This is a genomic window from Pseudomonas batumici (assembly GCF_036585405.1).
GTDB classification, from domain to species: Bacteria; Pseudomonadota; Gammaproteobacteria; order Pseudomonadales; family Pseudomonadaceae; genus Aquipseudomonas; species Aquipseudomonas batumici.
This window is the reverse complement of sequence record NZ_CP144470.1, coordinates 5,584,061-5,641,731: the sequence shown is the minus strand read 5'-3', so window position 1 is coordinate 5,641,731 and position 57,671 is coordinate 5,584,061. Positions and strand designations below refer to the sequence as shown.

General features: G+C 61.2%; 43 protein-coding genes (1 of these 43 cut by a window edge). 20 read left to right on the top strand and 23 right to left on the bottom strand.

The features are described 5' to 3' along the window. A protein-coding gene (locus tag NUH87_RS25765) for a 2,5-dihydroxypyridine 5,6-dioxygenase (RefSeq protein ID WP_338523195.1) crosses the window boundary here: on the bottom strand, nt 1-501 show its 5' end (the start). Its footprint begins 552 nt before the window's first position; 501 of the gene's 1,053 nt are visible here — the first part of the coding sequence; its start codon is at nt 499-501; the stop codon falls past the left edge of the window. Nucleotides 502-811: 310 nt separating this feature from the next. Between NUH87_RS25765 and NUH87_RS25760 the strand changes: the two genes are divergently transcribed. From NUH87_RS25760 to NUH87_RS25725, 8 genes are all read left to right on the top strand, one after another. After that, entirely contained in the window at nt 812-1,960 is a 1,149-nt protein-coding gene (locus tag NUH87_RS25760) for an FAD-dependent monooxygenase (protein ID WP_338523194.1), read from the top strand. Further along, on the top strand, nt 1,957-2,763 hold the full coding sequence (locus NUH87_RS25755) for an alpha/beta hydrolase (RefSeq protein ID WP_338523193.1): 807 nt from the start codon (nt 1,957-1,959) through the stop codon (nt 2,761-2,763). Before NUH87_RS25760 ends, NUH87_RS25755 begins: the two co-directional genes overlap by 4 nt. A 135-nt stretch (nt 2,764-2,898) precedes the next feature. Further along, nucleotides 2,899-3,651 (top strand): Asp/Glu racemase, encoded by a 753-nt coding sequence (locus NUH87_RS25750; protein WP_338523192.1) that lies wholly within the window; start codon nt 2,899-2,901, stop codon nt 3,649-3,651. A 15-nt stretch (nt 3,652-3,666) separates the two neighbouring features. Beyond that, entirely contained in the window at nt 3,667-4,299 is a 633-nt protein-coding gene (locus NUH87_RS25745) for an N-carbamoylsarcosine amidohydrolase (RefSeq protein WP_338523191.1), read from the top strand. A gap of 174 nt (nt 4,300-4,473) precedes the next feature. Beyond that, nucleotides 4,474-5,784: an MFS transporter gene (locus NUH87_RS25740; protein ID WP_338523190.1), complete on the top strand. Its 1,311-nt coding sequence runs from the start codon at nt 4,474-4,476 to the stop codon at nt 5,782-5,784. A 91-nt stretch (nt 5,785-5,875) separates the two neighbouring features. Next, nucleotides 5,876-6,955, top strand: coding sequence for a nucleoside hydrolase (locus tag NUH87_RS25735; protein ID WP_338523189.1), 1,080 nt, complete (start codon nt 5,876-5,878; stop codon nt 6,953-6,955). 457 nt (nt 6,956-7,412) lie between these two features. After that, nucleotides 7,413-7,694 carry a helix-turn-helix transcriptional regulator gene (locus tag NUH87_RS25730; RefSeq protein WP_338523188.1) on the top strand — a complete coding sequence of 94 codons (282 nt, stop codon included), beginning with the start codon at nt 7,413-7,415 and terminating at the stop codon, nt 7,692-7,694. Between the two features lie 146 nt (nt 7,695-7,840). Further along, entirely contained in the window at nt 7,841-8,485 is a 645-nt protein-coding gene (locus NUH87_RS25725) for a response regulator (protein ID WP_338523187.1), read from the top strand. Nucleotides 8,486-8,598: 113 nt separating this feature from the next. On the opposite strand, the gene NUH87_RS25720 is transcribed toward NUH87_RS25725, so the two are convergent. The 6 genes from NUH87_RS25720 to NUH87_RS25695 all read right to left on the bottom strand — a co-directional run bounded on the left by NUH87_RS25720 (nt 8,599) and on the right by NUH87_RS25695 (nt 23,661). Beyond that, nucleotides 8,599-8,859, bottom strand: a complete 261-nt coding sequence (locus NUH87_RS25720; protein WP_338523186.1) for a short-chain dehydrogenase — start codon at nt 8,857-8,859, stop codon at nt 8,599-8,601. A 409-nt stretch (nt 8,860-9,268) separates the two neighbouring features. Further along, on the bottom strand, nt 9,269-13,921 hold the full coding sequence (locus NUH87_RS25715) for an RHS repeat-associated core domain-containing protein (RefSeq protein ID WP_338523185.1): 4,653 nt from the start codon (nt 13,919-13,921) through the stop codon (nt 9,269-9,271). Nucleotides 13,922-14,010: 89 nt separating this feature from the next. Beyond that, the gene (locus tag NUH87_RS25710; RefSeq protein ID WP_338523184.1) at nt 14,011-16,968 is read right to left on the bottom strand and encodes a hypothetical protein; all 2,958 of its coding nucleotides are present in this window, start codon (nt 16,966-16,968) and stop codon (nt 14,011-14,013) included. A gap of 47 nt (nt 16,969-17,015) precedes the next feature. Further along, on the bottom strand, nt 17,016-19,388 hold the full coding sequence (locus tag NUH87_RS25705) for a hypothetical protein (RefSeq protein ID WP_338523183.1): 2,373 nt from the start codon (nt 19,386-19,388) through the stop codon (nt 17,016-17,018). Between the two features lie 81 nt (nt 19,389-19,469). Next, complete coding sequence (locus NUH87_RS25700; RefSeq protein WP_338523182.1) at nt 19,470-21,848, bottom strand: hypothetical protein; 2,379 nt, start codon at nt 21,846-21,848, stop codon at nt 19,470-19,472. Between the two features lie 31 nt (nt 21,849-21,879). After that, complete coding sequence (locus NUH87_RS25695) at nt 21,880-23,661, bottom strand: hypothetical protein (RefSeq protein ID WP_338523181.1); 1,782 nt, start codon at nt 23,659-23,661, stop codon at nt 21,880-21,882. A 300-nt stretch (nt 23,662-23,961) separates the two neighbouring features. Between NUH87_RS25695 and NUH87_RS25690 the strand changes: the two genes are divergently transcribed. The 7 genes from NUH87_RS25690 (at nt 23,962) to NUH87_RS25660 (ending at nt 35,559) form a co-directional block, all read left to right on the top strand. Beyond that, on the top strand, nt 23,962-24,603 hold the full coding sequence (locus NUH87_RS25690; protein ID WP_338523180.1) for a hypothetical protein: 642 nt from the start codon (nt 23,962-23,964) through the stop codon (nt 24,601-24,603). A 60-nt stretch (nt 24,604-24,663) separates the two neighbouring features. After that, nucleotides 24,664-25,185 (top strand): hypothetical protein, encoded by a 522-nt coding sequence (locus NUH87_RS25685; protein ID WP_338523179.1) that lies wholly within the window; start codon nt 24,664-24,666, stop codon nt 25,183-25,185. 45 nt (nt 25,186-25,230) lie between these two features. Beyond that, the gene (locus NUH87_RS25680) at nt 25,231-30,201 is read left to right on the top strand and encodes an RHS repeat-associated core domain-containing protein (protein WP_338523178.1); all 4,971 of its coding nucleotides are present in this window, start codon (nt 25,231-25,233) and stop codon (nt 30,199-30,201) included. Between the two features lie 252 nt (nt 30,202-30,453). After that, the gene (locus NUH87_RS25675) at nt 30,454-31,002 is read left to right on the top strand and encodes a fimbrial protein (protein WP_338523177.1); all 549 of its coding nucleotides are present in this window, start codon (nt 30,454-30,456) and stop codon (nt 31,000-31,002) included. A gap of 101 nt (nt 31,003-31,103) precedes the next feature. Further along, on the top strand, nt 31,104-31,856 hold the full coding sequence (locus NUH87_RS25670) for a molecular chaperone (protein ID WP_338523176.1): 753 nt from the start codon (nt 31,104-31,106) through the stop codon (nt 31,854-31,856). 38 nt (nt 31,857-31,894) lie between these two features. After that, nucleotides 31,895-34,468 (top strand): fimbria/pilus outer membrane usher protein, encoded by a 2,574-nt coding sequence (locus NUH87_RS25665; protein WP_338523174.1) that lies wholly within the window; start codon nt 31,895-31,897, stop codon nt 34,466-34,468. Beyond that, a complete protein-coding gene (locus NUH87_RS25660; RefSeq protein ID WP_338523173.1) occupies nt 34,465-35,559 on the top strand; it encodes a fimbrial protein in 1,095 nt (364 codons plus the stop codon). Before NUH87_RS25665 ends, NUH87_RS25660 begins: the two co-directional genes overlap by 4 nt. Nucleotides 35,560-35,580: 21 nt before the next feature. Here the strand turns inward: NUH87_RS25660 and NUH87_RS25655 are convergent, their stop codons facing one another. The 5 genes from NUH87_RS25655 to NUH87_RS25635 form a co-directional block, all read right to left on the bottom strand. Continuing rightward, complete coding sequence (locus NUH87_RS25655) at nt 35,581-36,744, bottom strand: hypothetical protein (protein WP_338523172.1); 1,164 nt, start codon at nt 36,742-36,744, stop codon at nt 35,581-35,583. A 593-nt stretch (nt 36,745-37,337) separates the two neighbouring features. Continuing rightward, entirely contained in the window at nt 37,338-39,554 is a 2,217-nt protein-coding gene (locus NUH87_RS25650; protein WP_338523171.1) for an autotransporter outer membrane beta-barrel domain-containing protein, read from the bottom strand. A 218-nt stretch (nt 39,555-39,772) separates the two neighbouring features. Further along, nucleotides 39,773-41,761, bottom strand: coding sequence for a hypothetical protein (locus tag NUH87_RS25645; RefSeq protein ID WP_338523170.1), 1,989 nt, complete (start codon nt 41,759-41,761; stop codon nt 39,773-39,775). 329 nt (nt 41,762-42,090) lie between these two features. Then, nucleotides 42,091-42,633 carry a cysteine hydrolase family protein gene (locus tag NUH87_RS25640; RefSeq protein ID WP_338523169.1) on the bottom strand — a complete coding sequence of 181 codons (543 nt, stop codon included), beginning with the start codon at nt 42,631-42,633 and terminating at the stop codon, nt 42,091-42,093. A gap of 43 nt (nt 42,634-42,676) precedes the next feature. Continuing rightward, nucleotides 42,677-43,222 (bottom strand): histidine phosphatase family protein, encoded by a 546-nt coding sequence (locus tag NUH87_RS25635; RefSeq protein WP_338523168.1) that lies wholly within the window; start codon nt 43,220-43,222, stop codon nt 42,677-42,679. 164 nt (nt 43,223-43,386) lie between these two features. On the opposite strand from NUH87_RS25635, the gene copC reads away from it, so the two are divergent. The 3 genes from copC to NUH87_RS25620 all read left to right on the top strand — a co-directional run bounded on the left by copC (nt 43,387) and on the right by NUH87_RS25620 (nt 46,142). Beyond that, nucleotides 43,387-43,761, top strand: coding sequence for a copper homeostasis periplasmic binding protein CopC (copC, locus tag NUH87_RS25630; protein WP_338523167.1), 375 nt, complete (start codon nt 43,387-43,389; stop codon nt 43,759-43,761). Between the two features lie 4 nt (nt 43,762-43,765). Beyond that, nucleotides 43,766-44,617 carry a copper homeostasis membrane protein CopD gene (copD, locus tag NUH87_RS25625; protein ID WP_338523166.1) on the top strand — a complete coding sequence of 284 codons (852 nt, stop codon included), beginning with the start codon at nt 43,766-43,768 and terminating at the stop codon, nt 44,615-44,617. Nucleotides 44,618-44,771: 154 nt separating this feature from the next. Further along, nucleotides 44,772-46,142, top strand: a complete 1,371-nt coding sequence (locus NUH87_RS25620) for a gluconate:H+ symporter (RefSeq protein ID WP_040065355.1) — start codon at nt 44,772-44,774, stop codon at nt 46,140-46,142. A 181-nt stretch (nt 46,143-46,323) separates the two neighbouring features. Here the strand turns inward: NUH87_RS25620 and NUH87_RS25615 are convergent, their stop codons facing one another. Both NUH87_RS25615 and NUH87_RS25610 read right to left on the bottom strand, forming a co-directional pair. Then, on the bottom strand, nt 46,324-46,809 hold the full coding sequence (locus tag NUH87_RS25615; RefSeq protein WP_152737112.1) for a GNAT family N-acetyltransferase: 486 nt from the start codon (nt 46,807-46,809) through the stop codon (nt 46,324-46,326). An 82-nt stretch (nt 46,810-46,891) separates the two neighbouring features. Then, on the bottom strand, nt 46,892-47,467 hold the full coding sequence (locus NUH87_RS25610) for a DUF4865 family protein (protein WP_338523165.1): 576 nt from the start codon (nt 47,465-47,467) through the stop codon (nt 46,892-46,894). A gap of 106 nt (nt 47,468-47,573) precedes the next feature. On the opposite strand from NUH87_RS25610, the gene NUH87_RS25605 reads away from it, so the two are divergent. Continuing rightward, nucleotides 47,574-48,440 (top strand): LysR family transcriptional regulator, encoded by an 867-nt coding sequence (locus NUH87_RS25605; RefSeq protein WP_338523164.1) that lies wholly within the window; start codon nt 47,574-47,576, stop codon nt 48,438-48,440. 145 nt (nt 48,441-48,585) lie between these two features. Then, nucleotides 48,586-49,188, top strand: a complete 603-nt coding sequence (locus NUH87_RS25600) for a hypothetical protein (RefSeq protein ID WP_040065359.1) — start codon at nt 48,586-48,588, stop codon at nt 49,186-49,188. Between the two features lie 92 nt (nt 49,189-49,280). Here NUH87_RS25600 and lpxO read toward each other — a convergent pair whose 3' ends face one another. From lpxO to NUH87_RS25555, 9 genes are all read right to left on the bottom strand, one after another. Continuing rightward, nucleotides 49,281-50,180, bottom strand: a complete 900-nt coding sequence (gene lpxO, locus NUH87_RS25595; RefSeq protein ID WP_338523163.1) for a lipid A hydroxylase LpxO — start codon at nt 50,178-50,180, stop codon at nt 49,281-49,283. Between the two features lie 153 nt (nt 50,181-50,333). Beyond that, nucleotides 50,334-51,254 carry a PfkB family carbohydrate kinase gene (locus tag NUH87_RS25590; protein ID WP_338523162.1) on the bottom strand — a complete coding sequence of 307 codons (921 nt, stop codon included), beginning with the start codon at nt 51,252-51,254 and terminating at the stop codon, nt 50,334-50,336. Continuing rightward, on the bottom strand, nt 51,247-52,713 hold the full coding sequence (locus NUH87_RS25585) for a purine-cytosine permease family protein (RefSeq protein WP_040065366.1): 1,467 nt from the start codon (nt 52,711-52,713) through the stop codon (nt 51,247-51,249). The genes NUH87_RS25590 and NUH87_RS25585 overlap by 8 nt, the downstream gene beginning before the upstream one ends. Nucleotides 52,714-52,828: 115 nt before the next feature. Beyond that, nucleotides 52,829-53,833, bottom strand: coding sequence for an ADP-ribosylglycohydrolase family protein (locus NUH87_RS25580; protein ID WP_338523161.1), 1,005 nt, complete (start codon nt 53,831-53,833; stop codon nt 52,829-52,831). Further along, nucleotides 53,830-54,543 carry a GntR family transcriptional regulator gene (locus NUH87_RS25575; RefSeq protein ID WP_040065370.1) on the bottom strand — a complete coding sequence of 238 codons (714 nt, stop codon included), beginning with the start codon at nt 54,541-54,543 and terminating at the stop codon, nt 53,830-53,832. The genes NUH87_RS25580 and NUH87_RS25575 overlap by 4 nt, the downstream gene beginning before the upstream one ends. An 84-nt stretch (nt 54,544-54,627) precedes the next feature. Then, nucleotides 54,628-55,191, bottom strand: a complete 564-nt coding sequence (locus tag NUH87_RS25570; RefSeq protein ID WP_338523160.1) for a DUF1285 domain-containing protein — start codon at nt 55,189-55,191, stop codon at nt 54,628-54,630. 2 nt (nt 55,192-55,193) lie between these two features. Continuing rightward, nucleotides 55,194-55,811 carry a DUF4823 domain-containing protein gene (locus NUH87_RS25565; protein WP_338523159.1) on the bottom strand — a complete coding sequence of 206 codons (618 nt, stop codon included), beginning with the start codon at nt 55,809-55,811 and terminating at the stop codon, nt 55,194-55,196. Nucleotides 55,812-55,878: 67 nt separating this feature from the next. Next, nucleotides 55,879-56,847, bottom strand: a complete 969-nt coding sequence (locus NUH87_RS25560) for a GTP 3',8-cyclase MoaA (RefSeq protein ID WP_338523158.1) — start codon at nt 56,845-56,847, stop codon at nt 55,879-55,881. 136 nt (nt 56,848-56,983) lie between these two features. Continuing rightward, nucleotides 56,984-57,622, bottom strand: coding sequence for a TetR/AcrR family transcriptional regulator (locus NUH87_RS25555; RefSeq protein WP_040065377.1), 639 nt, complete (start codon nt 57,620-57,622; stop codon nt 56,984-56,986). Between the last annotated feature and the right edge of the window lie 49 nt (nt 57,623-57,671).

Sequence of the window (57,671 nt, the reverse complement as noted above, 5' to 3'; positions counted from 1 at the left end):
CGCGCGGAAATCGCTACCGGCGCGAGACTTCACATGGATCGAACGGGCCTTCTTCAACAGTGCTTCCGCCGCCAGCACCCGCACCTTGTCCGCCTCGGTGGGCAGCATCCGCGCCAGCACCTCCGGCGGCTCCACCGCCAGCAGGATGCGCGTGCCGGTCTTGAGGATCTGCTCCTGCTCCGGCGAGTGCAGCAGCATCATGGTGTCGACGATCAGATCCGCCGCCTCCAGCGCCCGCTGTGCGGCGAGATTGCCGGTCAGCGCGGTGTCGCCACAGTAGGCGGTCATGTCGTTACCCATGGCCGTCGGATGGTTGAACGACGGCAGTTCCACCGCGTACACCTTGGCCCCCAGGCGCTGCGCCGCCTCCATCGCCGAACGCACGGTGCGCGGGTCGGAGTAATGGCTCTTGAGCACCGCAACACTCTGGGTCGGATCGACTTTCGACAGCTTCAACACGTGCTCGAACATCTGCGTCAGTTCGCAATCACTTACCGGCATTTCCTCTCTCCTCTTCGCTCGCGCTGCACCAAGTCGAGGCGCGACGCTTCAGTCCAGTGCGTTTTTATAGCGTATACGCCATTTAATATCGATAAGACCTGAATTAACGGCGCTCTGCAAGCAGCAAACAAAAACGTTACCAACCCACACACAACCCATAAATAATGGTTACAACGGGTTACCCATGGCGAAAACCGGTCAAAATTTAATTTTCACAGAGGATCTTCTCTTTTCAAAAAAAGAGCGTATACACTTTAAAAACCCGGTGGCCGAACCCGCCACCCCACACTCGGAACGAGGAGCAAGCCCCATGGCAAGCACGCAAAAAATCGCCATCGTCGGCGCGGGCCTGGGTGGCGCCGCCGCCGCCACGCTGTTGCAACAAGCCGGATTCGACGTGTCGATCTACGAGCAGGCCCCGGAGTTTTCCCGCCTGGGCGCCGGGATCCACATGGGGCCCAATATCATGAAGATCTTCCGGCGCATGGGTATCGAGCAGCAGCTCGACCAGATGGGCTCGCACCCGGACCACTGGTTCAGTCGCGACGGCCTGAGCGGCGACTACCTGTCGCGCATTCCCCTGGGAGAATTCGCCCGCAAGGAATACGGCGCGTCCTACATCACCGTGCACCGTGGCGACCTGCACGCGTTGCAGATGTCGACGATCCAGCCCGGCACCCTGCACTTCAACAAGCGCCTGGAAAAGATCGAGGACACCGGCGACCAGGTGCGCCTGAGCTTCACCGACGGCAGCACCGCCAGCGCCGATATCGTCATCGGGGCCGACGGCATCAACTCGAAGATCCGCGAGGAACTGCTGGGCCATGAAGCGCCGCTGTACAGCGGCTGGGTCGCCCACCGCGCGCTGATCACCCGCGACCAGCTGGCGCGCTACGACTTCGATTTCGAGGACTGCGTCAAGTGGTGGAGCGAGGACCGGCACATGATGGTCTACTACACCACCGGCCGGCGCGACGAGTACTACTACGTCACCGGCGTGCCGCACCCGGAGCTGGACTTCGAAGGCCCGTTCGTCGACAGCAGCCGCGAAGAGATGTTCGAGGCCTTCCAGGGTTACCACCCCAGCGTGCAGGCGCTGATCGAAGCCACCGACACCGTGACCAAATGGCCCTTGCGCAACCGCAACCCGCTGCCGCTGTGGAGCCGAGGTCGCCTGGTGTTGCTGGGCGATGCCTGCCACCCGATGAAACCGCACATGGCTCAGGGCGCCGGCATGGCCATCGAAGACGCCGCGATGCTGACCCGCTGCCTGCAGGAAACCGGCCTCGGCGACTACCGCACCGCCTTCGAACTCTATGAAGCCAACCGCAAGGAGCGCGCCTCGCGGGTCCAGGCGGTGTCCAACGCCAACACCTGGTTGCGCACCCAGGAAGATCCGGCCTGGGTCTACGGTTACGACCTCTACGCCCAGGCGCTGAAATCGGGGGTGGCGGCGTGAGCACTTTCGTACACGGCGGCAACGTCCAGGCCAACGGCATTCGCCAGCACTACCTGCGCTATGGCGGCACGGGCCCGGCGCTGATCCTGATCCCCGGGATCACCAGCCCGGCGATCACCTGGGGTTTCGTCGCCGAACGCTTCGGCCGGCACTTCGACACCTATGTACTGGATGTCCGTGGACGTGGCCTTTCCGCCAGTGGACCTGCGCTGGACTACAGCGCCGAGACCTGCGCGGGGGATATCGCCGCCTTTGCCGCCGCCCTGGGCCTGGATCACTACCACCTGGTCGGCCACTCCATGGGCGCGCGCTTCGCCGTGCGCAGTGCCGTGCTCAGCCCCGCCGGGGTGAAAAGCCTGGTGCTGATCGACCCGCCGGTGTCCGGTCCGGGTCGTCGCGAGTACCCGAGCAAGCTGCCCTGGTACGTGGACTCGATCCGCCAGTCGCTGATCGGGATGGACGCCGAGGCGATGCGCGCCTTCTGCGCCACCTGGACCCCGGAGCAACTGCAACTGCGCGCCGAATGGCTGCACACCTGCTATGAGCCGGCCATCGTCAGGGCATTCAACGATTTCCACGAGGTGGACTTCCACCAGGACCTGCCCCGGCTCGAGGCCCCCGCGCTGCTGTTGGTGGCGGGTCGCGGTGGAGTGATCCTGCCTGAGGACGAAGCCGAAATCCGCGCGCTGCAACCGAGCATCCGAATTGCCCACGTGCCCAACGCCGGCCACATGATTCCCTGGGATGACCTGGACGGCTTCTTCGCCGCCTTCGGCGACTTCCTGGGCGTGCGCCTGACCTGAAACCTGTAGGAGCGAGCTTGCTCGCGATGGTAGTCCGGGTACCACTGGGTATCAGGTGCCCCGCGTTATCGTTAACGCCCATCGCGAGCAAGCTCGCTCCTACAGGGCCTGACCTGAACCTTAAAGGAGACCCGCATGATCAAGCCCTACCGCATCGGCCAGATCGTCCCCAGCTCGAACACCACCATGGAAACCGAGATCCCGGCGATGCTCCTCGCACGCCAGGCGATCCGCCCGGAACGCTTCACCTTTCACTCCAGCCGCATGCGCATGAAGCAGGTGCGCAAGGAAGAGCTGGCGGCCATGGACGGTGAATCCGACCGCTGCGCCGTCGAGCTGTCCGACGCCAAGGTCGACGTGCTGGGCTACGCCTGCCTGGTAGCGATCATGGCCATGGGCCTGGGCTATCACCGCCAATCCGAAGCCCGCCTGCGCAAGGCCACCGCCGACAACGACGGCAACGCCCCGGTGATCACCAGCGCCGGCGCCCTGATCGAAGGCCTGAAAGTCATGGGCGCCAAGCGCATCGCCATTGTCGCGCCCTACATGAAGCCCCTGACCGAACTGGTGGTGAACTACATCCGCGAAGAAGGTTTCGAAGTGGTGGACTGGCGCGCCCTGGAAATCCCCGACAACCTCGAAGTGGCCCGCCACGACCCGGCCAACCTGCCGGGCATCGTCGCCGGCATGAACCTGGAAGGCGTCGATGTGATCGTGCTCTCGGCCTGCGTGCAGATGCAGTCCCTGCCGGCGGTGGCCAAGGTCGAGGCGCAGACCGGCAAGCCGGTGCTGACCGCCGCCATCGCCACCACCTACGCCATGCTCAAGGCCCTGGACCTGGAACCCATCGTTCCCGGTGCCGGCGCCCTGCTCTCCGGCGCGTACTGATCGAGGAACTAGGCCATGAGCGAACAAAGCGCCAATGACAACTACCAGGGCGTCTGGGGTCAGCGGATCGGCTTCGGCCACACGCCGGCCCTGCTGATGATCGACTTCATGCAGGGCTACACCACCGAAGGCGCGCCGCTGTTCGCCCCCGGCGTGGTCAGCGCCGTGGCCGAAAGCGTCGAGCTGCTGGCCTGCGCCCGCCGTCACGGAATTAAGGTGGTGCACACCAATATTCGCTACCATCCAGGCCATTTCGCCGATGGCGGCATGTGGGTGCGCAAGGCGCCGGTGATGAAGGACATGATCGAGGGCAACCCGCTGGCGGCCTTCTGCGAAGCGGTGCTGCCGCGGCCTTCGGAAGTGGTGATCAGCAAGCAATACGCCAGTGCGTTTTTCGGCACCAGCCTGGCCTCGCAGCTGCACGCCCAGGGCATCGACACCGTGGTGCTGGCCGGCTGCTCCACCAGCGGCTGCATCCGCGCCACCGCCGTGGATGCCGTGCAGCATGGTTTCAGGACCATCGTCGTACGTGAATGCGTGGGCGACCGCCATCCGGCGCCCCATGAAGCGAATCTGTTCGACATCGACAGCAAGTACGGCGATGTCGTCAGCAAACAGGAAGCGATCTCGAAGTTCCAGGGAGCTTGACCGCAGAACCGTGCCATAGAGCATGGTCGCGTAAAAAACTGAGCGCCGCCTCCGTGCGGAGCGTGGCGCCCAGTCTTCTGACACTGCCTTTGGAAGCCGCCTTATCGGTGCTCCCAGAGCACAGTATGTAAAGCGGCTGTATAAAAACCATAAGTCACCGCCAGGAGACATCCGATGCCCATTGCGAATGCGACAACCGCGACCTCGGTCGCCGATCCGACCCAAGCGCTTTACCACAAGATCACCTGGAAACTGATCCCGTTCCTGTGCTTCTGCTACCTGGCCGCCTACCTCGACCGGATCAATATCGGCTTCGCCAAACTGCAGATGCTCGACCAGCTGCACTTCAGCGAAACCGCCTTCGGCCTCGGTGCAGGGCTGTTCTTCGTCGGCTATATCCTCTTCGAAGTGCCGAGCAACCTGGTGCTGGAAAAGGTCGGGGCGAAAGTCTGGATCGCGCGGATCATGATCACCTGGGGCCTGCTCTCGGCCTGCACGCTGCTGGTGACCTCCACCACCCAGTTCTACATCCTGCGTTTCCTCCTCGGCGCCGCCGAGGCCGGCTTCCTGCCGGGCGTGCTGTTCTACCTGACCACCTGGTTCCCGACCCACCGGCGCGGGCGGATCATCGCCCTGTTCATGATCGGCCTGCCGCTCTCCAGCGTCATCGGCGGACCGCTGTCGGGCTGGGTCATGGGCCACTTCGACCAGGTCAGCGGGCTGCGCGGCTGGCAATGGCTGTTCCTGATCGAAGCCGTCCCCAGCGTGTTGCTCGGGATCCTGACCTTCTGGGCGCTGCCGAACCACTTCCAGCAGGCCAAATGGCTCAGCGAAGAGGAAAAGGCCGTGCTGGAAAACGAACTGCAGAGCGACGAGGCCGGCAGCCCCGAGAGCAAGCAGCACTTTCGCGACGGCTTCTTCAACCTCAAGGTGTGGATGCTCGGCGGCATCGACTTCTCGATCCTGCTCAGCGCCTACGCCATGGGCTTCTGGATGCCGACCTTCATCCGCAACGCGGGGATCACCGACACCTTCCATATCGGCGTGCTCACCGCCCTGCCGAGTGTCGCCGCCCTGCTGGGCATGCTGTTGATCGGCGCCAGCTCCGACAAGCATCGCGAACGCCGCTGGCACATCATCGTGCCGTTCTTCATCGGCGCCGCGGCCATGGCCACCAGTACCTTCTTCACCCATAACGTGGTGGCGACGGTCACCCTGTTCGCCATCGCCTCGGCGGCGATCATTGGCGCGGTGCCGGTGTTCTTCAGCCTGCCGGCAACCTTCCTCAAAGGCACCGCGGCGGCCACCGGCTTTGCCCTGGCCTGCTCGCTGGCGAACATCGCCGGGCTGGTCAGCAACTCGCTGATGGGTGTGGCCATCGACCTCACCGGCAGCAGCGCCGGGGCCCTCTGGTTCTTCGCCGGTTGCCTGATCCTCAGCAGCGGCCTGGTGATCGCCCTGCCGGCCAAACTGGTCAATCGTTAAGTGACCACTGACCTGCCGATGGCCTTTCCAGGCGTCGGCAGGCTAGGCTGGATCAGCACAAGACAATCACAACTCATTGGGGCACATCACCATGCAACGCTTTCTCAAGGGCTGCGCGCTGGCGTTGGCTGTCGGCTTGTCCGCCGGCTCGCTGCAAGCGGCTGAAAAAGTCATCATCGACACCGATTTCAACGTCCTCAACGACGACGGCCAGGCCTTTATCATGCTGGCGCAGTTACACGCACAGAAGAAGATCGACCTGCTGGGCATGACCCTGGTCAGCGGCAATGCCTGGGTCGACCAGGAACAGGTCGACGCCCTCAGGGCCGTGGAACGCATGGGGGTGGAAAAGGAGATCGGCGTCTACTCCGGCGCGGCCTATCCGCTGCTGCATGACTTCGCCACTTATCCACAGGAGCAGGCGCTGTTCGGTGCCGGCTGGTCGGGGGCGTTCAAGAGCCCGCGACCGACCTCGGCGGCGCAACTGGTGGCACCGCCCGATGGCCTGGCGACGCATACCAAACTGCGCAGCGAAACCGCCCCGCAGTTCATTATCGACAGCGTGCGCAAGAACCCGCACGAAGTGACCCTGCTGGCCATCGGCCCGCTGACCAACCTGGCCCTGGCGATCCGCCAGGCGCCGGATATCGTGCCGCTGATCAAGCGCATCGTGTACATGGGCGGCGCCATCGAGATTCCCGGCAACACCACGCCGGCGGCGGAGTTCAACTGGTGGTTCGACCCGGAGGCGGCGAAGATCGTCCTGCGCTCGCCCATCGAACACGTGATCTTCCCCAACGATGTCTGCGAGAAAGTCACCTTCGACGCCTCGGTCTACCAGCGGGTGATCGCCGCCAAGGGTGCGGTGCCGGAGCTGTACAAGAGCGTGTTCGGGCCGCAGTTCGCCAAGGACCCGGGTTACCACAGCTTCACCTGGGACAGCCTGCCGGCGTTGTTCCTCGCGGAACCCGAGATCGTCACCGAGTCGCGCGAGATGTGGATCGATGTCGACACCCATTTCGGGCCGGACTACGGTCGCGCGCTGGGCTACAAGAAGAGCCCGCCGGTGGGGACGCAGAAAGCCAGGATCGTGTTCGCGGTGGACCAGAAGAAATTCTGGAACGACTACGTGTCACTGGTGACCTTGCCGACGCCCGTGAAAAAGCCCTGAGGCCAGCGGTGACCGCTCAGCGGTCACCTTTCCCCCGAACGCCGCCGTCCTACGCCACCCCAGATAAAAACGACCAACGGCAAAAAAATAAACGACAGAACTTTCCTACTTTCCCTACCCGCATCACCGCCATCCCCCCTTCACCTGCCTGCGCGAGCCTGCGAATTAACTGACTGTAAACAAAGAATTTCTGCATTTTTTGACGCGGTTGGAAGCACTTTGCCTTCAGCCCACAACACAAAAAGAATTGGCTGACAGAAATAGCTCACATCTCCTTGTACAGTCGCCACCTGTCAATTTTGACAGGTCCCAAAACGTTTTTTTCTGTTTATAACTTCACGGGCGATCTGCGGAAATCGCCAGTGACGTTGGGGCCCTTTTCGCCAGGAACGCCTGAGCAACTCAGCCAAAAAAACCGATGAATCTCTTCAATCGCATTTTTGCGGGAGTTTCCGACATGCACGCTTCACTCTCCAAACCCACCGCCACCAACGCGCCCACGCTTCCCCCTGCACCGCCAGCCACCGAACCGCGCCCACGCATCAGCCTGACCCGCAAGGAGCTGGAGGTCATGGAGTGGGCCGTGATGGGCAAGTCTTCGTGGGAAATTGCACAAATCCTTGAATGCACGGAATCGGCGGTGAACTATCACTTCGCCAATATCCGGGTCAAATTCAAGGTGTCGTCGCGCTGGGCCGCCCTGCGCAAGGCGGCGGAAATGGGCCTGGTGCAGCTGTGACACCGATCCCCGCCGGCTGGCCGGCGTGATACTCACAGTCCCGACCTGATCGTCACACGAGAACTGCACTCGGCAGTTGTGACCCTCAGGCGCCGTTGCGATTCGCTCCCCCCTGAACAGACCGACGCCCCAAGGCTCCTGCTTCCATGACCCGACATATCCTCCTGGCCGACGACCATCCCGTCGTGCTGCAAGGTGCGCGAATGGCCATCAGCTTTGCCGACCGCGACGCGGACCTGCGGCTGCATGAAGCCCGCAGCACCGATGCGCTGCTCACGCATTTGCAACGACAGCCCTGCGACCTGCTGCTCACCGACTTTTCCATGCCCAACGGGCGCTTCCCCGACGGCATCACCCTGATCCGCTATATCCGCCGGCACTTTCCCCGGCTCAAGGTGCTGGTGATGACCATGCTCAACAGCCCGGCGTTGTTACGGGCGGTACTCGATCAGGGGGTGACCGGGCTGTTCGACAAACATCGCCCGCTGCACGAGCTGCGCACGGCGGTCGAGCACGTGAGCGCGAACCGCGAGTACCTGAGCCCCAGCTTTGCCCTGCTGCTGAAAACCCACGGCACCAGCGCCCTGCTCGATACCCCGCTGTCACAACGGGAGCTGGAAGTGCTGCGCCTGTTCGGCCAGGCCTGCTCCGGCCGGGAAATCGCCGAACGCCTCAACCGCAGCGAAAAGACCATCAGCCGGCAGAAGCGCACGGCGATGGAAAAGCTGGGGCTGCGGCATAACGGCGAGTTGGTAGAGTATGTGCGGCGGGTGGGGTTGAACGGATCTTGAAAACACCGCTCCCCTGTAGGAGCCTGGCTTGCCAGCGAAAAGGCCCATAAGCCCCCTAAAAACCTCGCAGGCAAGCCACTCCTCTACAGGTTTCGTCTGCTTTGCTTAAAGACTCAGACGCGCAATCGCCAACCGAGTACATCCATCAGGTCACAGCCGTCGCGCAGGACCATCGCCGGGACTTGAAGGATATGTTGGAAGTCGATGTCGTTGGCATTGTGCAGTTCGATGCGGGCCAGGGATTCGAGCATTTGCGTCGCGGCCAGGAAGCGCGCGGCGGCGTTGGCGTGGAGCACGTCGGTTGGGCTTTCGGCATCGATCAGCAGGCTAGGGATCAGGCAGTCGATAGCGGTAAGAGGTATGTATTTAGTCATGGGTAAAGCCTCGTTTTTTAAATGAAAGCCATCACTCAATCGTCGCCAAACGAAGGGGTGGCGGCTGTACGCAGGTTGGCGAACCGGGATAAACGAGCAAAAACCGGCAGACCCGAAGGTCTCCCGCGCACAGCCGCCATAACGCGGCTTTGCGGAGACAAGCATACCTGCAATTAAGCTCAGGAAGCTTTTGCACATTTTATCGACGAGTCGCCAAACCCGTGTCGCCAATATGGGCGACCGGAAGACTTTAAGCCCCAGTCGTCGAACGGTGCAAGGTGCCTACAGGTGAGAATTTGTAAGTGTTGAAGACCGTCGTGAAAACTCTCTCTTAAAACCTCAGCCTGCCGGCGACAGCGCCCCTTAAGGGCGTCGCTGCCGGCAGGTTCGGGCTTTTCTGTTCACGTTACTAGGTCGATCTCCTGACGACCGTCACCGCATTCGTTTCTTGAGGAGGGAGTGGCATGGGGGGTCTGGGGGCCGATGTTACTGGTCCTGGTGTTACTGGTCCTGGTACTGGTTCCAGCATCGATGTGACTGATATCCGCCGGCCCACATCGACGTAGGCTCCTGCCTGCCCAGCTAATGGACTTAGTGGGATCGTTGCTGTTTGTACCGTTGCCACAGGTGCTGTTTGATTTGCTGCCTGACGTTCGAGGTAGCGAAGACTCTCCAGGTCCTGGCGCGCGTTTTCTATTGCCCTGGCTTGATAAGCCTGGCGCTGATTAGATCGTGATGCCGCTTGCCGCACGACCCCGCCCGTGCGACCAGAACCGAAGTTACCTCTCGCCTGAAAGGCCCCCATCCCGATCGCGCCCAAACCGGCAAACAGCATCACGCCGCCAACGCTTGCCAGCACAGTCTTGGTGCCCTTGCCCTTCACGGCAAAGGAAGAAACTATCAATCCTCCGCCGATCAAGGCCAATAATGATCCGATCGCGGTAAAGGAAAAATGCCCACTCGGATCGGTTCGATTGACCGGATCCCCGCCACAGTAGGCATAGGCATTGACCCCGCCCTGCTCAAACGGGCTGATCGAGTCAGGGCTTTGAAAACGCATCAGTCCCGGGCTATACACCCGGTAGCCGTTTCCCAGCAGATAGCACTCGTTGACGTCCTCACGCAGTTCACCGTTGAAGCCCAGTGTGGCGCTCGCCGCCTCGCCGGCACTGCGATGTCCGTAGGCGTTGTACGCCATATCCTGATGCGTGGCGCCCTGGCCAAGCTCACTGATCACGCTGTTGCCGAGAGTGGTCGCGAGCAGGCGCGTCGCGCTGTCCTGCCGCTCGGCCAGGACACTGTCGCCGCCACGCATAAAGGTCCGGTTCTGCCGAGGCCCGAGGGTATTAGCCAGTTCGCCATCGCGATAGAAGCGTTGCTGACTATTGCCCCCCTCCTCCTGCCGGGACAACTGGTCCAGCGGATCATAGGCGTAGCCACGCGGCGCTCCGCCGTCCGGCGCGCTGACACTGAGCAGGCGATTGAGCGCGTCGTATTCCAGCGTACGGCCTTGCTCATCCGTCGTGAGGTTGCCGTTGAGGTCATAGGTCAATTCGATTTGCGACGGGTAGCCCATGCCGGGATTGCTGTTGAGCACCTTGCTCAACTGCGCCGGATCGGGATTCTGGTAGTGGTAATCGGCCCGATTGATCTCGCCGCCCACGGCGGTGGTCACCACCCGGGTGATATTGTCCAGGGCATCGAAGCGAAACACCTGCTGGCTGATGGGGTTGCCATAAGGGTCCTGTGGCGGCTGGCTGCCGGCGCAGTCATAGATCTGCAAGCGGCCGTTGAGGTCGTACTCGTACTGCTCGCTACGCAGTTGCGTCGAGCCCTGCGACAAGCTGCGCGTGACCAGCGCATCGACCGCGTCATAGGCCTGGGTCAACGTCTGCTCGACACCGTCCAGGTCGAAGGTACGCTGGGTTTCCCGAGAAAACTCATCGTATTCGAGGGTGATACGCACCTGTTGGCCGCTGGCGGAATCACGGGTATGAATGCTCCGGGTCCGCCCCAGGCCATCGTAGCTGAACGTCGAGGTCGTCGTGCCCAACGCCGTCTGCTTCAGTTGCCCGGTACGTTCGTCATAGTCATAGGATTGCGTCTGGCCAAGCACATCGACATAGCTGCGCAGCAGTCCGAGGCGGCTGTAGTCATAGTGCATGGCATGGCTCTCGCCGCCCTGGACCAGGGACTCGCTCTTGAGCTCGCCGGTGCTGAAATACTCGCGCGTCAGTTTCTGCCCCGCCTCCTCGCACCAGAGCAAGCGGGCATTGGCGTTGTCATAGTGATAGTCGGCTTCGCCGCTGGGCAGGCGACGCATCAGCGGCTCCTCGCCAAGTTGTGGCTGGTACTCGTAGTCGATCGATTCGCCGCTGGGCACCGTCACGGTTTTCGGCTGGTTCTGGCCAGGGTCGTAGACATACTCTTGCACGCGCCCACCAGTGACCGAACCGATCTTGCGGTCGAGCCCGTCGAAGCTCTGCTCGCCCAGCACCACGCTGTCGACGCTGATTTTGATCGGCAAATCTTCCGTGCTGTGCGCGGCATATTCACGCAAGACCTCGGCGCCTTCCGGCAGGGTGCTCTGTTCCAGGCGATCAAAGGCATCGTAACGGTATTGGGTGCGGGCATTGCGACCATCGATGTCCTCGATCGTGCGGCCCAGACCATCCTGCACGTACTCATGCAGGCTGACGGTGCGTTCGTCGAGCCCCAGGCGCTCGACCCGTACCGGCTTGTCGAAACGATCGAGCCAGGCCACGGTCTTGCCCGACTTGAGCGGGTTGCTGCCGCTGCCTTCCTGCCAGACGGTCTGGATCGTCCCGTTGTGGTCGGCGTTACCGATCGGGTCGATCTGGCTGTACTCCTTGACCCCCAACGGATTGGTCACGCACAACTGCTGGCCCCAATCATCGTATTGATAGTGGCTGCTCAGTTCGAGGTCCCGGCTGCCCAACCAGTCAACCTGGGTTTCCCGGGCCAGATTGCCCAACTCATCGTAGCCTGCGCTGTAGGTCGTTCGAAAATCCCGCGCACCACTCTGGCTATCGGCATTCTGGCGCTCCTCGCGGATAATCCGGTTCAGGCCGTCGAACAGGCTGCGCGTCTCGACCCCCTTGACGTCGGTCACCACTTGCTCGGCTTGTTGCCCGTCCATGGCGACCAATACATAACGATAGTGCCGGGTGGCGCGGAACTCATCCGAGTTGGGAGCCACCGTCTCGCTGGTGACCCGCCCGAGCCGATCGTAGCGCCGCAGGATCTCGACATCGTTGTCATCACGCTCCAGTACCGGTTCGCCACGGGTCAGCGAGCGTTGCAGGGTGATGACTTTCTGTTCGCCATCGAACCCCGTCAGGGTTTCCACGGTTTGCAGCACCGGCTCGCCGGCCAGCCGGCTCTCGGGCGTGCTGTATGCGTACGCAGTCTCCAGGCGTTGGCCATTGCGGGTTTGTTCGCGCCGCGCCAGGCGACCGTGCAGGCGGCTATCGCCGGGCGTGTCGAAGTACTCCAGCAAGGTGCTTTGCAGCTCCGTCTCGGCCGCTCCGTTCATCTCCAGCAAACGCTCCTGGCTGGGCACCAGGCTGAGGTTGCGGCCACTGTTCGTCAGGGCGGCCAGGGCGATATAACGAAATGCCGTGCGCAAGGTCGGCGCCTGGGTCCCCGTGGCCGAGGCGGGATACACAGTGGTATGGCGTAGGTTGCGGACAAAATCTTCCGGGTCCTTCGGACATTCGCCGGGTACTCCGGGCTTGTCGAAGTACTCATGAACCGACCTGACCCCATTGATATCGACTTGTTCGGTCAGGTTGCCAAAATCGTCGTAGGCCGTGGTCTGGATTTCGCTGCGGTAGCGGCTGGGGGTACTGACCAGACTCCAGCTGGATTTCACCTCCTTGGGCAACTGGCACTGTGGCGGTTGCAGCGCGAAGGGTTTGTCCTCGGCGTAATAGGTGGTCTCCACGGTCTGGCGACAGTCGCCCTGGGTGGTGACTTCCTCCGTCAGCAGATGAAAGCGGTTATAGGTGCGCTTGACGGTCCGTACTTCGCGGGTGCCCACCAGCAGGGTTTCGGTCGAGCCATAGAAATAGGTGTGGGGCGCATTGTAGAGATTGTCCACATCGTTGCTCCAACTGAGGGACGCGCCATTGCCGAGAAAATTGTGATTCAGGTGGTCGTTGTAGAGGTAGGTCACCTTGGTCTCTGGCTGGCCAAAACCCGGCTCGGTGGTGTGATGGGTGACGCGCGGCAACGCCGCACGGCCGGCGGTGCTGGGGAAGATATGGCCCTCATCGCGGTATTCGATAGTTTCCACGCCGCCCGTGGGGTTGTGCACCGTGCGCAGACAGTTCAGGCCGCGGATACTGTCGCCATAGTAGAAGCGCCAGGAGGGTTGCGTCTCGCCGGGCAGGGTAATCGCCATGACCTTGCCGCCAGTCAGATGCAACAGGTACAGCGCCTCGCCGGCTTGCCCGGGAAACAGCCGCAACTCGACCTCGTTGGTGCTGCGCACGACTTGCAGCAAGGTCGGGCCCTGCTTCTCGACAATGCTGGAAAGCAACTGACCACCCTGGAAGGGGACATAGGTCAGGTCGACCTGATACCCCTGTGCCGAATAGATCTGTACTGGCAAGGCCACCCGGTTATCGCCGCTGCCGCCGGTCTGGAGTATTTCCACCTGACCGGATTTGTGCACGATACGGTAACGGTCATTGCCCTCATCGTAGAAGTGGAAGGTGTCGAGTTTCTTTTCCTCGATATCCGGCTCGTCGCCGCTGCTGGTGACCTTGAAACTTTCCCCCGTATTGAGGGTGATCACCTGATTGTGCGGAGTGTATTGCGACAACCGCAGGTTCCAACCCAGGCCATAACCGCTGTCGAGGGTATTGAGTGGGTTGAAGTCCAGGCTGATGGGAATCACCGGGCCATTCAACAGATGACTCTGCAGTTCCGGCAAACTGATCGACTGGGTATATTGGCCGGTACGTGGATCGACGCCGTTATTCATGAAACTGGTAAAATTAAAGGCATTGGAGTGCACAGACGTTGAGGCGCTCATTGCTCTTCACCTTCTCTTCAATACAGTCAATTAGGCGGTGGCGCCGCAACGGCCCGATGTCTCTCAAGCCGGCAGCGCCCGGTCGAACTTCACAAAAAGCTGAAAACCAATTTATTCCGGCTGTCATAGACCGACGGTGACGGGAAGCCGATGGTAATCCGGTGAAGATTGCCTTCCTGGTCAATCAACCTGAACTTCACCGGCGGATCGAGCTCTTTGCGAAACTCGATAGCGACATCCGGACTCATGCCGTCGTACCAATAGGGCATGGTCGCTTCTCGATGCAGGCTGACCATCAGCCCGCCGCGGTTCGGACCTTTATTGGGAACAAAGTCCGAGTTGAGGATTTCCGCCGGTTTCTGCACACCGAGCAACTCGTAGAAATGCCCGTCGAAGGTCTCTTCCAGCGGTGGGTTATCCCGATTCAGGCTCGGCTGCGGATAAAAGGCACAACCGGTGTAGCTGAAGAAGGTTTCCTCGAGCAGTTCCGATTCCCATTGGATGGTCGAGCAGTTGGCCTCGATGCTCATGACCATGAACCCCACCGGGAACTGGCCCAGCCGTCTATAGGTCAGGTGCCAGTAATCGATCGAAGTCAGGTAATAATCGAATTCATTGCCATCGGGTCCCGGCTGGCCCACGCCATCGACCCGTTCGCGCCGGAGCAGATAATCGGTGTTGCGCATGTAGTCCGGCGTCGAATCGCCCAGGCTGGTGTCGACAATAGGTATCGCGACACCGGTGAGCTCCACCTCCTTGTTCAGCGAACCCACTTCGAGCGAATTCTTGTACGAGCCAAAATCATCGCGAAACCGCGCATAAAACGTCCGAGACTCCTCAATGGCAAAATGCACCTGCAGGCGACGCGAGCGGGTGCGGTTATTACGTGGGGCGATCTCTTCAGGTTCGGCAGACTCCCTGACCACACCGGTGGAATACAAATTGAAGCGGTTCCTCTTGTCGCTGACCATCTGCTCAGTGCTGCCTTCGGGTATGCCCTCCTGATGGGGTAGCAGAAGTTTCAGAGGGTGTTTGGTTTCGCCATCGACGATTTCAATGCTCGCCAGCTCGCTATCGCTCAGCGGCACATCATAGTTCCGGTCGCCGATCTTGACCGCCTTGGTCTCGACTTCGATCAGCACGGTAATCTGTTGTCGACCGTTGCTGTAGCAGCGGTTCACGCCCCCCGGTACCGTCAACGTGAAGGACGCGAGCTCCTCCCAGTGTGGCTCTGCCTGCACCCGGCGCGAGAGCTGGACCACCGCATAGCCGAACGGATTCATCAGGTTGTCGACATGCTTGCAGGTGATGATCGCCACCGAATGCGCGAAGCTCTCCGGCGCCCGGTAGAGCCCCTGCTCATTGATCTCACCCTCGCCGAGCACGCTCCACTCGAACAGGTCGGCGGGATGGTCGTCGACGCTGAACTGGATCACCTCGCCCGGGTAGACCGGCCCCGAATAGTTCGGCCCCACGGCCAGCTGCGCAGTGCGGTTGAGCAAGATAACCGTGGTCTCGGCGCTCGACTCGGTGTCATTCAGCCCGATGCGCTGGACCTGAATCGCCGGATCCTGGCTGCCCAGCGCCGGTGGGGTATAAATCACCTGGTTGTCATCGATCTTGGTCAGGCTGCCCAGCTCCGGCTCAAGCCAGCGTAAGGTATTGGCCGTCAGTGTCGCACCGCGGATCTCGACCGGCTCCGGGTTCGCGACGCGGGTACTGCGCACGCAGACGCTCGCGGAAATCAAGGTGCTCTGCGGCGCCCCCAGGACCACCGCCGAGGCGGTGTACTCGCGTGGGGGCAGGTTGCCACTGGCCGGTTGCCAGTAACGCGCGGTGACCACGGTATGCACAATGTCCTCAGGCATATCATCATCGGCGGGCACGCTGGTAAACAGCCCATTGGGACTGATCGAACCGCTGGCCTGTATGTAGTTGACCGAATGCGGTGGCAGCCATTCGACCCCGAGCACCGGCGTGCCATCGCCCCAGACCGCACGGAACTGCTGGGTTCCGCCGTTTGCCAACTCGGCGAAAGCCGGCTCCAGCAACATAGTGGTGCGCGTGCTCTGCAGATTGCCGAACACCGCTGTGTCATAAGGACGCTTGATCACCGCCTCGACAAACTCATAGTCGTTGTACAGCGCAAAACGCTTGAGCAATTCAATGCGCTGCTCGTTGATATAGCGGCGCATTTTGCGGGCAATCACCAGGGTCGCCGAATACATCGGCTGCGGGTTGCCTTGCGGATCGGTTTGGATATCGTCAGGAATCAGGTAGGGGAAACTACCGCCTTCGGTAGGAAGGTCGCCGTCTTCTTCATTGGCCCGCAGCCGGATCAGAAAGACCACCGCGCCCTCCTGGGCATTCAGCGCACCGGCCTTCTCGGCCCCCGGCGCACGCTGGGTGACCACACGGAAGCTGGCGGGACTCAGGGGGTTGTAGCCGCTCAGGTCGAGACGACTCAATTCGAAGACCCGGCGGCCCTCGGGCAAGGCGGCAAATTGCTCCAGGAAGAACTGGCCGATCAGCGTTGGCGAATTGCCTCGGCCACGTCCGAGGTTGCAACGGGCACTTCTCGCCTCGGACAGGTCCAGCAATACGCGCCCTACCTGATCGACATTGCCTTGCGCCTGGGTTAGGGGAATCTCCAGGACCAGCTCATGACCCATCCCGGGTTCGATGGACTGGGACATGATAAACGAGGGCATCTGCCCGGCAGGCTCGTCACCTTGCACCGCCACCCCTCCGACCAGGGGAAAGGTCATGGTCACGGTCGGATTGCCGAGCGAGGCCGTTTCAAAGGACAGCGTCGGTGTCCCCAGGACCACCGAATACAGGTCGATAAATTCATAGGTCACTGTGGACAGCCTCACCCGTCCGCTGATCGGCGGCGGAAAATTGCTTCCACTGAAACCGGCGGCAAACTGCTGCTGCAAGGCCAGGTTGAGACGCCGCCGGTCGAATACCGCAACCGCGCCCCAACCGCGGGTGACCGTATCACCCTGCATCTTTTCCAGTAACTCTTCCAGCGAGTTGGTAGCCATCTTGCACCTCTGTATATAAAGACGCGTGAGTCATTACCGAGACGCGATCATTTGCGTTTGAGGAGTTTGATAAATTGTTCTTTCTTCACCAGCGGCAAGGGCAAGATGATAAACCCGGTATAATTCATCGGGCCGGGCAGAAAAGCGGTAATCACCGCAAAGTGATTGGTATCGCCTTCGCGCTGGGTAAAGACACCGTCGGCGTTGACCTCACCCGAACCGCAGATATGCTCCCAGCGGATCCCGGGGAACACTTCGCCGTCTTCACCATAGACCACCAATTTAATCTGGTTATCCGGCAGACCGTACGCCTCCAATACTTCCGGAAACATATTGGCCGGGCGATGGGCAACCAGAACATAAGAGGACTGGGTGGTTTCAACCCCGTCCTTGGTGACACTGACCTTGACTTCATCAATATGGTAATACTTACCGGTTACTTTCGGCCCCGGCATATATTTCATTTCCTTGTCGTTGCTGCCATAGACCCTGGCGCCATCCTCTTGATTGGCAATAGACCATACCAGGTTCCCCTCTACCAAGGTCCCGGCGGATAACTCGAGGGCTTTTTCTTCGTCCTCCTCTCCGGCGCTCGCCATTTGAATCAAAGGATTGACAGTGATATCCCTGACCACCACCGTCACCAACGCATAACTGACCATATTGCCCGGCGCTTCGGCAACAATCCTCACCCGTTTGAATTGCCCGGGAATTTGTGCAAGTACGGGTGCCGTATACCAGCCATCGGGCTCGATTTTTCCGGGGTAACTCTCATCGCTCAAACGGCCATAATTGTCCTGGTTGTTAATATTCTCGACCCGCCAGGTGATATCGCTGCGCGCGGGCGTCGTCTTGAACTGGAACCGCCGACCGGGGCCGATTAGGGTTTCGAGGGGGGAGATCTCAAACGCCAGGCGATTCGGGGCGATATCGCTGAAGTAGATCAAATCGCCTGGCTGCCGGGCATCGAGCAGTTTTACCGCATTGTTCGAGTGAAACAACAGACTGTGCAGGGCCACGGCATTGATATCCAGGATCGGCTCGGCAAACGCCGCCATGGCCTGGCGACAGGCTTCGGGCAGCAAGCTGGCTTCGACATACTCGGCGATCTCGGGAAAATATTCGGCCACGCCGGCGATCGTCGCAAAGCCGCCCGGTTGGGCCTTGAAGATCGCCTGCCGGTTCTGTTGCGTGGAGATCAACTCCAGCCCTTCGCCATCGACCCTGAACCTGAGTTCGAACTCCTCCTCCCAGACCCAGGCCACGCGCATGCTGGCCCGATGGGTCTGGCCACCCGCCGTGGTGATCACCTCTGCCTCTTGCTCACCCGAGCCTTTCCACGCCAGGCGGATCTTGCCACTGACAAAATTCAAGACCAGGGTCGCCGCATCCGGATTGGCCTGCTTGAACAGATTCATCGACAAACGGGCAATCTGGAATTTGCTGAAATGGGCCAGGGTCGCCGCCGGCCAGCTGGTGACGCGCTCCCCGGAGGTGGCGCGCACGCCGGTGACAAATACCTCCTCAATACCCTCGACCACAGCGGTAAAAGGCGTACTGCCGGTGTGCATGCGTTTGCAGCCCTCGACAAACATCTTTTGCATAAAGAAGCGATGCCCCAACAACATCGCTGAGGAATAAGGCCTGTCGCTGGGAATCAGGTAATGCAGCGCCTCATTGCTCGATGGTATATCACCGTCGGTACCGCCTTGCATGGTGACAAACATCAACACCGCGCCTTCGTCGGTGATCGGAGCGCCTGGGCCGGGGTTATAACGACCATGGGTCCGCAGTTTAAATGACTCGGGCTTGAGGAAGTCCTCTTCACGAATAACGATACGGCTCAATTCAAATTTCTTGACGGTATCATCCAGGTTGTCGAAAAATTCTTTGATGCTTGCTCCACCGATTACCCGAGCCTCATAGGTCTTGGCAAACCAGACTTGAAAGTTGGTACCCTTGCTGGTGTTGAGCACCACCTGTCCAATGGAATTGATCGGCTCATCGTTTTGTAGATTCAGTTCAGTGGTCGCAGTGACCCGCTGGCCATCCAGGGCATCGAGGGCGGCGATCTTGTTGATATAGCGTTCACCCCCTTCCGGCTCGCCAAACGCGAATTGCGTGCCCCCCATCACCTTCATGGTGAAATCGACCATCGAGCTATTGATATTGGCCCCTTGGAAAGAAAGTACCGGCGCATCCAGTAAATAACCGATGACCACGGTCGAGCTGTTTCGCGACAATTGGATATCTTCATTGAACAGTGGAAAATAAGACGCTGTATTGAACCGCTCGATGTACTCCTGGCGTAACAAGCGGTTGGCCTGGTCACGGTCATAGGCAATCAATGCATCCCAGGTCGAGGTTCTCGGTTTTACACTCAGCCACTGAATCAAACTATCGTAGGTGTTCAGTTCCATGACCTATCCTCTCAATCACGTTGTTATTTCGTGTTTTGTCGGCAGCCCCATGAACGGGCCATAGCCCAGACAAAACCTTGTTTAAATACCCAGGCTATCGAGGTATCGCCGGCTACTGAGCAGGGGCAAAGGCAAGATAATGAAACCGCTCAGGTTCAATGGACTGGCTGTTTTGAAAGCGGTAATAACAGCAAACTTGTGATGCCCTGCGGGATCGACACTAAAACGCCCGCTTTCACTTAACCGCCCGGAACCGGCGAGCAGTGTCCAGGTAATGCCCTCGATGGGCTGCTCATCTTCGCCGCGTGCAACGATTTGCACCTGGTCTTGCGGCAAGTCCAGGCTGTCATCCACTTCAGGAAAGATATTCGAGGCTCGATGGGCGACCAGCACAAAGCTCGACTGGCTATTGCCGGTGGACGAATTCTTTTCCGTGACCAGCACTTCATCCAGTTTGAAGTATTGACCGGTCACTTTAGGCCCCGGTACATACTGCATGTCCTTGGGAGACGTTCCGCTGAGGGTGGCGCCACTCGAAAGATCGGCCATTCTCCAGATCAACTCGCCGCGACCGCTGCTACCGGCCGACAAGGCCAACGGTGTCGAGTTGCCCGCGGTGGCGGTTTGCACCACCGGATTGACGGTAATATCGCGGACCACCACCGTGACCAGGGCATAGCTGAAGATCGCCCCATCGGCGGTGGCGGCCTTGACCCGGACCCGCACATAACTGCCGGCAATCACGCTGGCCGCGGGGGCCGTATACACCCCCGTGGTCGGATCGATCCGGCCGATATTCGGGTTGCCATCCAGGCCTTCGACCGACCAGCGCAGCCCCGAGCGCGCGGGGACAGTCGCAAAGCGCTGCTCGGCACCATGACCGACCACCGGTTCCAGGGGGGTGACCACAAAGTTGTTCGCGCCGGAGGCGATCTTGCCAAATATCGCCATGTCCCCGGGGACATGCAGGGCACTGAGCTCAAGCCGGCCCTGGCGAAACAGCAGGCTGCCCAAGGCGAGTACCGAGACCTCTTCCCCGGTGCTGGCAAAACGTGCCGCCGCCTTGCGCATTTCCTCATTGAAAAAATCAAGGGCCTGGTTTTCCAGGGCATGCATGATCTCCGCCGCCGGCGGTGCATCAGCCGTAACCTCGGACGGATGACTGACCGGTCCGACCTGCGGGGTTCCGGTGGTTCGCAAAACAAGATCAAGGTCATTGACCTGCATTTTAAGCGCAATGGTCTTGTCCGCTTGCACGCTGTACTGACAATCGAAGAGCATTTCGCCCTTTACATACTTCAGCTCCTTCGCACGCATCGCCACACCGTTGTAGGTGTAGAAGTGCTCCGAAGAAAAAACCTGACTGGCCAGTTTCCAGGTCACCAGGGCCTTGTCACCCTCGAAGCGCACTTCAAGCGAACTGGCGTACTCGGGATTGGCCACGCTATATAATAAAAATCTCACGCGGCCCAATACAAAACGTTCACCCGAGCCCGTGAACACCAGGTTCTCATAGGGCCTTAACTCGCCGCCCCTGGCGTCCATGCGCTGGAGTCGGTTGTTCGCTACTGTGAGTTCAAAGGGCAAGGTGGCCGTATCCGACAAGCCGGCCAACCGCCGAACCGCAGCGAGAAATACCCTTTCCGTCAGGGCCTGCCGGGAGACCAGAAACGTCGAGGAATAATCACCGGCCGGGATCAGATACTGGAAGTCATTCTCCGAGGAGGGGAAGCGCCCCGCCTCACCGCCCATCAGGGTAATGAAGAACACCACTTCCCCGTCGCCAAAGTTATCCGCGCCATGGCGACTGGCGCCTGGCGCCGCATGGGCACGAATGCCGAAGCTTTTCACTTTCAGCAAGGGGTTGCCCGCCGTGCTGAAGGTGTTCAATACATAAAGTTTCTGCTCTGGCTTCAACACCTCGTCGAATAATTTTTGAAAGGTCGCCCCGGCCAGTTTCCTGGCCTGCGGACTCGCGGAAAAACTCAACTCGAAGTTTGTGCCCTTGGCCATATCGACCACGACACTCCCCGCCGAATCGACCGTACCGGGCATCACCGCCAACTCGACATCCATCGTCAGCTGTTGGCCATCCAGGGCATCGTTGACCTCGACCTTGTTGACATAACGTTTGCCGCCCGGTGGCTGGTACATGGACAGTTGGGTACCGCCCACGACCTTCAGGGTCATTTTGGCCACGCCGCTCTTGATGCTCGAGTTTTCAAAGGACAGTCGCGGCGCGTCCAGCTCATAGCCGATCACCAACTCATCCACGCCATCCTCAGTGGGAATATCCTCATTGACCAACGGCAAATACGCGGCGCTATTGAATCGAGCAATATATTCTTGGGCCAACTGCGCATTGACTTGCGCCTGGTCATAGGCGGCAATCGCATCCCAGCCAGACAGGCCCTTGGTCTTCAACCAGTTGACGATATCCGTGACTGAGTAATTGCTCATTGCCGGTCTCCTTGCTCATCGCTCAAGGCTTTCATGCCCGCAACTCGACGTAGCCGTTCAGGCAGTCGTAAGCCGAGTCGCCGTTGTCGAAGCTGATACTGGCCTTCAAGGTAAAAGACGCGTTGAGGGCCAGTTGCCGGAGGATGTCGCGGGGCAACTTCCTGGATATTTTCCTGGCCGAGACATCGGCGTTGTTGACCGGGTAATCGGTCAGCAGAAAATACGGATCTATTGCCCCACCGCCGGGCCGCGTACCGGTCACTTGCAGGGTGAGCCACTGTCCCTGGCCCATGAAGGTCCAGAGCTCGACGCAGATATCCACCCCGTCTTCCGTCACGCTGCCCAGGGACAGCGGCCCGCCACGTGCCTGCTCGCAATAGACGGTGGGGTAAGTCGAGCTCTCCAGCGGTTGGATGCGCAGATTGAAGGCATCGGACGGCGTCGGCTGGCCGGCGCCCGGGATGATCAGGTAGAACACCGGAAAGCGCCGCGACTCGCCGAAGGCCATATTCGCCGGGACATAACGCGGTGGAATGAAGTAGCTGCCATCGCTTTCCGCAGTCCTGGCGATATAGTTGCCGTTGTTCGGGTAACCCGCCCAATGCATTTCGACCCGCTCATCCGGGCCGATCTGCACCTCCGCCGGCACGGACACCGTCACCCCGCCCCGGACCGACTGCGCCAGCAGGAAGCCCTTGTATTCGCCGCCACTGCCTTCGGGGGTGGCCCCTTGAATCTGTGGCGGTGGCAGGTTCCGTGGGAGCAGTATGCGCAGCACCAGGTCCACGGAGGAGCGGGCAAACCCTTCGCGGGCGTACTGGTAGCTGCAGTGCACCTCGCCGCCCTGGTTGTCGGTCAGCCAACGCGGCTCCAGATGAAACTCCAGCACGCCACTGTCGAGAACCGACAGGTCGATGCGCAATGACTTGATCACGCTGGCCGTGGAACGCTCGCCGGTCCAGTACAGCAGCACTTCATCGCCAGGGAGCATGCCGGAGTCCAGATCGATGATCAGGGTCAGGCCGTCGGGAAACTGCCGGGGGTCGATCTCCGTCCCCACCAGGTCCTTTACCCGTACTGCCACCAACAGCGGCACATTCGGGTCCGGCGGCACAAACTCGATGACCTGCATGATCGATTCGCTGTCACCGCCGCCGATATACTCGACGGTGTAGCGGGCTTCGACATAGTCCATGCCGACCACAAAGCTTCTTGGCACCGCCCAGCTCAACGGCCGGCCAATGTCCTCGGCGACCAGGGTCTTGGTCTGGCTCCAGAGGTCGTCCGGCAGGCCGTGGTAGAACACCTCCCAGAAGAGCTTCACCTTGTCGCCAACGCTCATCGCCGCATAAGGCGAGACCACCGCGGTCACGGTCGTGGTCGCGGGATCGAGCGCCAGGGCGTGGGATTCCTTGACCTGGGGCACCGGCAAGGCCGAGGAGCGCACGCCGACATAACAGAATTGTCGCTGCGATTCGGGGCCGCGATTGGTGGGGTCGGCTGGGGGCGCTACCGAGTACGAATAGAATCCCCAGCCCTGATCCAGGTGCTTGATCAGCGAATGCGGGATATCCACCGGCATCCCCAGTTCCGGGGTGTAACCGGCGGCCACGGTGACATCGACGCGTTGATTGACATAGTCATGCACTTGGCCCTGGGCACTGCAGCCGCGCCAGTTTGGCCAGAGTACATCGTGGATGGCTATCACATCGTATTTTATATAAGTCCGTAACGGATCACCTGCAAGCTGTTCAATATCAATGATATTGCCAGCCAACAAGCCGGGAATATGGGGCACAGGTAAGTCCGCCATGAATGTTGCTCCACGGTAATCAGTCGTCGTCGTAAAAGACCTGTCCCGTCAACAGCGGACCGCATTACTCCAGTGGAAGTTTTTTACACCCAGCCCCGGGGACTGGCAACCTAGCAGAACTGCTAGGTTGCCAGCGCGTTATTTACTGTTAGTGTTGCTTACAGCGATCCCCCCAGAGCAACTTCGCGTTGGCGACCGATCGCAAAACCTCGAAACCCATGGCTTCTCGTGGGGTGCTGATCGTCACGGAAAAAATATAATTTTTCCGCACCTCATTATTTTTATCCGAGGAAAATCAATATGAATATCCCGGCTTCGATCCAAACCTTAAGAACCTGGCGTTATATTGGCTTCGTTGCCTGTCTATTGGCCGCTACCGTTTTTTCGACACTTCCAGCGCACGCGGACAATTCGTCAAGTAAACCCACCCAGGCCACCCCGAGAACGCCAGCCACCATCACACCCGGCGACTGGGGCAATGAAGTTGAGTTCAATCCCGGTTACACATTGAAGTGTCTGTCCAATCAGGTACTGGTCGGCGTCGCCCCCCGGTACGGTGGCATCAATGAAAAAAAATATATGAAAATCCGCTGCGCCAGCGTCCAGCAAAACGGCCAACCGGTGACGACCAGCGCTGAGAGCAGTGCGGACACACCTGTCCGCCAAGGTATCAAGTACCAGTGCCCGGCCAACAAGGTACTGACCGGTATCAGTTGGCATGCGGAGAATAGCTACGTGGCCAATCGCTACTTCTGCTCGGCGCTAACAGATGGCCTTTGGCAACTTCCGGTGGAGACCATCGTTGGTCCGGATTCCGCTGACCACACCTCAAGCCACAGTTACGAATGCCCCGCCAATTCAGCGCTGGTCGCACGCTGGGACAGTAGCGGATCGGGCACCAGCAACTATCACGTCAAGTATAACTGCGCCACCTTGTGGTAGTGGGTCAATGCTCGACTTCTTCCACGGCAGACTTTGCCAGTCGTCTTGAGGTATCTCCAAATGAACCGTTCGACTATAGCCACACTGGTCTGCGTACTGGGCCTGGGTCTCTGCACTTTCAGCCTGAGCTGGGCCGCCACCGCGCCGAAAAGCCAGGGTACCCTGGTTATCCGGGATGTCCAGGGCGATATATGCACCTTGCCTGGCCCCGCCCCCGGAACAACCGTGAACTATGATTTCACCGCCCCCACCTCGCCCTGCCCCAATGATAAAACCTTCAGTATGGAAATCGTTGAGTTCCCCTCGGCCATGACTATTCTGATGACCGATAATTCGCACTGCGAAAAGAACTTCAACGATTATGGCGGTGAATTCTGGCTGGAACTCAAGACCACCAAGAAACTTACCACCTCGAGCAAGATCAGGGAAATTGCCCATATCGCCTCGAGCCCCCCTGGAACGATTATCGACCCGGGCGTACTTCTGGTGGCCGTGGAGAAAAAAGACGGCCATGTCATTATTCGCGACAATGTTTCCTGCATCAAGATCACGGCCTCGGGCACACCACCCGCCAATAAATAACGGCGTTTTCAATTATCGAAATTTTTTACCGTATGGACTTTCGACATGACCACGCTCAGCACTGTACATTCAAACGCATTTAACTTCGTCCATAACAGTGTCGACCCGCGCACCGGCCAATATACGCTGTCCATCAACTTGCCGGAGCTCAAGAGTCACCAGCTCTGCGGCCCGAGTATCCCGCTGGGCCTGGACTTCAGCCCGCTCAATACCCTCGACAGTGGTTTTGGCCTGGGCTGGAACCTGCGGTTGTCGCAATACACCCCGCACAACCAGGTGATCACCCTCAGTACCGGGGAAAGTTTCAAGGTCACCAGCAGCGGCGACGAGCCGGATATCAAGGAAAAGAAACTCGACACCTTCCATTTCTACGACGAAGGCAACGACCGCTACCGCATCGTGCACAAATCCGGCCTGGTGGAAATACTCCAGACCGGCGGCAGCGGCGATAACCGGGTGGCCTTGCCGGTGGAAATCCATTCGGCACTGGGACACTATGTTGAACTCGACTATGTGCCCTTCCAGGGCGGCCAGTTGCTCTCCAGCATCGGCGAGAAGGACGGTCCGACCTTGCTGCAGGTCGTGCGCAGCACCAACGAGGTCGAGTTGCGCTTGCTTCCCGGGCAAGCCGGCGAGGCGCTGTACCTGTTGCATCTGACTGGCGGCAAGGTCATGGCGATTACCCTGCCCGGCGAGACGCAACCCGCCTGGCGCTTTCACTATGGCGACAGCATCCGCGGCATGACCTGCTTGCGCTCGGTGCAAAACCCCACGGGTGGCGTGGAAACCATCGAATACCGCGATGAAGGCCATGTATTCCCCAGCTCCGCCGGCCGCACGGCGCTACCGCGCGTCACCCATCACACCACCGAGCCGGGCTTTGGCCAGCCACCGATCAAGGCGACCTACCAGTACAACGATCACCTGAACCACAATTTCCTCGGCAATGGCGCGTCCCTCAGTTGGAACAACGATGTGGACAATCTCTACAACGCGCCCCACACCTATCTCTATGGCTCGACCGCGATCCTGCTGGTGGGCACCCGCGAGGTACGGACCGTCAAGCGTACCTATAACCGCTTTCATCTGCTGACCGAGGAAGTCACCACCCAGGGCGACTGTCGCCAGACCGTGCAGACCACCTATTACGCCGAGGATGTCCCCTTCGAGCGGCAACCGCCGCAGTACCAGTTGCCCAAGGAGGTAAAAACCAGTTGGAACCTGGTCAGCAACCCCAACCAGTATCGCAGCGAAATCCAGACCAGCGCCTATGACGACTTTGGCAACCTGACCGAACAGGTCGATATCAATGGCGTCCGCTCGGTTCATGAGTACTTCGACAAGGACGGGATACCCGGCGAATGTCCGGAGGACCCGGAAGGTTTTGTCCGCAACCCACGCCATATCACGGTGTATCCGGCCCCGGCGGCAGGCGAGCAGGCACCGACCTTGCGCACGACATTTCGCTATATCGCCATAGCGCCACTGACAGGCAGCAAGACCAAGGGCTATCTGGAAGCCCGCGAAGAGCGCATGTCACAGATGATGGGTGACGAGGAGATCCTGTTGCGTCAGGTGGTCCGCAGCTTCAACAACGCACCGGAGGACGCCTATCTGCATGGCACCCTGGCACGCCAGACCGACACCCTCAACGGCAAGACCAGCACCACCGACTATCTCTACAATCCGATCGACAGCGAGCTGGCCGGGGAGCCCGTGCAGGAGACCCTGCAAACCCTGACCAACAACTTCGATGAGCTGAGCAAGACCGTGACCTTTCACCATGCGCGGGGCAGTGGCCGGCTGGTGCTGCAAACCGATGCCGATGGTGTCGCCAACCACTACCGCTACGATGCCCAGGGCCGGCTGATCAGCGAAACGCTGGCCCCCGGGAATCCCGAGTACAGCGCAACACGCCACTATGCCTATATCGTCGAAGGGCAGCAGCGCGGCCAGGTGCAGACCGATATCAAGGGCGTCAAGCGCAAGGACCTGTTCGATGGCCTCGGCCGGATCATCTACACCGCACTCCTGGAGCCCGGCAGCCAGGACTACCGGCAAACCTATGCGGCCAGCTATGACGCCCAGGACTGCCTGATCTCGGAAACCGAGTACGACTGGCTGGCTGACCAGAGCCAGGCTTTTCTCACACTGACCCGCCAGTATAGCTACGACGATTGGGGCCAACAGTGCCGGGTCAGGCAGGCCGACGATGTGGTCAGCGTGACCGAGCGCTCGCCGTTCGGTGAGTCCGGACCGCGGGAGCGCAGTTGGCTGGAACGTGCCGATCGGCCGGGCATTGCGCTGAGCGGTGAAGTCCTGACCCTCTACAACCGCTTCAATAAACCGACTTCAATCACTCGCCAGGCTATCGACGGCACACCGGCGGGCGTTACCGAGTACCAGTACGACGGTCTCGGCAACTGCCTGCAGCAGACCGAACGGGTGGACGGCCAGGAGCGCATCCACCATTACGAATATGACGTCTGGGGACGCATGGAAGCTACCCGACTGCCCGACGGCACCCGTGTCGAACGCAGCTTTGCCGAGCACAGCAATACCGAACTGCCGGTCAAGCTGAAGGTGATCCCGGGCAACGAGTCACTGCCCGAGGTGCTGGTCGGTGAACAGGCCTTCGATGGGCTGCTGCGCCTGACCCAGGTCAAGACCGGTCCGCGCATCGAGGAGTATCGCTACGAGGCCGACCAGATGCAGATCAGCCAGAAGATCACCGCGGCCAACCAGACCTTCGATTATACCTACGACCTGGCACTCACCAACCAACCCAAGCAGATCAGCACCGAGGAGAACGGCGTCGCGCATACCGCGACCTATCGCTATGACCCGAAAAGCGCGCGCATCCTCGCCAGCACCAATGCCCAGGGGGAACGCAGCTACGAGTACGACAGTAGCGGGTACCTGCAGATGGAACGCTGGACCGACAGCACCGGCATGACCCAGGAACGCCATTACGTCACCTCCCTGCAAGGCCGGCAAAAGAGCCGCACCAGCGAAACCCCCGGCGCCAAGGCCAGCCGCCTGGAAACCCTGTTCGACTATGACGCGCAAGGCCGGGTCAAGCAGATGATCCAGGGCTCGCTGCAAGCCGACCTGGAGTACAACGAGCGTGGTCAGTTGAAAAAAACCACCACGGAAAACCTGCAGAGCCATGATCGCCTGGTCAATGAGCAGGAATATGACAGCCTGGGCCGGGAAACCAAGCGCACCCTGAGCCTGACCGGGCATCCGCCCCTGACCATCAGCCAGACCTGGCTGGCCGATGACAAACTGCACAGCCGCCATCAGGAAACCGACGGCCGCAGCCTGCTGCATGAAACCTTTGCCTATGATCTGCGCGGGCGCCTGGAGGAGTACCACTGCTCGGGCGAGACCCTGCCCAGGGATCGCTATGGCAATGCCATCCTCGACCAACTGTTCCGCTTCGATGACCTGGACAATATCACCCGCTGCACCACCACCTTCGACAATGGCGACACCAATGTCGCGCGTTTCACCTACCCGACCGACCCGAACGAAGATCCTTGCCAACTACTCAGCGTCGGCAACAGCTATACCAGCGGCGGTTATCCGGAAAGCCAGGCGTTTGCCTATGACGCCAATGGCAATATGCTCAACGACGAACAGGGCCGGCAACTGGACTACGACAGCCAGGGGCGCCTGCTGGCGGTGAAGAGCGCCAATGACGCCAGCGTGCTGAGCCAGTATCGCTACGACAGCCACGACCATCTGGTCGGGGTGCGCCAGGCCGACCAGGGCGAGCAGTTGCGCTTCTACGAGGGTTATCGCCTGAGTCATACCGTCCAGGACGACCGGCATACCCACTACCTGCATCTGGACGATCGGCCCCTGGGTCAGCAGCAGCTCGACGAGCTCCAGCAGACCCTGCTCCTGCTCACCGATGCCAGCCCCAGCGTGATCGGCGAAAGCCTGCAGGGCAGCCTGCGCATCGGGACCTACAGTGCCTATGGCGAACGCGACAGCCAGCAGGCCCTGCAGAGCCTGCTGGCCTTCAATGCCGAAGTCTGCGAGCCCGGCAATGGCTGGTACCTGCTGGGGCGTGGCTATCGGGCCTACAACCCGGGGCTGATGCGCTTCCATAGCCCGGATACGCTGAGCCCATTCGGTGCCGGTGGCCTCAACGCCTATATGTACTGCCTGGGCAATCCGATTGCCTTTAGCGACCCGACCGGCCATGCCGGCTATGCCGGCGTACGCCCGGAAGACCCGGGCTATCGCCCCCCCTACGAGCAGCCGTCCGAAAAATCCGGTGGTTGGGCCAAGTGGCTGGGAATCGGCATATTCGCGCTGGTACTGGTGGGCACCGTCGCCTCGATGGGCTATTCCCTGGCAGCCGCGCCCTCCGCCATTGCGCTGGTCAAGACGACCGGCTTTATGATGACGGCTGGCAGCATCCTCCTGCAAACGGGCGGCCTGGCGTTGCAAGTGGCGGGCGAGCTGGGCAAGGACGACAACCTGAGTCTCGCCGGCGCGTCGCTGTCCGGACTCGGGATGACGATGGCCATGTTCGGCGTGTTCCCAATGTTGAGCTACGTTGCCCAGGCAAAAGCCGCGCTGGCAGGAGGCGCAGCAGTAGCCGGAGGGGCCGCAGTGGCTGGAGTTCCGGGACCAGCGGGGCCTCCCGGACCTCCCGGACCTCCCGGACCTCCTGGTGCTCCTGGTAAACCTGGTGCTCCTGGTGCTCCTGGTGCCCCAGGTAAGCCCGGTGCTCCTGGCGCTCCTGGTGCTCCTGGTAAACCTGGCTCTAATACAAGGGTTAGAGATACGCAGTCGGTAGAAGTTGAATTTTCAGCTTCGCAGCCCAGTACCGCTAACAACGGATCCCCACCAAGCTCACCCGGGACTGCCAGAAATAAATATGTCCAACGGCCAGGTGAATCTTATGGCGCATTTCTTGAGCGTAGCCATCAGATGCGCGAATCCAAACGGATATATGGCGACAGCTATAGAAAACACAAGGGCTGGGGCGTCGGCTGATCGAATAGCCTCTATCCATTGAATGATCCAGAACACCGCGATAGCCAAATATTTCGCTATCGCGGTGCCTGCCCCTTGGTTCCTCCCCACGCAAACTGAGAACTCTCTCATATCCCCCGCCCCCTAGCGCTTTCTAGAATCCCCGCCGCCAGGACACGCTGAATTCCCTGACAGTTTTGTCTCCCTTCGCAGTGCATGACCGGCCCGCGCCTGGCTGTCGTACCGGGCACTGCTTCCTACAAGGATCATTCCATGCAAAGAACCCTGCTCGCCCTCGCCCTGAGCCTGGCCGGCACCTCGGCTTTCGCCACCACCGGCACGATCAACTTCGAAGGCAAGATCACCAGCAGCACCTGCCCGATCGAAGTGGTCAACCCCGAGGACGGCGCCATCGGCAACCAGGTCAAGATGGGCAGCGTCGATGCCGGCCGCTTTACCGCCCCCGGCCAGGAACTCAAGGGCAAGAGTTTTGTCCTGCGGGTCAAGGACAGCTCGGGCTGCGGCAGCAGCACCGATGAAGCGGTGGTGACCTTCAATGGCACCGCCGATCCCAGCGGCAAGTACTTCTCGGTCGGCCCCGACAGCGACAGCAGTGTCGCCAAGGGCGTGGCCATCTCGATCCGCGACAAGAGCGGCAATTCCATCGACCCGGGCAGCGACTCGGTGCCCTATGACCTGAACGTCACGGGCCCGACCGACATGCTGTTCAATGCCTACTACCGCCGTATCGCCGCGGCGGGCGGCACGGTGGAAGCCGGCACGGCCTCGGCCGATGTGCAATTCGTGGTCGCGATCAACTGATCGCAGGCCAGGTCCCCTTGAACCACGGGCCCGCGCCTCGGCGCGGACCTGTCACGCCACCCCCGGGCGCGCTGGTGCGCCTGCTCCACAGGGATTGCCCCATGTTCGCCTTTATCCCGCGGACGGCCGCCGGCCGGCCGCTCCTTGGCATCGCGCTCGCCTTGTTGTTGAGCGCCCATGTTCCCAGCGGCCAGGCCGCCCTGGCCATCAACGCCACCCGCGTGGTGTTCGACAGCGACAAGCGCAGCGTCGCGCTGATCGTCAGCAATCCCAGCCGCAGCACCTATGCCGTGCAGACCTGGGTCAATACCGCCAGCGACGATACCACCACGGCGGTGCCCTTTATCGCCTCGCCGCCGCTGTTCCGGCTTAACCCGGGCAAGGAGCAGCAGGTGCAGATCAACGGCCTGCCGGCGTCGCTGCCCAAGGACCGCGAATCGCTGTTCTACTTCAATGTGCAGGAAATCCCCCAGGCCGCGCCGACCCAGGACAATGTCCTGAATGTAGCCCTGCGCACCCGGATCAAGCTGTTCTACCGCCCGGTCGAACTCAAGGACAACCCGGTTGCGCGACTCAAGGAACTGCAGTGGTCGCTGCGCCAGGTCGCCGGCCAGCCGCGCCTGGTGGTGCATAACCCGACGCCCTTCCATGTGTCGTTCAGCCGGATCGAGATCACGGCCGGCGGACAGCGCCAGAACCCGCGCACGATCAGCATGGTCGAGCCCTTTGCCGAGCAGAGCTACGCCCTCGACACGCCCCCCCGCGGCAGCGACTGGCAAGTGGTGTTTTCCGCGATCAATGACTACGGCGGCCAGACCCCGGCCTTGACCCTGCCCGTTCGCCTGGCCCCTTGAGGCACAGGGCGCCGCGCTCACCTGCCAGGACTCCTATCATGCACCGACACCCCGGACACGGGCGCTTGCGCCTGCTCGCACTGTTTGTTATCGGCGCCGGTGGCTTGCTGCCCAGCCACCAGCCGCTCCTGGCCGCCGAGGCCATCGAATTTCATGCTGGCTTCATGCACCAGGCCCCGCAACAAAACACCGACGCCGGCGCCCTGGCCTTGAAGAACCTGGCCCATAGCGAAGACCTCGGGCCCGGGCGCTATTGGGTGGAAATCCATGTCAACCAGCGCTACAGCGGTTCCAGCGAGATCGAATTCAAACAGCTCGCCGACAGTCACGGGTTGACGCCCTGCCTGTCCGGTGAACGCGTGGCCCAATGGGGCCTGAAACTCGACAGCCTGGACGATCCCGACCTGCTGCAAGCCGCCTGCGTGGACTTGCCCAGGCTGGTGCCGGGGGCGCAATTGCAGTTCGATGCCAGCCAGCTGCGGCTGGACGTCTCCGTGCCACAGATCGCCATGCGCCGGGATGTGGCCGGGCAGATCGACCCGCAACACTGGGACTACGGGATCAATGCCGGGTTTATCAATTACCAGCTCTCGGCCCAACAGGGCAGCAGCCAGTATCGCCGGCACTACAGCAGCGACGACCTGTACCTCAACAGCGGTCTGAACCTGGGTGCCTGGCGCTTGCGCAGCAACCAGTCGCTGCGCCAGGACGAAGCGGGTCGGCGACACTGGAACCGTGCCCATACCTACGCCCAGCGTGACCTGCCCGGCACCCTGGCGAACCTGACCCTGGGGGAAACCTTCACCAGCGGCGATATTTTTCGCAGCGTGCCGATCAAGGGCGCGATCGTCGCCTCCGACCCGGGCATGCTCGCCGATATCCAGCAAAACTATGCACCGATCATCCGCGGCGTGGCGCAGACCCGGGCGAAACTGGAAATCCGCCAGAACGGTTATCCGATCTACGCCACCTATGTCAGCCCCGGTCCCTATGAAATCGACGACCTGAGCGCGGTCGGCAGCGGTGAACTGGAGGTGATCCAGACCGAGGCCGACGGCCAGGTGCAGCGCTTTACCCAGGCCTATGCCAGCCTCGGCAATCTGCTGCGCAAGGGGGTCTGGAGCTACAGTGCGGTGGCCGGGCGCTACAACCCGAACAGCCAGCTCGATCAACCGATGCTCTGGCAAGGCACGCTGGCCATGGGCATGGACTGGGCTTCGAGCCTCTATGGCGGCGTCATGGCCAGTGATTTCTACCAGGCCACGACCCTCGGCCTGGCCAAGGACTTGGGCGCACTGGGGGCGCTGGCGCTCGATGCGACCCACTCCAGAGCCGATATCGGCAACCTCGAGAGCCCGTCCGTCGAAGGCATGAGCTACGCCTTGAAGTACGGTCAGACCTTTGCCTCGCGCACCAACCTGCGCTTTGCCGGCTATCGCTACTCGACCGAGGGCTACCGCGATTTCGACGAAGCGGTGCGCCAGCGCAGCCTCGACTCGAGCTATCGCGGCAGCCGCCGCAGTCGCCTGGAGGCCTCGGTCTACCAGCATCTTGGCAGCCAGAGCGCACTCAGCCTGACCCTGTCCAAGGAAGACTACTGGCGCAGCGACTATGAACGCCGCCAGTTCCAGTTCAACTTCACCACCCAGCACCGGGGGGTCAGCTACAACCTGTTCGCCTCGCAGTCGCTGAGCGATGAGCGTCAGTCCGGGCTCGACGGCAACCGCCTGTTCGGCCTGAGCATTTCCCTGCCGCTGGGCCTCGGTTCGACGAGCCTCGCCAGCTTCGACTGGCAGAAGAACGCCGGGCGCTACAGCCAGCGCACCAGCCTGAGTGGCAATGCGGCGCAGAACCGCCTCAATTACCGCGCCAGTGTCAGCCACGCCGATCACCAGGACGCGGCCGCGCTCTCGCTGGCGTATCAAGGCGCCCAGGGCAGCCTCGGCGCGGGCTACAACCAGGGCCAGGATTATCGCAATGTCTCGCTCAATGCCACCGGCGCGGTGCTCGCGCATGCCGACGGGATCGAGTTCGGCCCTTACCTGGGCGAGACCGCCGGGCTGGTACAGGTCCCGGATATCGCCGGGGTCGGGCTGGTCAATGCGACCGGCGTCGAGACCAATGCCCGTGGTTATGCCGTGGTGCCTTACCTGCGGCCCTATCGGAGCAATCAGCTGGCGCTCAAGACCGACCAGTTGGGCCCCGAGGTGGAAATCGACAATGGCACGGCGCAAGTCGTGCCGCGCCGCGGGGCCGTGGTCAAGACCCGCTTTGCCGCGCGCGCGGTGACCCGCCTGATGCTCACGACCCGCACCGGCGACGGCCAGCCCTTGCCCTTCGGCGCCCAGATCAGCGATGCCGAAGGCACGCTGCTCGGGCATGTCGGCCAGGCGGGCCAGGTCCTGCTCTCGACCGTGGCCACGGCGCAGACCCTCGATGCGCGCTGGGGTGACGCCAGCGAGTCGCACTGCCAGTTGCACATCGATCCACAGGTCATGGAGCAGACCCAGGGTTACCGGTTGCAGACCCTGGACTGCCTGCCGCCCACCGCCATCTTACCCGCGAGCGGCGCACTGCCCGCGCCCTCCGCGTCTTCAGGACAGCAATCATGAAACTATCCAACGCGCGTATCGCCGGCCTGTTCGGGCTGGCGCTTGGCTGCCAACTGCCACAGGCCATGGCCGGCACCGGCTGCTACTGGCTGGGCAACCCGGGCCCGATGACCTTCACCGCCGACCTGGGCAGCGTGTACGTGCCCCGCGACGCCGCGACGGGCAGTGTCATCGGCCATCTCGACCGCTTCGTCAAGCCGGGCAATGCCCAGGGCCTGGCGATCATCTGCGAGAATGACGATATTGCCCGGTTGACCTTCGATGCCATGGCCAGCGTGCCGCGGGTGCCGAACAAGTGGCCGGGCAACAACGGCATCAACGCCGACAGCCTTTTGCAAACCAATATCCCCGGGGTCGGCGCACGGATCCGCCTGGGCTTTCCGTTCGACGGTTCGGCGAACAACGCCTTCACCCCGGTCAATGGCGATCCGACCGTCCCCTTTACGGCCGAACACCAGCGGCAGATGGGGGTCAACCTGCGCTTTTCCGAAATTGAAGCCAGGGTCACGCTGGTCAAGACCGGCGATATCGACCCCGGTCCGCAGCCGATCCGGGACCAGGAGTTATTCAGTGGGCAGTTGACCGGGATCGCCGGCAAGGCCCTGGGGTTTGCACTTTCCGGCACGGTGATCCAGGCCCATTGCGGCGCCAGCAGCACGGTCAGTGCCGATCCGGTGGAACTCGGTGATTGGGACCAGCAGGACTTCAGCCACAAGGGCTACACCACCAGGGCGGTGCCCTTCAGCATCACCCTCGGCGCGTGCGTGGCCGACCCGGACCCGAGCCTGCCGAATATCGCCACCGCGCATATCCAGCTCGACCCGATCAGCGGCTCGACGCCGCTGCTGCCGGACATCGGCGTCTTCAGTCTGGCGTCCTCCGCCTCGACCGCCGAAGGCGTGGGCATGCAGATACTTCAGGAGGACGGTTCGACGCCGCTGCGATTGGGTGACGACAATCGCCTGATCCCGATTACTTCGGGCACTACGGTGCTGGGCCTGGCGGCGCGTTTCTACCAGACCGAGGACCCGGACAAGATTCGTCCGGGCAGTGCCAAGGGCGCCTTGAGCTTTACCATTACTTATCAGTAACCGGTGGCCTGGTCTTGGGGATCAATCGCCCAAGGTCAGGTAGGTGGTCGTAAAATTGGGCACCGGTGGCCAGGTCTCGCCGCCATCGAAACTCAAGAAGACCTTCAGGCTGATGCCATTGGAAACATTGCGCTTGAGCTGTCCGAGGAAGCCCTTGGTAACCCGGATATCTTCCAGCACTCCCAGGCCAATCCCGACGTGCTCCTGGCGCACCAGGAACTTGTCGAGCGCCTTGAACACCAGGGTTTCGCTGCCTTGCATCGCCGCCCCGCTGACCTCCAGGGTGATGCGCTGGCCGGCTGCGATAAATCGCCAACTGCGCAGGGTCAGCTTGACGCCATTGGTGCCGATCGCGGCAAAACTCAGGTTCGGCCCCCCTTCACACTCCAACCCGGCAAAGCCGTTGGCGGGCGGAACGCTGGTGCTCAGGCGGCGTACGGAAGATGAGATCGGGTCCATCCCCGTCCCCGGAAGCACCTGGTAGCGTACATTGATCGTCTTGCCGATCTGTGGCGCGATGCAGCTCTGGGGAATGTGAAACTCATCCGTGGCCGCACCGGGCGGGGTTTCCCAATGGCCGAACTGATCCGGGTCGGCCCACTGCACCAGCACCTCTTCGCCGGGGTAGATATCCGCCGCCGCCGGCAACGTGACCACGGTTCCATTGGTGGTCCGCAACGGGTCGAGCGTGACCAGCTCGCCGCTTCCCGGGGCTTTTTCGATATCGGGCCAGGGCAGGTTGCGCGGTGTCGGCGTCGCCCTCACATCCAGATCCACCCGCGCCGACAACTCGCTGATATTGCCCGCACGATCTTCGATCCGATAACGCGCATAACCCTCGCGATCACCGAAGTCGACAAACGCCTTGCCGGGATACACCGCTTCCAGTAACGCGGGTACCGGGTAAGGCACGATCAGCGAGTCGACCCTCAGTTGATCCGGGTCGCCCCCCCCGGGTCTTTCATTCAGGTACCAGGTGATGATGTCACCCGGCTTGGGCCCGGTGCTGCTTTCATCGTAACGAGGGATGGTCGCCCTGACCTGATTGTTGTTTTCCGGACGATCCAGGTAAGCGGCGGTCACACCATTGCGCATGATCTCGTCGGGGAAAATCAGTCTATCGTCGGTCTGGTTCAGCCGAGGTTTGGTGGTGTCGATCGTCACATTGACCGGGAAGCTGTCCACGGGAGTGGGCCCATTCCAGGGTTTTAAGGTGTAGTACACCTCATAAATACCCTCGACAAGCTTGTCTGCCGGCACTTCAAGTTGGCGCTGCAAATCGGTAAAAGGCCCGGGGCCCTGCAGACGCGTCGGAGCGCCCAATGGAGCACCGTCCCAGAAGAGCGTGATCTCGTTATAATAGTTTTCGTCCGGGGCATAGTTAGGCCATTGATCAATCTGAACTTTTAACGGGCTCGTCAAATCCCGGGTGTGCACGAGATTCTCTTCACCGCCGTCAATGGGTGGAAGTACGCCAAGAGGTTTAGGTATTGGCAGCTCTTGAGGCTCATCCTGGCGGGAGTTCCGTTTGGACTTTGACATATTCTGTTCCCTCCTCAGTCAACTGAGTGGTAAACCTGAAATGGACGCCTGTTTTTTTGACTGACACGATTTCAATCATTTAACGCCGAGCGAAGCCATTTGGGTACTGACAGAACTGCTAAGTTGACAAGACACTTGATTCAGGCTTGTACGGCCATTCATTAAAATAAAAGAAGGGCCGTTGCGGCCCTTCCATAAGACAATGAGCGAATGACAACCCTGTCATCAGTACGCTATTACCACTTGTATTCAACCCCGACGTTCACACCCCATGGCTGCTTGATCTTGCTGCTATGGCTGTAATCGAGATCGGCATGCATCTGCACCTTGTCGGTTACCTTCATGGAAGCACCGCCACCCAAAGCCAGACGGGAACCGGACAGGTCGTTGTTGAAGGTGGTGTCGTTGACCCGCACGTCATTGCCCTTGGCGAACTCATGCACCAGTGCCGCTTTCAGGTACGGCTGGAGGATCTGACCGCCGCCCAGGTCGATATCACGCCCCACGGTCGAACCGACCGTGCCCAGCAGGGAACGGCTCCGGTCGCCATCGGCGGTCATGCCGTTGTCCAGGGAATAGGACTTGCCCTGCACCGTCAACGCCGCGGCCTGAACATAGGGTTCGACGAAGTAGCCGTCATCCAGCTTGATATGCCGACCGAATTCCAGGGTCGTGCCCAGGCCGTTGGTGTTGTAGCTGCCCTTGGCCTTGTTGCCGTCACTGAGGCTGACATCGGACTCATTCTGGAAGCGGTTCAACTTGACCACACCATCGAAGTAGTAACCGCTGTCGGCGTCGAGCCAGGTGGCGTAGGAGCCGACATAGAAGCTGTCGACCTCACCCGTGGTGCCGTATTTCATGTCCAGGTTTGAGTGGCTGTAACCGCCCAACAGGCCGAACACCCACTGCCCGTCCCCGACCGACGGCAACGGCGTATCCACACCAAAGGACAGGCCCTGCTGGTTTTGCTTGTAGGCCATGCCCGAGTTGGCGGACACGTCATAACGGTTGCCGTAGGCGCGCATCCAGCCGCCGGTCTGGCCACTGTTCATCCGCACTTCGCCCATGCGGCTGCGCAGGGTGCTCAACTCGCCGTACCAGACGGAGCGCGCAGCATCGAACAACGCCAGGACCGAATCCGTCCCCGGGCTGATCACCTTGCTCGCGGCATCGAGGTACCAGTCATTGGACCCGACCTGAAGCAGGTCATAGGAATAGGTACCCAGGTCCACCCGACCGTTGAGCAGCGAGAACGCCGCATCGCCGCTGGCTGTGTGCACCACATGGATCTGCTTGTTGGACAACGGGTCCGCGCCGCTGCTGGCAATATCCAGGGTATGGCTGCCGGTGGCGGTGCCGGTCACGTTGATAAAATCGGTCTGGCCGGTGGAAAAGTCGGTATGCATGATGAAGTTGCCATTGCCGCTGAGGTTTCCCACCGACAAGGTGTAGAAACTCCCGGGCTGGCCAAACTGCACCGAACCACCGCCCATGGCCAGGTTCGTCACCTGGCCGTTCTCGACCATGGTCCACTTGCCCTGGCCGTTGAGCGTCAGGGTATCGACGTTCTCCAGGCGCCCGGTCAGGGTGGCGGAGTTCTCGAGGGTGACATTGGCGGTACTGCCGGCCTCGGCGACCACATCTCCGACCAGATGGCTGTTATCGGCCAGAAGATTGGCAGCTCCCCCTCCCTTGACATCCAGAATCACGCCATTGCCCCCCACTAAAGTCGAGCCATTGCGCACGTCGATCGTGACAGCATCCATGGGCAAGCCAAAAGCATTGACCTCGATGGCCGACCCCGTTTCCCCTACGACCTGAGTGCCATCGAACGTCAGGCTAGCCCCCCCGAAAGCGCTGGAACCCGGCAACATCAGCACGCCATTGAGTCCTCCCCGAATCACACTGCTGTTCGCCACGACCGTTCCATTGCCCACTTGCAAGCCCACACCATTGGCATTGGTGCCGCTGAGTAACGTTCGCTCCAGAGTCAAGGTGCTCGGACCGCCGACCTGGGCACCTACCTGCCCGCCGCTGATCACGCTGCCAATCACCGTCGCGTTCGATCCCTCGGCGATTGATGTGTTGTAGGAAGCGGACAGTCCTGTCGTCTGGCTGGTGATCGTGCTCCCCTCGATCTGCGCCGTCGAATCGACCAGGGTGACACCAGTGGCCGTACCTGACGCAGTTACCGTCGATCCGTTGAGTGCCAGGGCCGATTGATTATCTACCCGGACTTCCTGAGTTTGAGCGCTGTTCGCGGTCAGACTGGACTGATTGGTCACCCGATAGCTTGTATCGAGGTGGGCGCCTTGAATTGTCCGGTTACCACCATTATTGATTATTTCCACAACAGCCATCGCCTGCTCGCTCGCAATCAGCAGCGGCATGACCAGCAACATCTTCACGGTATATGACAGTGGCTTGATTGCAAAAGAAGCGGTTACGTTCATCTCGAACACTCTTGACTCTTCGTTTAAAGAAGGAAGAAGCCGGTCCCGGTGTAAGGTGAGCAGGACCGGCCCTCCAGAAACGACGAAAGGTACAGACGAAATCCGCCTTCATATGTAGGAAAATCCCTATCAAAACAAAGAAAATTCCCAGAGCGTTTCAGCACAAAGCCTTTCCTTTAAGAACCTCTTTAAAAATAACGCCCCCTGTTCTTTATCGGTTACGGAGGAGGAATTATGCAGGATACCTCCTCTCCACTCGCCCCCATTGCAACGTACACGGTGAAGGACGGTTCACTATTTACGCTACCCCGACTATACAGAACACTGGCGTAGCCATACTGATTGTCATTATCCACATAAGTGGGTTCCAGACACTTATAGTACGGTATAAACCAATCAATGCCCTCTGCCTCTTGAATATCGGTGACTGTCCAGGTTTCCGCCAGATCGGTACCCGGAAGTTCCGAATCTGTACTACCGTCATAGCTTTGCCATGTGGCCTCTACCGTATCACCCTCCTTGATATATTTTGACGCTGGAAATTTAACCCATATGCCCCATTCATTATTGCTGTCCTGACGCAGGGACACACAACTCAACAAGCCATTGAAGTTATCCGGAAATGTCGGATCCGGCAGCATCTCGACCAGTACCTCGACATCGACCAACGTATCGATGGGCTGTTTCGGGTTATGATGATCTGGATGGGTGACCGTATAATAGGCCGGCACGGCGGGATCATTCGCCACCTCTTCGATAGCCGTCCAGGGAATGGTGAACTCGATGGGCACGCTAAGGTCTTCGTTTCCATCCACTCTATACGCCCTATCAACCTGTGCACCCGCCCAATAGCAGGTGATGATAGTGCCCACCTCTGGTGGCTCGGCAGCCGTGCCATAGAGCCTCACTTTGGCCGTTGCCGGATAGGTTGCATCCGCCAGAACCAATTTATTCGGTACAGTGGTTGCCGTTTCACCCCACACCTCAACTTGGTGCAAATCAGGGTTAACAGGGGTTGGATCCGGATCAGGAATGGGTGGACCGGCATAGTCGAAGTTGACCTTGACTCTATAAGTACCCTGGCTGGGTCTTGGATAAATCCCACGCAGCACCTCGTAACTGACGAGAGTGGGTTGATCACCGCCCAAGGCAAAGTCGTATGCATCCCTCATATCCGCCCAAGGCATGGGAAACTTCAAAGGGAAGGGTTTCAACGTGCCAATTTGTGGCTGCAGTGACACCACACGGGTTCCCCAGGTGACGCGGATATGATCAAGGTCTTCGCCGTCAGGGGCACTGCTGATTATCACGTGCACCTTATCATTGACACCTTGCATATCGACAACCCCCCTCAACTCTTGTTGATCCACCGTGGGTGCCGGGAGATTATTCGGCAGCCTGCCAAGTGCAACAGGCCTTTTTGTCGACCAGGACATACGTGACCAGGTACCGGCTATGTCGCAAAGAAAATAGACGACGTAATGCTCACCGGAGCCCAAGGGTTCAACAGTGGTGCGGGGGACCACGACAGTCCGATCAGGCGGCAAGGGATCGACAATCATCACTCGATCAAAAGGAACGCCGTTATCCTCGGGGATCTCGTTTGTCCAGAGAATGGCCGCCTTGACCAAGGGTTTTGCATACTGCTCGGTAAAGTCAGGAATAACGCACACTACGCCTTCAGGCAGCGCCGAGAGCGTATCATCGGTAATAACCGGTTCGGCAATTTCTATGGCATCGGTCGGCGGCTCGGCAAGCTCGGGGGCCTCGCGATCGATGATAAGCTGGGTCATTGCGGAATCCGTTTCTTGACCGTTATTCCATGATTTTTTGCGGATAAAGACCTCAAACACACCATGACGATAACTTTCAAAGAATCTCACCGGAATCTCACGAATAATTGGAAAATCACCCTGTTGAGAGTGTACAAACTCCTCCTCATTAATGATGACCGTATAGTTCTCGTCACCTACCAGCCTCCAAATCAATGACATTTTATCCGAGCCAATGGGCGCAGGCACATACTGATCCCAGAGCTGTATCTCTACTCGCAGGGGAGCGTCCAGTTTGTCAACGGGCATTAACCCTGTGGGAATTCCAGGCCCGGACAGGCAATCGAGAATGGTCGGGCCAAGATCCTGGCGTGGATTAAGGCGCTGGGGAAAAGTCCTGCTGTAGGCGTTAGATGTTTTGACAGAGCTAGCCATGTCTTGTGACTCCTATTCACTTTCTCTGAACGACCATGCATGTCGTCATGGTCAGAAACAAAATGAGAAAACAGGATCGAGACAACAGCCCGCGGACACTTCGAAGGTTTTCACCGGCCACCGATGGCCTGACAGCGATTTAACACCCTATTTCAGATGGCGGATACTGTCAGAAATAACAGGTTTTGCCTTTAAAACGCATTTTTCTGATAGACCGTCATCGCCGGCAAGCCGGCTCCCACAATGTCCGCGTCGTACCGAAATCCTGCGTGCGACGGGAAAACCTGTAAGAGCTGGCTTGCCAGCGATGACCGCGCAGCGGTCGCCCTTCAGAACCGCACGTCAGCCGCACGCAGCACCTGTACAAACGCCCCGTTCAGGGTCGCGTTGTGATGCTCGACAATCGCCCGGGCCGACAACCCGGGCGTTTCCATGCAGGTATGGGCATCGCCCACCAGGACCGCCTCGAAACCCAGGTCCCGGGCCAGGCGGCAGGTCGTATCGACGCAATACTGGGTCTTCATCCCGACGATCACCAGGCGCCCGATACCGGCATCGTCCAGTTGCTCGGCCAGCCCGGTATTGAAGAAACAACTGGGGCGCGTCTTGTCGACCAGACGGTCCACCGCGGGATCCACCTGCAACTCCGGCACCAGTTGCCACAGCCCGCTCCCCGCCGCAATCGGCGAGCCGTCAGGCCCGGTATGCCTGACCGCGAAAATCGGCGCATCCGCCTGTCGCGCCAGGCCGATCAGGTGATTGATATTCTCCAGCACCCGCTGCCCTTCCCAGGGCCGGTCGGGACCGTGGAACAGACCGACCTGCATATCGATGATCAACAGGGCCGAACGCCGTGCGTTTTCTGCTTGCATGGGTGTTTCTCCTTCCGTGTGATGCCCCCCTGTCCATTATTCCTCAGAAGCGCAACCGCCAGCGCCCGTTAAGGCGCAGGTCGACCACGGACAAGGGCTCGATATCGATCGCGTTGAAGGAGGCAGTGCCGGCCTCCAGGGCATGGAGAATCGCCGCACGGATCACGAAAGGATGGGTCACCACCACAAAATGCCCCTCTTCGTAAAAACCCTCGAGCCAGGTCCCGACCCGGGCACACAACGCCGCCACAGACTCGCCCGCCGGCGGTGCCTGCGTCGGGTCCAGGACCCAGGCCGCCAACAGTTCGGGCTCGCTTTCCTGCAAGTCCGCCAGGGCAACACCCTGCCATTCGCCAAAATCGAGGTCACCCAGCTCAGGGACGATCTCGATCTCGCCGCCCAGGGCCTCGGCGGTCTGCCAGGCGCGGGTTTCCGGGGCACTGAGGATACGCACCGGTTTCTTCAGGCGCAGCGCCAGTTCGGCGGCCTTGAGCAACCCCTTGGGCTCCACCGGTTCGTCCAGCGGGAAACGCCCCAGGCGCTGGGCCTCGGTACGGGCATGGCAAACAAAACTCAAACGCGTCGGCATAAGGGTGTGTTCCGAAAGGCAGTCCGTGTCGTGGCTCAACATACCGGGTAGTCGCTCGGCCCGAATTGCAAGTATCGCTCAAGCGAACAAAGGCTTACATGCGACGTTCGGCTGCAGAGCGAGCTAGTATAGTCAGCTCATTGCATCCCACGAGGAACTGATCGATGCCTGCAGCCCTGTTCAAGAAAACCCTCGGCGCCCTGCTCCTGCTGGCGGGCCTGGCAAGTGCGAACGCCGCCTTCGCCCATGCCCACCTGAAAAGCGAAACCCCGGCCAAGGACTCCACCGTCAGTGCCCCGGGTGAATTGCGCCTGGTGTTCAGCGAAGGGGTCGAGGCCGCGCTGACCAAGGTCGAAGTCAGCAGCGCCGCGAACAAGGTCACGCTGAAAAGCATCGCCACCGATCCGTCCGACAAGAAAATCCTGATCGTCACCCCGAATGCGCCGCTCCCCGCCGGCGAGTACAAGGTCGAGTGGCACGCCGTGTCGGTCGATACCCACAAGAGCGAAGGCCACTACCGCTTCAAGGTGGGCAACTGACTCTATGCAAAGCGCCATGGTCCTGTGCCGTTTCCTGCATTTCGCCGTGGTGTTGTCATTGTTCGGGGCCTGCCTGTTCAGGCCCTGGCTGATCGGCAGCGCGCCCAACGCGACGCTGGACCCGGGCCTGCTCCGGCTCAAGCGCTGGCTGGCGCTGCTGGCACTGCTCAGTGCCGGGGGCTGGCTGTCGCTGACCACCGCCACCATGACCGGCGACTGGTCGGACGCGCTGAACCCCGCCACCCTCCAACTGGTCCTGGGCAAGACCCTTTTCGGCCAGGTCTGGAGCTGGCACCTGGGTTTGTGTCTGCTGCTGTTGCTCAGCCTGCTGGCCAACGCCCGCCCGGCCTTCAATCTGCTGCTCGGTTTCCTGCTGCTGGCGACCCTCGCCCCGGTCGGCCACGGCGCCATGCTCGACGGCCTCGACGGCCGCCTGCTGATGCTCAACCAGTTCGTCCACCTGAGCGGCGTCGGCGCCTGGCTCGGGGGTCTGCTGCTGCTCCTGCGGGTATTGGCTCAACCAGACGGACATGACCTCGACCGTCTCCTGCGGCGCTTCAGCAACCTGGGCTATGGATTGGTGGCGATCATTATCCTGACCGGCCTGATCAATGTCCGCATGCTCACCGGCGCCCCCTGGCCGACACCGTTGTTCAGCGGCTTCGCGCTGATCCTGTTGATCAAGGTGCTGGTGGTCACGCTGATGCTGGGACTGGCACTGTTCAACCTGCTGATGAGCCGTCGCGGACGTTTCAGCGTCTTGCGCACCAGTGTGACGGTCGAATGGCTGCTCGGGCTGGGGGCGGTTCTCGCGGTATCGCTGCTGGGCACGTTACCGCCGATGCTGATGAACTGAGCCCGCCCGGGCATTGCCATCGAACAGCATCAATCGGCCCGGACTTTCATACTGCCGTTCGTAAAAAAAACCTGCCTCATGTAGTCATCTATATGAATCCATCAGGTATATTCCTTCGAAGCTCGTGACAAAATATTACAAGAAGGGGTTTCCGTTGGATCTTTCACACGCCGCGTGGCTTGCCCACGACACCCGCCTGATCGTCTGCTGCCTGCTGGCAATCACCACCATCATCGTGCTGATCAGCCTGATCAAACTGCCACCCTTCCTGTCCATCCTGGTCGGCACCTTCGTCGCCGGGATCGGCGCCGCGCTGCCCCCTGAAGAAGTGGCCAAGGCGTTCAGCAAAGGGGCCGGCAGCCTGCTCGGCGAAGCCGGGATCATCATTTCCCTGGGCGCCATGCTCGGTGCGCTGATGGCCGAATCCGGGGCCGCCGACCGCATCGCCTCGACCCTCCTGCGCCATGCGCGGGGCAAGGCCCTGCCCTGGGTCATCGCCATGGTGGCGATGATCATCGGCCTGCCGCTGTTCTTCGAAGTCGGCCTGGTGCTGATGGTGCCGGTGATCTTCGTGATCGCCCGCCAGTCCGGCCAACCGCTGCTCAAGGTGGCGATCCCGGCCCTGGCCGGCATGACCACGCTGCACGCGCTGATGCCACCCCATCCGGGCCCGTTGATCGCCGTCAGCGCCTTGCACGCCGACCTGGGCATGACCATGTTGCTGGGCTTCTGCATCGCGGTGCCGGCGGTGATCCTCGCCGGCCCCCTCTACGGCATCTGGCTGTCCAAGCGCCTGGATGTGCAGGAGCCGGCCGAAATCGGCGCCCTGTTCACCGCCAAGGTCCAGACCCGGCGCCAACCGAGTTTCGCCATCTCGCTGTTGATCATCCTGCTGCCGGTGCTGCTGATGCTCGGCAGTACTTTGGCCAAGGTGGCCATGGCGCCGCAAAGCACCCTCGCCATGATCCTGAAGTTCCTCGGCGAACCGCTGGTGGCCCTGGGCATCGCGGTGATCGCGGCGGTGATCTGCCTGGGCTGGTCGATCGGCATGGCCCGTGACCAGGTGGGCAGCGTACTGCGCAAGAGCCTGGGGCCGATCGCCGTGCTGCTGCTGACCATCGGCGCCGGCGGCGGGCTGAAACAGACCCTGCTGGAAGCCGGTATCAGCGACACCATCAGCAAGGTCGCCACCGGCGCGAATATGTCCTACATCCTGCTGGCCTGGCTGATTGCCGTGGCGCTGCGCCAGGCCACCGGTTCGGCCACCGTCGCGACCACCACCACGGCGGGGATTCTCGCGCCGATGATGGCCGGCCTGGCGAGCACCCAGAGCTCGCTGGTGGCCCTGGCCATCGGTGCCGGCTCGGTGTTCTTCTGCCACGTCAACGACGCCGGCTTCTGGATGGTGCGCGAATATTTCGGCCTGCAGCTCAAGCAGACGATCTGGGTCTGGTCGGTGTTGCAGACCATCGTTTCGGTGGTCGGGCTGATCGGCACGCTGTTGTTGTGGCAGTGGTTCAAGTAAACCGCCGCCGGTGATTGCCCGAAGCATCGTCTGCGGGCAATCGACCCGTTCAGTCAGGACACGGTCACCTGTAGGAGCCAGCTTGCTGGCGATGAGGCCGGTGAGTCTTGCATCGATCTTGCTGACGTCATCGCCAGCAAGCTAGCTCCTACAAGGGATCGCGGGGGGACCAGATCCCTTGTCAGTCCTGCGAGTAGGCAAAGTTCTTCAGCACCTCGCCATCCATCCGATAACGCACCCACTCGCTTTGCGGCTGGGCGCCGATGGATTCGTAGAAGCGAATCGCCGACTCGTTCCAGTCCAGCACGCTCCACTCCAGGCGCCCGCAGTCATTGGCGCAGGCGATCTGCGCCAGATGTCGCAACAGCTTCTTGCCCGCACCGGCACCGCGTTGTTGCGGTGAAACGTAGAGGTCTTCCAGGTACAGGCCGTTACGCCCCAGCCAGGTGGAGTAGCTGAAGAAAAACACCGCGAAACCGACCGGCTCCCCGTCACGCAGGCAGATCAGGCCGTGGGCCGTGGCCCCCTCGCCGAACAGGCTGCGTTCGATGTCCACCACGCTGGCGATCACCTCGTGGCGGGCGCGCTCGTACTCGGCAAGCTCGGTGATAAAGGCCAGGATCTGTGGCGCATCGCTGGGCCGGGCTTCGCGTATTTCGAGGGACATGGGCGCTTCCAGAGTCGATGAAGTCGCCATGCTATGCGGATTGTGCGACGGCTTGAATCACTTCAATGAAAATTCACCCTCTTCACGCCCCATGGCGCAGCTGCTCAAGGCCCGGCTGTGCCAGGTACAGCACTTCATAGGCCTTGCCGGCGCGGCGACGGTCGGGATCGGACGACGACAAAGTGATCCGGATCAGGCGCCAGGCCGCGGTATCCAGCGCCAGGAACACCGCAACGGTGTCGTCCTGATCAGCGATGGCCCGGTTACGCTCCACCTCCGTCGCCAGCAAGCGGACGCGATCCGCTTCCGGCTCGACGGGCAAGGCTTCGCGGTACAAGGCCCGTGCCGTCAGCGCGCTACCCCGTTGCAGGTCCAGCGGCAGCCAGGCCTCGATATCCGGGCGACCGAAGGAATCGATCACCCGCTGGAAACGCTCGTCCATCAGGAAGGCCGCGGCGGCGCCCGGATCGGACCAGAGATACACCGACGAATACAGATTGGCCTGGGCCCCGAAGACACCACGCTCCTCGGCGATAAACGCCTTGAACAGCAACCCCTGGGTATCGTCCCAGAGCGGCCCCAGTTCGCTGGCACGGCGGCGGATCACGCCCATGTCGTAGAGGGCGGGCAAACGGTGTGAATACTGTTTGGCAAACATGGCGGCACTCCTGTGGGAAAAGGTTATCGAGAACCTGGAGCCAGCTTGCGCAAGATCTATAATCACAACAAGATATCTATAAATATATGTGTGATAAGAGATAGATATGACTGAAGCCGCCAAGTCTCTCGATATCGACACCGTCCAGGCCTTCGTGCTGATCGCCGACTTCGCCAGTTTCACCCGCGCGGCCCAGGCGCTGGACACCTCACAGGCGGCCATCAGCCTGAAACTCAAGCGCCTGGAAGAGCGCCTGGGCTACCGCTTGCTGGAGCGCACGCCCCGTCATGTGCGGCTGTCGCCTCCGGGCGAGCAGTTCATCCACGCCGCTCGCGCCTTGCTCCAGGCCCACGAACGGGCGCTGGGCGACATGAGCGCCACGCCGAATCGACGCTTGATCATCGGCATCAGCGACCATGTCGCGGGACCGGACCTGCCGATCCTGCTGAGCCGCCTGGCCCACTACGATCCCCTGCTGATCATCGAGGTGCGGATCGCCTCCTCGCGGGACCTAACCGCGGCCTTCGATCGTGGCGAACTGGATGCCGCCATCGTGCGCGGCGAAGGCGACCGCCACGACGGCGAAGTGCTGGTGGTGGAACGCTTCGGCTGGTTCGCCGCGCCCACCTGGCAGCACACACCCGGCAGCGTGCTGCGCCTGGCGACCATGGCCGCGCCCTGTGGCGTGCGCCATCTGGCGGTGCGGGCGCTGGACGACGCGGGCATCCCCTGGACCGAAGTGTTTATCGGCGGTGGCGTGATGGCCGTGGGCGCGGCCGTCAGTGCCGGGCTCGGCGTGGCGGCACTGGCCAGGCGGGTGGCGCCTGCCGGCGCGATCGAGGTCGGTGAACAACTCGGGCTGCCGGCGCTGCCGATCACCGAAATCATCCTGCATGCCCGGCCCACGGATGCCCGTTCGCAGGAGACGTTGCGGGCGCTGAGTGCGGCGTTTCGCGGGGTATTGGAGCGCTAGCCGATCACGGCGGGCTGAATAAATACTTGATAGCAAAATGCCTTCATGGTTTAAAGGCGAGCCTGAAAGATGTCCGCAGCGGCGGACAGGTTTTCGCCGCTGTGCCCCGAGTAGGGAAACTTAAATTCAAACCAAGGAGAGATCGATGCGTTTCATGTATCTGTGGGTATTGGCCGCGGCTGCGTTGCTGGGCGGTTGTGCCGGCAATCCCATGCAAGTATCCCCCACGCAAACCATCCCTGCCGCCGGGCCGGAGAGCGCCCAGGTGGTCTTTATGCGTTCCTCGTTCGTCGGTAAGATGATTGACGCTTCGCTGTATGACGTGACCGGTGGGCAAACCAAATTTATCGGCATCATGGCCAACGGCAACAAGGTCAACTATCCGACCACACCGGGTAAACACACCTTCATGGTGGTCTCGGAAGCTGCTGACTTCCTCGAAGCCGACCTGAGCCCGGGCAAGACCTACTACAGCCTGGTCACCCCACGTATGGGTGTCTGGAAAGCCCGTTTCTCCCTGTGGCCGGTCAGCACCGACCCCAAGGCCGAATACACCAGCACCGGCAAGGACTTCGCCAGCTGGGTCAAGGACACCGAACTGGTCGGCAACTCGCCCCGCTCCCTGGCCTGGTTCGAGAGCAACAAGAGCAGCGTCGAAGAGAAACGCGCGGAATACTGGAAGGAATGGCAGCAAAAGAGTGCCGAGGACCTGGCCAAGCGCACGCTGCACCCGCAGGATGGCCTCTAAGCCGCACAGCGATCTGAACGCCCCCTGAAACAAATCGGCCGGACTCCCACAAGGAGCCCGGCCGATTCAATAGAGCGATTGACGAAACAGCGCTAGACCAGCAGGAACAGCGCCAGCAAGCCACCGAAGATCGCCCACTTTTCCAGGTAATAGCGCGTACGGTTGCGCTTCTTCAATTCCTTGCCACGCAGGCGAATGCCGTAGATCTTGGTGAAGAACCTGTTGATCCCACCGGTCTTGTCGTTCGCGTCATTCGGCGACGCGGCGGCGGACATCACATTGCGGCTGAACCAGCGGTTGAACGCCGTTGCCCAGCGATACTTCAGCGGACGCTCGACATCGCAGAACAGGATCACGCGGTTTTGGTCGGTCTTGTTCTGGGCATAGTGGATGAAGGTTTCGTCGAACATCACCGGCTCGCCATCGCGCCAGTGGTATTCCTCGCCGTCGACGTTGATGTAGCAGCCCGGATCGTTCGGCGTCTGCAGGCCCAGGTGGTAGCGCAAGGAGCCGGCATAGGGGTCTCGATGGCGGACCAGGCGCGAACCCGGCGGCAGCTCGGCGAACATGGCGGCCTTGACGGTGCCGATGCTGTTGAGCAGTTCCGTGGTGCGCGGGCACAGCTCGATGGCGGAGGGATGGTTGTCGCCGTACCACTTGAGGTAGAAACGCTTCCAGCCGGTCTTGAAGAAGGAGTTGAAGCCGACGTCGTTGGGCTGCTCGGATTTCTTGATCTCACCGGCGTGCAACAGGGCCAGGGCTTCGGTGCGGATTTCCTCCCAGTTGTCCTGCAACGGCTTGAGCTCGGGGAAACCAGCCGGGTCCAGGTAAGGCCGGCTTGGCACCTTGGAGAACAGGTAGAGGAAGCAGTTGACCGGGGCCAGGAAGGTCGAGTGGTCGCTCAATTGCCGGCCCAGCTTGTGCCGGACCTTGCCGCGCAGGTGTACGTACGCGATGGACAAAACGTAGACAGCAATGATGATGAGTTTCACAGGCGTCGTCACAGAAGTCGAAAGGACACGCTACCCTTACCTGCACCCGGTGACCCGGTGCACACAGGCCGGGGTCCAGGCGTCGCAAAGGTAGCCAACGCACTAGGGTAGAACAGCTGGCGCCTGGGTTTCCAGTGTTTCGTCTGCCGGACATCAACCTCCCGCCAGCAGAGCGTCCACTTCTTGCGTCCCGGGCGAGGTCGCAGGCCCCCAGCGCGAGACCGCCAGGGCCGCCGCCGCGTTGGCGCGACGGGCTGCCCGAGCGGCATCGAGCCCCGCCGCCAGCCCGGCCAGGAACACACCGGAATGGGCATCGCCCGCGCCGTTGCTGTCCACCGCCCGCACCTTGAAACCGCGGATGTGCTGGTGCTCCCCGCCCCGGCTGACCCAGCAACCGTTCGGCCCGTCGCGAACCACCAGCAGAGCGCCGTCGGCCAACTGCCCGGCCAGACGCTCGAGGGAGCCGGCAATATCCATCGCCCCGGTAAAGCGCAGGGACTCGACACTGTTGCTGGTCCAGATATCGATGCGCGGCAGCAAGGCCGCCATGGGCGCGGCGTCCGGCGAGTTCACCAGCGGCCCCGGATCGAACACCACGGTCACCGCCTTCGGCAAGGCCAGCAGCCACTCCAGCAGCGCCGGCGCCTTGTCCGGGTATTGCAAGCTGTAGCCGCTGACATAGACGTAGTCGTCGAGCCGCACCGCCACCCGCGCCAGTTCCTGCGCCGAGACGCCGCCTTCCGCGCCGATATAGGAAATGAAGGTGCGCTCGGCGCTGGCTTCGGTCAGGGACACGCAGAGCCCGGTGTCCTTCTCGCCATCGCGGTCGAGGGCGATCTCGACCCCCTCCGCGGCCATCGTCTGGCGGGCCAGGTCGCCGAAGCGCCCGTTACCGTGGCGCCCCAGGTAGACCACCGGCAAACCGTTGCGCCGGGCCGCGGCCATGACATTGAAGCCCGCGCCGACCTCAAAGCTGGCGGCGTTCGCCAGCACGTCGCCACCGGTCGCCGGCAGTTGGTCGAGGGACATGACCAGGTCAACCATGACCTGGCCGGTATGCAGCAATCTAGGCATTTTCTACATCCACAAAGGCCGCACGACGATCCGCCGCACCACCGAGCAAGGCGTAAATACCGCCCGCAACCAGGAAGGTCACGATCCAGCCCAGGCCGTTGTGACCCAGCCAGGAGTCGGACAGGAAACCGCGGAACCAGATGTTCTCGGCGGTGGTGCCGATGGTGGTGAAGCTGAAGCCCAGGACGATGGCCACGGCCCAGGCACCGAAGGCGCGCCATTCGATGCCGCCGCGATACCAGTAGGCACTGGTCGGGCTGACGTCCAGCAGGTCCTTGGCGCTGTAGTACTGGCGATGCACCAGGTCGACCACGAAGATCCCGACCCAGGCGGTGATCGGCACGGCCAGCAGCGAGATGAAGGTGATGAACGGACCGTAGAAGCTGTCGGCGATCAGCATGAAATAGATGGAGCCGCAGAAGATCGCCACGATATCGACCACCACCGCGTACACGCGCTTGACCTTCAGGCCCAGGGTCAAGGTGGTCAGGCCCGCCGAGTACACCGACAGGTTGTTCGACAGCAGCAGCCCGCCGAATGCGGTGATCAGGTAAGGCACGGCCATCCAGGTCGGCAGCATGTCGCGGATCGCGATGATCGGGTCGGTCGCCTGGGCCAGATCATGGTTGCCCACCGACAGCAGGCCACCGAGGGTGATCAGCAGCACCAGCGGGATACCCGCGCCGAAAGCCGCCGAGGCCACCAGGCGGACGGCCTTGACGCTCTTGTGCTGGTAGCGCGACATGTCGGCGCCGGCGTTGGCCCAGCCGATCCCGGTGCCCGCCGCCATGGTGCCGATGCCGATGAGCATCGCGCTCATCGGTGCCGGGGTGGCGTTGAACACCGCGCTCCAGTCGATGGTGGCACAGAGGAAACCGCCCACCAGGAGGTTCAGGCCACCGAAGACATAGGTCGCCCACTTCTGGATCACCAGCAAGGTGGCATGGCCCAGGCCCGAGACCGACAGGGTCAGCAGCACGAAGATGGCAATGAACAGCAGCGTCAGCACCGGGGCACTCTTGGCCTCGACCGGCGAGTGAAACAGGATCGAACACAGGGACAGCAGCACGAACGCCGCCGTGGTGGTGTTGACCGTTTCCCAACCCAGGCGCGACATCAGCGAAACGATGGTCGGACCGATGTTGCCGCGCACGCCGAAGATCGCCCGCGACAAGGTCAGGCTGGGGGCGTGTCCGCGACGCCCGGCGATGGAGATGATCCCCACCACGGCAAAGGAACCCGCCGCGCCGAGAATGGCGACGATGATCGCCTGCCAGATCGCCAGCCCGCGAAAGGCCACCAGGGTCGCCCCCAGCGGCAGGCCGAGAATGCTGATATTGGCCGCGAACCAGACCCAGAACAGTTGCAGCGGATGGCCGTTGCACTCGGCTTCCGGGACCGGTTCTATGCCGCGGGTTTCCAGTTGGCCGGCACTTTGCCCGGCGTTTGATGAGGTCATGGTGTTCAGCTCCTGATGCCAATTGTTGTGGTTGTTGGGCAGTGCGGAAGGTGTGGAAAACCCCGGGCCACTTCCGGGCCCCCTTCGTCTGCAGTCCATTGCGTGTTGTTGTGTGTCAGGCGTTGCGCAGGGCGATCAGCCCCTGGACCAGTGGCACCAGTTCCAGCGCATTGACTTCGATGACCTGGGCGATCAGTTCGGCGGGCCAGCAGTCCAGCCCGTCGCAGGCGCCGAGCATGGCGCCAAGGATGCCGGCGATGGTGTCGGTGTCGCCGCCGATGCTGGCGGCCAGGCAGAGCGCGTCGAAGGCGCCGAGCTTGCCGAGCGCGACCCGTTGGGCCAAGGCGAAGGCCACCACCACCGACTCCTGCGACGCCACCGAGGTGCCGACCACGTCATACAGCAGGTCCGCCAGCTCGCTGTCCGGGCAATCGCGGCTGAGCTCGCGGGCCCAGCGAATGCGCGGCCCCAGGCGCCCGCCGGCGACCCAGTGGCCATGCCGCTCGGCGGTAAAGGCCATCTCGGTGCCGATCTCCAGCGCCTGCGCCAGGCTCTGGCGGTTGATCCCGCAGGAAATCACCGCGGCGACGGCGGCGGCGCTGGAGATCCCCAGGCTGGTGTTGTGGGTGACCTGGCAGGCCTGGATCACCGCTTCGAGAAAACGTCGTGGCTGGGCGATATCGGCGGCGATGCCCACCGGCGTGATGCGCATGGCCGCGCCGTTGGTGGTGCCGTAGCGCCCGGCTTCCTCGGGACTGCGGCCGGCCAGGATCATTTCAATGGCGCGCTTGGTGGACGGGCCGAGCAGATCCTGCGAGCCCTTGGCCTGCATCACCGCCTCCCACGCGATCAGCCGCTCGGCCAGCAGGGCCGGTTCGATGCGGCCGTTGCCATCGATCAACAACTGCGCGACCAGGATCGCCTGTTCGGTGTCATCGGTGATGGAACCGGCAGGCATGTTCGGCGCGATCGGCTGGTCGGGGCCGGCATCGACCAGCGTGGTGATGCTGCCGAAGCGGGCCTGGATCTCGGCGCGGCTCAGGGATTGGGTCGGCATGCCCAGGGCGTCGCCCAGGGCGAGGCCGTAGAAGGCACCAAGGGCGCGATGAGTCGGGGTCATGTCGGATTTCCAAACACCAGGTGCAGACGGAAATGCAGAGGATCGAGCAGGCTTTCGACCTGCTCCATGAAACGTCCCTGCTTGTCGTAGGTGGTGCGCAGGGCTTTGAGAAAGACCGTGCCCTGCGGGCGGCCGAGCAGTTCGGCATCCTCCGCGGACAAGGGTTCGGCGCCGATCCATTGATCGCCGCGATCGCCGACGAAGCCGTAGGCCGCCAGGGTAATGGTCAGGGAATTGTCGATCAGGCCGACATCGGGCAGGCCTTCCAGGCCGCCGCTGGCCGGCATCAGGGAGTGTTCGAGGGAGACGACGGTGCCTTCGGTATTGCGCCGGCGCCGATCGAGGGCAATGAACTGCTCGGTGCCGTAGCGACTGAACAGGTCCGGCCGCACCACCGCTTCCAGGCGCAACACCTCGGTGTTGATCAGCGCCCCGCTGTCCGCCAGGGCCTGGGCCCAACCGGCACGCTGGTCGAGGGGGATGCCATCGTAGGTGACGATGGAGCCCACGCCGCTCTGGGTCGCGATGTAGTTGCGCCGCTTGAGCTCGGCCAGGGCCTCGCGCAGCGTGCCACGGCTCACCGAGAATTCTTCGGCCAACTGATGCTCACCCGGCAATAGCAAGCCGTCTTCGAGAAGACCGCTTTCGATGCGCCGGATCAGCTCATCGACCACCCGTTTTTTCTTGTCAAATCGAACATGTCTAATCATGTACAAATTGATAACCGAAACAGGCTCGGGGGTGCAAGGAATTTATTTTTCAGGGGGATGAATGGTGGTGTTCTTGAGAACCGCTCAGGGCTCGAGGCCGATCGGGAAAAATTCGCCGCCGCTCCACACGCCCAGCCAGGATTGGCCGTCGACCTGCCGGGTCACGGCCAGCTCCACCAGTTGGTAGAACACATTGCGGTGAATCAGTGCTTCAAGATTGCTGCGTACGTGCACATAAGGCGCCGGTTCCTGGCTGATCGGATCGATCACCACCCGGATCGGATGCTCGGCACCGGCCGTCACCTGCTCGTCGACGTAGGTGGTAAAGCGCAGCTGCTGCGCCTCGCCCTGCCCTTCGACCTCCAGGGTCACCGCGACAAAGGGTGCGTCGTCGACCTTGATCCCGACCTTTTCCACCGGCGTGATCAGGAAATAATCATCGCCGTCGCGCCGGATAATGGTGGAGAACAACTTGACCATCGGCTTGCGACCGATCGGCGTTCCCAGGTAATACCAGGTGCCATCACGGGCGATGCGCATGTCGATATCGCCGCAGAAAGGCGGGTTCCACAGGTGAACCGGCGGCAGCCCCTTCTCCGTCTTGGGAATTTGCGCCAACAGGTCGCTGGCCTTGCCCGACTCGCTCATGCTCAATCCGACATCCACTTCTCGCCTATGCCTAACAGACTACGCGCATATTCGGCCAAGGGGGCGGCAATCTGGTCTTCGGGCTTGTTGTTGTGGAGCGTCAGCAAGCCGCCACGGCTCTTGATCCGCGCGGAGTCGATCAGGTACTGGGTACCGGTTTCGATCAAACTGATCTGGATCACCCCGGTGTCCACCCCCAGGCGGTCGACGGCCTGCTGGTCGGCCCACGCGTCATAATTGTTGATGCGTTGGTCGGCCTTGGCGAAGCGGGTGTACAGCAGGTAGTGCGCGCCGGCGGAACGGGCTTCGGCCATGGCCTGGTCGAGACCGAGGGGCGCGCGGGCGCGGCGCACCATGGGGAAATATTCGATGAAGCCGTTGAAGGCTTCCTCGGCTACCACGTTGGGACGCGGGTAGGCGCTGCCGGGCGGCGTGAAGGAGCCTTGGGCAATGTAGATAAAGGAGTCCGGCTGGAGGCGGAACGAGTGGATCCGGCGCGTATCGCTATGGTCGAGCAGCCCCACATCACTCATCTGATAGCGGGCAGCTTCTCCCATATCACTGACTTTCATGCAGCCGCCCAGCGCCAAAAACGCCAGCAGCACAACCAGGCTACGCATCCTATCCTCCAGAGGCCGGTGACGGAAAACCGGCGAATAGTCGCGTAGATGCAGCTTCCGCGCCAGATCAGCCGCCGATGATTTTCATCACCGTCGCGCCGCCCGAGAAAGCCACTTCCTGCTTGTCGCCCAAGGCCTTGACCAGCAGCCGCTGCAACGCCGGCAGCGCCTCATGGCGGGGTTTTTCCAGCAGGTCGCCGACATAATGCCGGTTGCTCGACGACAGGCAGCCATGCAGCCAGCCGGTGGACGACAGCCGCAAGCGCGAGCAGGTCCGGCAGAACGGCACGCTTTCATTGGCGATCACCCCAAAGTGACCCCGCCCCGGAATCGCATAACGCACGGCGGTGGCATCCACCGGCGCATCGGCCTGCTGGTATTCGTAGCGCTCGCCGATCAGGTCCAGCAACTGCCGGAGACTGACGAACTGCTGGAGAAAGGCATTGGCGTCGCTGGCCAGGTGGCCCATGCGCATCAGCTCGATGAAGCGCAGTTCGTAGCCGTGCTCAAGGCAGTAATCCAGCAGCGGCATCACCTGGTCGAGGTTCTGCCCGCGCAACGGCACCATATTGACCTTGATTTTCAGCCCCGCCGCCCGCGCCTGCTGCATGCCGTCGAGCACGCTGGCCAGGTCGCCACCGCGGGCGATAGCGCGAAAGGCACCGGCATCCAGGGTATCGAGGGAAACGTTGATCCGCCGAATCCCGGCGTCCACCAGCAAGGGCAACTTGCGCGCCAGCAGTTGGCCGTTGGTGGTCAGGCTGATGTCTTCCAGGCCCATCTTGCCGACCGCCCCCATGAAGGCTTCCAGCTTGGGACTGACCAGCGGCTCGCCACCGGTAATGCGCAGGCGCTCGATCCCCGCCGCCTCGATCAGGTAGGCCACGCCGCGCGCCATGGCTTGCGCCGACAGCTCGTCCTGGGCAGCCACCAGCCGCTTGCCATTGGGCACGCAGTAGGTACAGGCATAGTTGCAAGCGGATGTCAGGCTGATGCGCAGGTTGCGAAAACGCCTGCCTTGACGATCAACGATCATGGAACACTCCGGCGATGGACTGTGGAACAGGCAAAACTTGACCCATAAATCAAGTTTTGACAAGCCCTATCCCTGAGTATAAGCCCGAGACCCTGCGCCATATAGCGGATATGGCGCAATCAGGATGCCGAATGTCTTAACTGGCGGGTGTCTCGGGGTCGCGCTTGCGCTTGTTGCCCATGCGCACGCCGATGTCCATCAGGAACTGGAAGAATCCTTCCTGGTCCTCCAGCACATTGCTCCAGAACGGCGAGTGGTACAGCGCGACGGCGCCATGCACCAAGGCCCAGGCGGCGCAGTAGTGGAAGTACGGCGGCACATCCTCGAGCTTGCCTTCGCTGATGCGGCCCTTGATCAGCAGGGTCAGGCGTTCGAAGTTGGAAGCGCGGATCTTGTGCAGTTCCTCGACCATCTCCGGCACCTGGTGGCCCTTGACCACTTTCTCTTCCAGGCGGTCGAACAGGCGGTAGCGCTGGGGGTCGCGCATGCGGAATTCGAAGTAGGCGCGGGACAGGGCTTCCTTGTCCTTGTCGACATCGGCCGAGTGCAGCAGCTCGTTCAAGTCACGCTCGTAGTCGAGCATCAGGCGCAGGTAGATCTCCGCCTTGGATTTGAAATGCTTGTAGATGGTGCCTTTGCCGATACCGACGGCATCCGCGATCATCTCGACGGTGACACTGTCTTCACCCTGTTCGAGGAACAGCTTTAGCGCGGTATCGAGAATTTCTTGCTCACGGCGACGAAACTCACGGACCTTACGGGGTTCTTTGTGCATAAGAAAAGGTCTGTAGGGGCAAAATCGAAGCCATGCATTATGCCTGACT

Excerpts from the sequence above, each read along its gene's own strand:
- NUH87_RS25740 (WP_338523190.1), top strand. The coding sequence starts at position 4,474 with ATGCCCATTGCGAATGCGACAACCGCGACCTCGGTCGCCGATCCGACC.
- NUH87_RS25605 (WP_338523164.1), top strand. The coding sequence starts at position 47,574 with ATGACTGAAGCCGCCAAGTCTCTCGATATCGACACCGTCCAGGCCTTC.
- NUH87_RS25610 (WP_338523165.1), bottom strand. The coding sequence starts at position 47,467 with ATGTTTGCCAAACAGTATTCACACCGTTTGCCCGCCCTCTACGACATG.
- NUH87_RS25675 (WP_338523177.1), top strand. The coding sequence starts at position 30,454 with ATGCAAAGAACCCTGCTCGCCCTCGCCCTGAGCCTGGCCGGCACCTCG.
- copD (WP_338523166.1), top strand. The coding sequence starts at position 43,766 with ATGCAAAGCGCCATGGTCCTGTGCCGTTTCCTGCATTTCGCCGTGGTG.
- NUH87_RS25590 (WP_338523162.1), bottom strand. The coding sequence starts at position 51,254 with ATGCCTAGATTGCTGCATACCGGCCAGGTCATGGTTGACCTGGTCATG.
- NUH87_RS25570 (WP_338523160.1), bottom strand. The coding sequence starts at position 55,191 with ATGAGCGAGTCGGGCAAGGCCAGCGACCTGTTGGCGCAAATTCCCAAG.
- NUH87_RS25640 (WP_338523169.1), bottom strand. The coding sequence starts at position 42,633 with ATGCAAGCAGAAAACGCACGGCGTTCGGCCCTGTTGATCATCGATATG.
- NUH87_RS25700 (WP_338523182.1), bottom strand. The coding sequence starts at position 21,848 with ATGAGCAATTACTCAGTCACGGATATCGTCAACTGGTTGAAGACCAAG.
- NUH87_RS25600 (WP_040065359.1), top strand. The coding sequence starts at position 48,586 with ATGCGTTTCATGTATCTGTGGGTATTGGCCGCGGCTGCGTTGCTGGGC.
- NUH87_RS25650 (WP_338523171.1), bottom strand. The coding sequence starts at position 39,554 with ATGAACGTAACCGCTTCTTTTGCAATCAAGCCACTGTCATATACCGTG.
- NUH87_RS25730 (WP_338523188.1), top strand. The coding sequence starts at position 7,413 with ATGCACGCTTCACTCTCCAAACCCACCGCCACCAACGCGCCCACGCTT.
- NUH87_RS25615 (WP_152737112.1), bottom strand. The coding sequence starts at position 46,809 with ATGTCCCTCGAAATACGCGAAGCCCGGCCCAGCGATGCGCCACAGATC.
- copC (WP_338523167.1), top strand. The coding sequence starts at position 43,387 with ATGCCTGCAGCCCTGTTCAAGAAAACCCTCGGCGCCCTGCTCCTGCTG.
- NUH87_RS25705 (WP_338523183.1), bottom strand. The coding sequence starts at position 19,388 with ATGGAACTGAACACCTACGATAGTTTGATTCAGTGGCTGAGTGTAAAA.
- NUH87_RS25725 (WP_338523187.1), top strand. The coding sequence starts at position 7,841 with ATGACCCGACATATCCTCCTGGCCGACGACCATCCCGTCGTGCTGCAA.
- NUH87_RS25670 (WP_338523176.1), top strand. The coding sequence starts at position 31,104 with ATGTTCGCCTTTATCCCGCGGACGGCCGCCGGCCGGCCGCTCCTTGGC.
- NUH87_RS25575 (WP_040065370.1), bottom strand. The coding sequence starts at position 54,543 with ATGATTAGACATGTTCGATTTGACAAGAAAAAACGGGTGGTCGATGAG.
- NUH87_RS25580 (WP_338523161.1), bottom strand. The coding sequence starts at position 53,833 with ATGACCCCGACTCATCGCGCCCTTGGTGCCTTCTACGGCCTCGCCCTG.
- NUH87_RS25750 (WP_338523192.1), top strand. The coding sequence starts at position 2,899 with ATGATCAAGCCCTACCGCATCGGCCAGATCGTCCCCAGCTCGAACACC.
- NUH87_RS25645 (WP_338523170.1), bottom strand. The coding sequence starts at position 41,761 with ATGGCTAGCTCTGTCAAAACATCTAACGCCTACAGCAGGACTTTTCCC.
- NUH87_RS25665 (WP_338523174.1), top strand. The coding sequence starts at position 31,895 with ATGCACCGACACCCCGGACACGGGCGCTTGCGCCTGCTCGCACTGTTT.
- NUH87_RS25745 (WP_338523191.1), top strand. The coding sequence starts at position 3,667 with ATGAGCGAACAAAGCGCCAATGACAACTACCAGGGCGTCTGGGGTCAG.
- NUH87_RS25555 (WP_040065377.1), bottom strand. The coding sequence starts at position 57,622 with ATGCACAAAGAACCCCGTAAGGTCCGTGAGTTTCGTCGCCGTGAGCAA.
- NUH87_RS25635 (WP_338523168.1), bottom strand. The coding sequence starts at position 43,222 with ATGCCGACGCGTTTGAGTTTTGTTTGCCATGCCCGTACCGAGGCCCAG.
- NUH87_RS25735 (WP_338523189.1), top strand. The coding sequence starts at position 5,876 with ATGCAACGCTTTCTCAAGGGCTGCGCGCTGGCGTTGGCTGTCGGCTTG.
- NUH87_RS25720 (WP_338523186.1), bottom strand. The coding sequence starts at position 8,859 with ATGACTAAATACATACCTCTTACCGCTATCGACTGCCTGATCCCTAGC.
- NUH87_RS25690 (WP_338523180.1), top strand. The coding sequence starts at position 23,962 with ATGAATATCCCGGCTTCGATCCAAACCTTAAGAACCTGGCGTTATATT.
- NUH87_RS25585 (WP_040065366.1), bottom strand. The coding sequence starts at position 52,713 with ATGACCTCATCAAACGCCGGGCAAAGTGCCGGCCAACTGGAAACCCGC.
- NUH87_RS25680 (WP_338523178.1), top strand. The coding sequence starts at position 25,231 with ATGACCACGCTCAGCACTGTACATTCAAACGCATTTAACTTCGTCCAT.
- NUH87_RS25685 (WP_338523179.1), top strand. The coding sequence starts at position 24,664 with ATGAACCGTTCGACTATAGCCACACTGGTCTGCGTACTGGGCCTGGGT.
- NUH87_RS25695 (WP_338523181.1), bottom strand. The coding sequence starts at position 23,661 with ATGGCGGACTTACCTGTGCCCCATATTCCCGGCTTGTTGGCTGGCAAT.
- NUH87_RS25710 (WP_338523184.1), bottom strand. The coding sequence starts at position 16,968 with ATGGCTACCAACTCGCTGGAAGAGTTACTGGAAAAGATGCAGGGTGAT.
- NUH87_RS25715 (WP_338523185.1), bottom strand. The coding sequence starts at position 13,921 with ATGAGCGCCTCAACGTCTGTGCACTCCAATGCCTTTAATTTTACCAGT.
- NUH87_RS25760 (WP_338523194.1), top strand. The coding sequence starts at position 812 with ATGGCAAGCACGCAAAAAATCGCCATCGTCGGCGCGGGCCTGGGTGGC.
- NUH87_RS25565 (WP_338523159.1), bottom strand. The coding sequence starts at position 55,811 with ATGCGTAGCCTGGTTGTGCTGCTGGCGTTTTTGGCGCTGGGCGGCTGC.
- NUH87_RS25560 (WP_338523158.1), bottom strand. The coding sequence starts at position 56,847 with ATGATCGTTGATCGTCAAGGCAGGCGTTTTCGCAACCTGCGCATCAGC.
- NUH87_RS25660 (WP_338523173.1), top strand. The coding sequence starts at position 34,465 with ATGAAACTATCCAACGCGCGTATCGCCGGCCTGTTCGGGCTGGCGCTT.